General features: G+C 70.3%; 48 protein-coding genes, 1 tRNA gene and 1 pseudogene (1 of these 50 running past the window's edge). 10 read left to right on the top strand and 40 right to left on the bottom strand.

The genetic code is table 11. The annotated features are described in order from the left end of the window. From aroQ to ABZ434_RS24875, 9 genes are all read right to left on the bottom strand, one after another. Positions 1–290: the 5' portion of a type II 3-dehydroquinate dehydratase gene (aroQ, locus tag ABZ434_RS24915; RefSeq protein WP_359140928.1), read on the bottom strand. Its footprint begins 151 nt before the window's first position; the window shows 290 of its 441 coding nt (coding positions 1–290); the start codon lies at positions 288–290; its stop codon lies beyond the left edge, outside the window. Then, on the bottom strand, positions 287–1,918 hold the full coding sequence (gene aroB, locus ABZ434_RS24910) for a 3-dehydroquinate synthase (protein WP_359140926.1): 1,632 nt from the start codon (positions 1,916–1,918) through the stop codon (positions 287–289). The genes aroQ and aroB overlap by 4 nt, the downstream gene beginning before the upstream one ends. Continuing rightward, positions 1,915–3,099, bottom strand: coding sequence for a chorismate synthase (aroC, locus tag ABZ434_RS24905; protein ID WP_359140923.1), 1,185 nt, complete (start codon positions 3,097–3,099; stop codon positions 1,915–1,917). The genes aroB and aroC overlap by 4 nt, the downstream gene beginning before the upstream one ends. 147 nt (positions 3,100–3,246) lie before the next feature. Beyond that, positions 3,247–4,083 (bottom strand): shikimate dehydrogenase, encoded by an 837-nt coding sequence (locus ABZ434_RS24900; protein ID WP_359140920.1) that lies wholly within the window; start codon positions 4,081–4,083, stop codon positions 3,247–3,249. Then, positions 4,070–5,839 (bottom strand): endolytic transglycosylase MltG, encoded by a 1,770-nt coding sequence (mltG, locus tag ABZ434_RS24895; RefSeq protein ID WP_359140917.1) that lies wholly within the window; start codon positions 5,837–5,839, stop codon positions 4,070–4,072. Before mltG ends, ABZ434_RS24900 begins: the two co-directional genes overlap by 14 nt. Before the next feature lie 95 nt (positions 5,840–5,934). Beyond that, a complete protein-coding gene (gene ruvX / locus ABZ434_RS24890; RefSeq protein ID WP_359140914.1) occupies positions 5,935–6,408 on the bottom strand; it encodes a Holliday junction resolvase RuvX in 474 nt (157 codons plus the stop codon). A gap of 8 nt (positions 6,409–6,416) precedes the next feature. Continuing rightward, entirely contained in the window at positions 6,417–9,086 is a 2,670-nt protein-coding gene (gene alaS, locus ABZ434_RS24885) for an alanine--tRNA ligase (RefSeq protein ID WP_359140911.1), read from the bottom strand. Next, entirely contained in the window at positions 9,086–9,436 is a 351-nt protein-coding gene (locus tag ABZ434_RS24880) for a DUF6167 family protein (RefSeq protein ID WP_359140908.1), read from the bottom strand. The genes alaS and ABZ434_RS24880 overlap by 1 nt, the downstream gene beginning before the upstream one ends. Before the next feature lie 7 nt (positions 9,437–9,443). Next, positions 9,444–9,884, bottom strand: a complete 441-nt coding sequence (locus ABZ434_RS24875; protein ID WP_359141022.1) for a DUF948 domain-containing protein — start codon at positions 9,882–9,884, stop codon at positions 9,444–9,446. 211 nt (positions 9,885–10,095) lie between these two features. Here ABZ434_RS24875 and ABZ434_RS24870 point away from each other — a divergent pair. Continuing rightward, a pseudogene (locus ABZ434_RS24870) lies at positions 10,096–12,328 on the top strand (AAA family ATPase); the annotation flags it as partial. 24 nt (positions 12,329–12,352) lie between these two features. Here ABZ434_RS24870 and rpsD read toward each other — a convergent pair. Beyond that, on the bottom strand, positions 12,353–12,967 hold the full coding sequence (rpsD, locus tag ABZ434_RS24865; protein WP_136327444.1) for a 30S ribosomal protein S4: 615 nt from the start codon (positions 12,965–12,967) through the stop codon (positions 12,353–12,355). A gap of 188 nt (positions 12,968–13,155) precedes the next feature. On the opposite strand from rpsD, the gene ABZ434_RS24860 reads away from it, so the two are divergent. Next, the gene (locus tag ABZ434_RS24860; protein WP_359140905.1) at positions 13,156–13,857 is read left to right on the top strand and encodes a DUF2470 domain-containing protein; all 702 of its coding nucleotides are present in this window, start codon (positions 13,156–13,158) and stop codon (positions 13,855–13,857) included. A gap of 9 nt (positions 13,858–13,866) precedes the next feature. Here ABZ434_RS24860 and ABZ434_RS24855 read toward each other — a convergent pair whose 3' ends face one another. From ABZ434_RS24855 to ABZ434_RS24840, 4 genes are all read right to left on the bottom strand, one after another. Continuing rightward, a complete protein-coding gene (locus ABZ434_RS24855) occupies positions 13,867–15,252 on the bottom strand; it encodes a replication-associated recombination protein A (protein WP_359140901.1) in 1,386 nt (461 codons plus the stop codon). 70 nt (positions 15,253–15,322) lie between these two features. Beyond that, the gene (locus ABZ434_RS24850; RefSeq protein ID WP_359140898.1) at positions 15,323–15,958 is read right to left on the bottom strand and encodes a vitamin K epoxide reductase family protein; all 636 of its coding nucleotides are present in this window, start codon (positions 15,956–15,958) and stop codon (positions 15,323–15,325) included. 348 nt (positions 15,959–16,306) lie between these two features. After that, the gene (hisS, locus tag ABZ434_RS24845; RefSeq protein WP_359140895.1) at positions 16,307–17,569 is read right to left on the bottom strand and encodes a histidine--tRNA ligase; all 1,263 of its coding nucleotides are present in this window, start codon (positions 17,567–17,569) and stop codon (positions 16,307–16,309) included. Between the two features lie 13 nt (positions 17,570–17,582). Next, positions 17,583–18,269 carry an MBL fold metallo-hydrolase gene (locus tag ABZ434_RS24840; RefSeq protein WP_359140892.1) on the bottom strand — a complete coding sequence of 229 codons (687 nt, stop codon included), beginning with the start codon at positions 18,267–18,269 and terminating at the stop codon, positions 17,583–17,585. Positions 18,270–18,417: 148 nt separating this feature from the next. On the opposite strand from ABZ434_RS24840, the gene ABZ434_RS24835 reads away from it, so the two are divergent. The 3 genes from ABZ434_RS24835 to ABZ434_RS24825 all read left to right on the top strand — a co-directional run bounded on the left by ABZ434_RS24835 (position 18,418) and on the right by ABZ434_RS24825 (position 21,497). Next, positions 18,418–19,215, top strand: coding sequence for a peptidylprolyl isomerase (locus tag ABZ434_RS24835; protein WP_359140890.1), 798 nt, complete (start codon positions 18,418–18,420; stop codon positions 19,213–19,215). Between the two features lie 240 nt (positions 19,216–19,455). Further along, positions 19,456–20,685 carry a DUF349 domain-containing protein gene (locus ABZ434_RS24830; protein ID WP_359140888.1) on the top strand — a complete coding sequence of 410 codons (1,230 nt, stop codon included), beginning with the start codon at positions 19,456–19,458 and terminating at the stop codon, positions 20,683–20,685. A 206-nt stretch (positions 20,686–20,891) separates the two neighbouring features. Then, a complete protein-coding gene (locus ABZ434_RS24825) occupies positions 20,892–21,497 on the top strand; it encodes an ALF repeat-containing protein (protein ID WP_359140885.1) in 606 nt (201 codons plus the stop codon). Positions 21,498–21,557: 60 nt separating this feature from the next. On the opposite strand, the gene ABZ434_RS24820 is transcribed toward ABZ434_RS24825, so the two are convergent. The 15 genes from ABZ434_RS24820 to pgsA all read right to left on the bottom strand — a co-directional run bounded on the left by ABZ434_RS24820 (position 21,558) and on the right by pgsA (position 36,983). Continuing rightward, entirely contained in the window at positions 21,558–24,125 is a 2,568-nt protein-coding gene (locus ABZ434_RS24820; protein ID WP_359140882.1) for a bifunctional (p)ppGpp synthetase/guanosine-3',5'-bis(diphosphate) 3'-pyrophosphohydrolase, read from the bottom strand. A gap of 169 nt (positions 24,126–24,294) precedes the next feature. Further along, entirely contained in the window at positions 24,295–24,846 is a 552-nt protein-coding gene (locus tag ABZ434_RS24815; protein WP_351002167.1) for an adenine phosphoribosyltransferase, read from the bottom strand. Further along, positions 24,843–25,946 carry a protein translocase subunit SecF gene (gene secF, locus ABZ434_RS24810; RefSeq protein ID WP_359140879.1) on the bottom strand — a complete coding sequence of 368 codons (1,104 nt, stop codon included), beginning with the start codon at positions 25,944–25,946 and terminating at the stop codon, positions 24,843–24,845. The genes ABZ434_RS24815 and secF overlap by 4 nt, the downstream gene beginning before the upstream one ends. Position 25,947: 1 nt before the next feature. Beyond that, a complete protein-coding gene (gene secD / locus ABZ434_RS24805) occupies positions 25,948–27,690 on the bottom strand; it encodes a protein translocase subunit SecD (protein WP_359140876.1) in 1,743 nt (580 codons plus the stop codon). A 146-nt stretch (positions 27,691–27,836) separates the two neighbouring features. Further along, a complete protein-coding gene (yajC, locus tag ABZ434_RS24800) occupies positions 27,837–28,322 on the bottom strand; it encodes a preprotein translocase subunit YajC (RefSeq protein WP_359140873.1) in 486 nt (161 codons plus the stop codon). Between the two features lie 164 nt (positions 28,323–28,486). Then, positions 28,487–29,560: a Holliday junction branch migration DNA helicase RuvB gene (gene ruvB, locus ABZ434_RS24795; protein WP_359140870.1), complete on the bottom strand. Its 1,074-nt coding sequence runs from the start codon at positions 29,558–29,560 to the stop codon at positions 28,487–28,489. 80 nt (positions 29,561–29,640) lie between these two features. Then, the gene (gene ruvA / locus ABZ434_RS24790; RefSeq protein WP_359140867.1) at positions 29,641–30,267 is read right to left on the bottom strand and encodes a Holliday junction branch migration protein RuvA; all 627 of its coding nucleotides are present in this window, start codon (positions 30,265–30,267) and stop codon (positions 29,641–29,643) included. Further along, positions 30,264–30,839, bottom strand: coding sequence for a crossover junction endodeoxyribonuclease RuvC (gene ruvC, locus ABZ434_RS24785; RefSeq protein WP_359140865.1), 576 nt, complete (start codon positions 30,837–30,839; stop codon positions 30,264–30,266). Before ruvC ends, ruvA begins: the two co-directional genes overlap by 4 nt. Positions 30,840–30,963: 124 nt before the next feature. Then, positions 30,964–31,716, bottom strand: coding sequence for a YebC/PmpR family DNA-binding transcriptional regulator (locus ABZ434_RS24780; protein ID WP_329226742.1), 753 nt, complete (start codon positions 31,714–31,716; stop codon positions 30,964–30,966). Positions 31,717–31,777: 61 nt separating this feature from the next. After that, positions 31,778–32,371 carry a pyridoxal 5'-phosphate synthase glutaminase subunit PdxT gene (pdxT, locus tag ABZ434_RS24775; protein WP_359140862.1) on the bottom strand — a complete coding sequence of 198 codons (594 nt, stop codon included), beginning with the start codon at positions 32,369–32,371 and terminating at the stop codon, positions 31,778–31,780. A 6-nt stretch (positions 32,372–32,377) separates the two neighbouring features. Continuing rightward, positions 32,378–33,298 (bottom strand): pyridoxal 5'-phosphate synthase lyase subunit PdxS, encoded by a 921-nt coding sequence (pdxS, locus tag ABZ434_RS24770; RefSeq protein ID WP_359140859.1) that lies wholly within the window; start codon positions 33,296–33,298, stop codon positions 32,378–32,380. A gap of 260 nt (positions 33,299–33,558) precedes the next feature. Then, complete coding sequence (locus tag ABZ434_RS24765; protein WP_359140856.1) at positions 33,559–34,104, bottom strand: hypothetical protein; 546 nt, start codon at positions 34,102–34,104, stop codon at positions 33,559–33,561. Positions 34,105–34,216: 112 nt separating this feature from the next. Then, the gene (locus ABZ434_RS24760) at positions 34,217–35,377 is read right to left on the bottom strand and encodes a glycosyltransferase family 4 protein (RefSeq protein WP_359140853.1); all 1,161 of its coding nucleotides are present in this window, start codon (positions 35,375–35,377) and stop codon (positions 34,217–34,219) included. Beyond that, on the bottom strand, positions 35,374–36,309 hold the full coding sequence (locus tag ABZ434_RS24755; protein ID WP_359140850.1) for a phosphatidylinositol mannoside acyltransferase: 936 nt from the start codon (positions 36,307–36,309) through the stop codon (positions 35,374–35,376). The genes ABZ434_RS24760 and ABZ434_RS24755 overlap by 4 nt, the downstream gene beginning before the upstream one ends. Continuing rightward, positions 36,306–36,983, bottom strand: a complete 678-nt coding sequence (pgsA, locus tag ABZ434_RS24750; protein ID WP_359140847.1) for a phosphatidylinositol phosphate synthase — start codon at positions 36,981–36,983, stop codon at positions 36,306–36,308. The genes ABZ434_RS24755 and pgsA overlap by 4 nt, the downstream gene beginning before the upstream one ends. Positions 36,984–37,287: 304 nt before the next feature. Here pgsA and ABZ434_RS24745 point away from each other — a divergent pair, with 304 nt between their 5' ends. Then, positions 37,288–39,489 (top strand): elongation factor G-like protein EF-G2, encoded by a 2,202-nt coding sequence (locus ABZ434_RS24745; protein ID WP_359140844.1) that lies wholly within the window; start codon positions 37,288–37,290, stop codon positions 39,487–39,489. A 172-nt stretch (positions 39,490–39,661) separates the two neighbouring features. Continuing rightward, positions 39,662–41,332, top strand: a complete 1,671-nt coding sequence (locus ABZ434_RS24740; RefSeq protein ID WP_359140841.1) for a hypothetical protein — start codon at positions 39,662–39,664, stop codon at positions 41,330–41,332. A 66-nt stretch (positions 41,333–41,398) separates the two neighbouring features. On the opposite strand, the gene ABZ434_RS24735 is transcribed toward ABZ434_RS24740, so the two are convergent. Then, entirely contained in the window at positions 41,399–41,959 is a 561-nt protein-coding gene (locus ABZ434_RS24735; protein ID WP_359140838.1) for an HIT domain-containing protein, read from the bottom strand. A gap of 66 nt (positions 41,960–42,025) precedes the next feature. Between ABZ434_RS24735 and ABZ434_RS24730 the strand changes: the two genes are divergently transcribed. Beyond that, the gene (locus ABZ434_RS24730; RefSeq protein WP_359140835.1) at positions 42,026–42,706 is read left to right on the top strand and encodes a potassium channel family protein; all 681 of its coding nucleotides are present in this window, start codon (positions 42,026–42,028) and stop codon (positions 42,704–42,706) included. Between the two features lie 28 nt (positions 42,707–42,734). On the opposite strand, the gene thrS is transcribed toward ABZ434_RS24730, so the two are convergent. From thrS to ABZ434_RS24715, 3 genes are all read right to left on the bottom strand, one after another. Continuing rightward, the gene (gene thrS, locus ABZ434_RS24725; RefSeq protein WP_359140832.1) at positions 42,735–44,711 is read right to left on the bottom strand and encodes a threonine--tRNA ligase; all 1,977 of its coding nucleotides are present in this window, start codon (positions 44,709–44,711) and stop codon (positions 42,735–42,737) included. 115 nt (positions 44,712–44,826) lie between these two features. After that, positions 44,827–46,092, bottom strand: a complete 1,266-nt coding sequence (locus ABZ434_RS24720; protein WP_359140829.1) for a hypothetical protein — start codon at positions 46,090–46,092, stop codon at positions 44,827–44,829. Then, the gene (locus ABZ434_RS24715; RefSeq protein ID WP_359140826.1) at positions 46,092–46,658 is read right to left on the bottom strand and encodes a DUF4365 domain-containing protein; all 567 of its coding nucleotides are present in this window, start codon (positions 46,656–46,658) and stop codon (positions 46,092–46,094) included. The genes ABZ434_RS24720 and ABZ434_RS24715 overlap by 1 nt, the downstream gene beginning before the upstream one ends. Positions 46,659–46,849: 191 nt before the next feature. Between ABZ434_RS24715 and ABZ434_RS24710 the strand changes: the two genes are divergently transcribed. Beyond that, the gene (locus tag ABZ434_RS24710; protein WP_359140823.1) at positions 46,850–47,575 is read left to right on the top strand and encodes a 3'-5' exonuclease; all 726 of its coding nucleotides are present in this window, start codon (positions 46,850–46,852) and stop codon (positions 47,573–47,575) included. Between the two features lie 75 nt (positions 47,576–47,650). On the opposite strand, the gene ABZ434_RS24705 is transcribed toward ABZ434_RS24710, so the two are convergent. Continuing rightward, positions 47,651–47,722, bottom strand: a tRNA-Val gene (locus ABZ434_RS24705). 39 nt (positions 47,723–47,761) lie between these two features. Beyond that, positions 47,762–48,208 carry an SRPBCC family protein gene (locus tag ABZ434_RS24700; protein WP_359140820.1) on the bottom strand — a complete coding sequence of 149 codons (447 nt, stop codon included), beginning with the start codon at positions 48,206–48,208 and terminating at the stop codon, positions 47,762–47,764. Positions 48,209–48,291: 83 nt separating this feature from the next. Between ABZ434_RS24700 and ABZ434_RS24695 the strand changes: the two genes are divergently transcribed. After that, the gene (locus ABZ434_RS24695; protein ID WP_359140817.1) at positions 48,292–50,820 is read left to right on the top strand and encodes a hypothetical protein; all 2,529 of its coding nucleotides are present in this window, start codon (positions 48,292–48,294) and stop codon (positions 50,818–50,820) included. A gap of 36 nt (positions 50,821–50,856) precedes the next feature. Here ABZ434_RS24695 and ABZ434_RS24690 read toward each other — a convergent pair whose 3' ends face one another. From ABZ434_RS24690 to ABZ434_RS24670, 5 genes are all read right to left on the bottom strand, one after another. Continuing rightward, positions 50,857–53,601, bottom strand: a complete 2,745-nt coding sequence (locus ABZ434_RS24690) for a Tat pathway signal sequence domain protein (RefSeq protein WP_359140814.1) — start codon at positions 53,599–53,601, stop codon at positions 50,857–50,859. A gap of 89 nt (positions 53,602–53,690) precedes the next feature. After that, a complete protein-coding gene (locus ABZ434_RS24685) occupies positions 53,691–54,272 on the bottom strand; it encodes a hypothetical protein (RefSeq protein ID WP_359140811.1) in 582 nt (193 codons plus the stop codon). Between the two features lie 6 nt (positions 54,273–54,278). Next, entirely contained in the window at positions 54,279–55,145 is an 867-nt protein-coding gene (locus ABZ434_RS24680) for a carbohydrate ABC transporter permease (RefSeq protein ID WP_359140808.1), read from the bottom strand. Continuing rightward, positions 55,142–56,074 (bottom strand): sugar ABC transporter permease, encoded by a 933-nt coding sequence (locus ABZ434_RS24675; protein ID WP_359141019.1) that lies wholly within the window; start codon positions 56,072–56,074, stop codon positions 55,142–55,144. Before ABZ434_RS24675 ends, ABZ434_RS24680 begins: the two co-directional genes overlap by 4 nt. Positions 56,075–56,144: 70 nt before the next feature. Continuing rightward, positions 56,145–57,428, bottom strand: a complete 1,284-nt coding sequence (locus ABZ434_RS24670; protein WP_359140805.1) for an extracellular solute-binding protein — start codon at positions 57,426–57,428, stop codon at positions 56,145–56,147. Between the last annotated feature and the right edge of the window lie 243 nt (positions 57,429–57,671).

Here is a 57,671-nt window from a genome sequence, read left to right as displayed (position 1 = left end):
AGGGGAGCGGTGCGCTGGGAGGCGGCGTCCCGCATTCCGTACGAATAGTGCGTGAAGGCGCCCGGGTTGAGAACGACCGGAATTGCACCGTCCGCGGCCTCGTGGAGCCAGCGGATCAGCTCCCCCTCGTCGTTGGTCTCCCGGACGTCGACGTCGAAACCGAGCTCCTTGCCGAGGGTGCGGCAGGTGTCGACGAGTCCGGCGTACGAGGTGGCTCCGTAGACGTCGGGCTCGCGGGAACCCAGCCGGCCGAGGTTGGGTCCGTTGAGGACGAACACCCGGCGGGTCACGCCGAGACCTCCCCGTAGGCGGCGAGCAGTACGGCCGGGTCGGGGCCCTCCAGGACGGTGGGCTTGCCGAGGCCGTCCAGGACGATGAAGCGCAGCAGGTTGCCGCGGGACTTCTTGTCGACCTTCATGTTCTCCAGCAGCTTGGGCCACTGGTCGCCCCGGTAGGTGAGCGGCAGTCCCACGGACTCCAGGACGGTGCGGTGCCGGTCGGCGGTGGCGTCGTCCAGGCGCCCGGCGAGACGTCCCAGTTCGGCGGCGAAGACCATGCCCACCGAGACGGCCGCGCCGTGGCGCCACTTGTAGCGCTCGTTCTTCTCGATCGCGTGGGCCAGCGTGTGCCCGTAGTTGAGGATCTCGCGGAGCCCGGACTCCTTGAGGTCGCTGGAGACGACCTCGGCCTTGACCCGGACGGCCCGCTCGATGAGCTCGGAGGTGTGCGGGCCGGCCGGTGTGCGCGCGCCCTGCGGGTCCGCCTCCACCAGGTCGAGGATGACCGGGTCGGCGATGAAGCCGGCCTTGATGATCTCCGCCATGCCGGAGACGTAGTCGTTGACCGGCAGCGAGTCCAGCGCGGCCAGGTCGCAGAGGACTCCGGCCGGCGGGTGGAAGGCGCCGACGAGGTTCTTGCCCTCGGCGGTGTTGATGCCTGTCTTGCCACCGACGGCCGCGTCGACCATGCCGAGCACGGTCGTGGGCACGGCGATCCAGCGCACCCCGCGCAGCCAGGAGGCGGCGACGAAGCCGGCGACGTCCGTGGTCGCGCCGCCGCCGATGCCGACGATGACGTCGGTGCGGGTGAAGCCGGTCTGGCCGAGCGCCTTCCAGCAGTAGGCGGCGACCTCGACGGTCTTGGCCTCCTCGGCGTTGGGCAGCTGGATGGCGATGGCCTCGTAGCCCTGGTCCGCGAGGTCCTGACGGACCGCCTCGCCGGTCTCGGCGAGCGCCTCCGGGTGCAGGACCGCGACGCGCTGGGCACGCTCACCGATGAGCGCGGGCAGCTCCGCGAGGAGCTGCCGGCCGATCAGCACCTCGTACGGGTCGGTGCCCGCGCTGCCGGCGATCTGGATGCGGGTGGGGGCCTGGTCGGTCATCGTTGGTTTCTCCCGGCCGGACGGTGCGTCCGGCAGCTCCAGTGCGTCGAGGACCGCCTGGGCGACCTCCTCCGGTGTGCGCTCGTCGGTCGCGACGACGGCGCGGGCCACCTCGGTGTAGAGGTGGCGGCGGGCCTCCATGAGCTCGCGCCACTGCCGGCGCGGGTTCACGGCGAGCAGCGGGCGCGCGGTGTTCAGACCGACCCGCTTGACCGCCTCGTCGACGTCCATCGAGAGGTAGACGACGCGGTGATCTGCGAGCAGGGCACGCGTCGTCCCGTCGAGGACGGCGCCGCCGCCGAGCGAGAGGACTCCCCGGTGCTCGGCGACCGCGGCCTGTACGGCCTGCCGCTCCAGGTCACGGAAGTGCTCTTCGCCCTCGTCGTAGAAGATCTCCGAGATGGGCTTGCCGGCCGTGGAGACGACATCGGCGTCGGTGTCCCGGTAGCCGGTGCCCAGCCGGGCGGCGAGCAGTTCGCCGACCGTGGACTTTCCGACGCCCATCGGTCCGACCAGGACGATCAGCGGACCGCTCATCGGATCTGGAGGTGGTCGAGGTACGACTGGACGTTGCGGTGGGTCTCGCCGACGCTGTCGCCGCCGAACTTCTCCGCGACCGCGTCGGCGAGCACCAGCGCGACCATCGCCTCGGCGACGATGCCCGCCGCCGGAACGGCGCAGACATCGGAGCGCTGGTGGTGCGCCTTGGCAGCCTCACCGGTCACCACGTCGACCGTGGCGAGCGCGCGCGGCACGGTCGCGATCGGCTTCATCGCGGCGCGGACGCGCAGGAGCTCACCTGTGGTCAGCCCGCCCTCGGTGCCTCCGGCGCGGCCGGAGGCGCGCCTGATCCCGTCGTCCGTCACCAGGATCTCGTCGTGCGCCTGCGATCCGGGCACCCGGGCGAGGTCGAAACCGTCGCCGACCTCGACGCCCTTGATGGCCTGGATGCCCATGAGCGCTGCGGCGAGGCGGGCGTCGAGACGGCGGTCCCAGTGCACGTGCGAACCCAGGCCGACCGGCACCCCGTACGCCAGCACCTCGACCACACCGCCGAGGGTGTCACCGTCCTTGTGCGCCTGGTCGATCTCGGCGACCATCTGCTTGCTGGCGGTGGCGTCGAGGCAGCGCACGGGGTCGGCGTCCAGCTTCTCGACGTCGGCGGGAACGGGGTAGACGCCGTAGGGCGCCTTGGCCGCTGCGAGCTCCACCACGTGGCTGACGATCTCGATGCCGGCCGTCTCCTTGAGGTACGACCGGGCGACGGCGCCGAGGGCGACGCGCGCGGCGGTCTCGCGGGCGCTGGCACGCTCCAGGATCGGCCGGGCCTCGTCGAAGCCGTACTTCTGCATGCCGGCGAGGTCGGCGTGACCGGGCCGGGGGCGGGTCAGCGGGGCGTTACGGGCCTGCGCGGCCAGCACGTCGGGGTCGACGGGGTCGGCCGACATGACCTGTTCCCACTTGGGCCACTCGGTGTTGCCCACCATCACGGCGACGGGCGAGCCCATGGTGAGGCCGTGCCGCACCCCGCCGAGGAAGGTGACCTCGTCCTTCTCGAACTTCATACGGGCGCCGCGCCCGTATCCGAGCCGTCGCCTGGCGAGCGCGTCCGCCACCATCTCCGTGGTGACGGGGATACCGGCGGGAAGACCCTCCAGCGTCGCCACCAGTGCGGGGCCGTGCGACTCTCCGGCGGTCAGCCAGCGCAACCTGCTCAACGGTGCTCCTCATGCTCGCGCCTGTTAACTGCAACGGCGCGACCGGGTGCGCGGCCCTGACCCGCCGCTCTCGATCCTCCCACGACCGGGCCCCCCGGCCCGCCGCCGGTCCAGCAGACGGACGGGGCGGGCGGGGCGGGTGTGCGGTCAGCGGGCGGCCAGAGCCTGTTCGCCGGCCCGGCGCATGGCGGCCAGCGGCGCCGGCGAGCGGCCGGTCATCTGCTCGACCTGGAGGACGGCCTGGTGCACCAGGAGGTCAAGACCTCCGATGACTGCGCCGCCACTGCCCTCCCAGGCGGATGCGAGTCCAGTGGGCCAGGGCTCGTACAGCACGTCGAAGAGCGTGCCGGGACGTGCCGGGACGGCATCCATCAGTCCGTCCGTGGCCCCGGCAGGCGTCGTCGCGATGACCAGCGGGGCGTGCAGCGCCTGTTCGGCCTCGGCCCAGTCGGCGATCCGCACGTCGACACCGAGCCGCTCGCCCCAGCCCCGCATCTCGTCCCCGCGCTCACGGCTGCGAACGTAGGCGGTGACCGGTCCCGTACAGATCTGCGACAACGCGGCCAGAGCGGACGAGGCGGTGGCTCCGGCGCCGAGGACGGCGGCGGATTCCGCCTTCTCGACACCGCGCTCGCGCAGGGCGGCGATCATGCCGGGGATATCCGTGTTGTCGCCGTTGCGGCGGCCGTCGTCGGTGAGGACGACCGTGTTGACGGCCTCGACGGAGGCCGCGGTCTCGCTGACGGAATCCAGCAGGGGGATGATCGCCCGCTTCAGCGGCATGGTGAGGGAGAGCCCGGCCCAGGAGCCGTCCAGACCCTCGACGAAGCCGGGCAGCGCCTGCTCGTCGATCTCGAACCGGTCGTACGACCAGCCGTCGAGGCCGAGCTCGGCGTACGCGGCCCGGTGCAGGACCGGGGAGAGCGAGTGGGCGATGGGTGAGCCGAGGACGGCTGCCCGGTGGCGCGGGTCAGCCGATGCCATGGATCTCGTTGAACTTCGCTGTGAGTTTCGCATGCTCCGCGGCCGTCTTGGTGAAATCGGTCTTCTTGCCGTCGAGCGAGATGAAGAACATCCAACCGCCGGCAGTGGGACTGAGCGTCGCACGCAGCGCTTCGTCCCCGGGATTGCTGATGGGTCCAGGCGGAAGGCCGGCGTGATGATAGGTGTTGTAGGGATCCGGGTTGGTCCGGATCTCATCCAGATTGATCTTGATCTTGCTCTGCTTGGTGAGGTAATTGAACGCGGAGTCGAATTCGAGCTTGCGATTCGTAGCCGTGTTGTCCGGCTTCAGCCTGTTGTAGACGACTTCGGCCATCTTCCGGAAGTCGTCATGGGTGAGGCCCTCCGCCTGCACCAGGCTGGCGACGGTGAGCACCTGCCACGGGCCGTCCAGCTTGTACTTCTTGGCCGTCGCTTCGAGGTCGAGCTTTTCGTACTCCTCGTTGGACCGCGAGACCATCTTCTCGAGGATCGCCTCCGGCTTGGTTTCCTTCGTGACCGGATACGCGGCCGGGTAGAGGAATCCTTCCAGCGGGTCCTTGATGTCCTTGTTCTTGCTCGCCCAGCCGGGCAGACCCAGATCGGACTTCCTGGACTTGGCTACACCCTCGGTCGTGCCCTTCTTGAGATTCAGCTTCTTGTCGACCATCGCGTAGACGGCGGCATTCCGCGAACCCTCGGGAATCACCAGAAGGTTCTGGCTCTTCGGGTCGACCATCATCTTCACGGCCTCGGAAGCCGACATCTCCTCATGGAGGAGATAGACCCCGGCCTGGATCGACTTGCCCTTGGGGTTCTCGTTCTGGGCGGAGACGAACGCGTCGACGCTCTTGACGACGCCCGCCTTCTTCAGGATGTTGCCGATGTCGTACCCGTACGCGCCCTTGGGGATCTCGATCTCGACCGATCCCGAGCCGCTACCCGCGTAGTCAGGGGCCGAACCGAACTTGTCCTTGTAGAAGGAGTAACCGAAGTAACCCACTCCGCCGAGACCACCGACCAGCACGAGGGAGACGACCAGGCAGGCGCAGCCGCTGCGGCCCTTCTTCTTCTTGCCCTTGCCGCGGCGCTCGCCGTCCCCGCCCCCGCGGCGGGAATCGCGCGGGTCGTCGTCGTACTCGTCGTCGTCCTTGGCCTTGCCGTCGTCCGCGCCCGTGAAGAACGGGTGGGTCTCCTCAGGCTGGACCTCGGGGTCCCAGTCCGGGTTCTGCGCCGGGGCCTGTGCGGGCTCGGCCTCGCGGCGGCCCGGGGGCTGCGGCGGCGGATAGGCCTCAGGGGTGCCGTAGTAGTCGTTCGTCTCGCCGTAGCCGTACGGCGTCTCGGGCTGGCCCTCGTACGGCATCGCGGCGGGCTGCTGACCGGTGTCCCAGCCGCCGTTGTAGGTCGGCTGCTGCTGCGCGTACGGATCGTGCTGCGTGCCGTACCCGGGCTGCTGCTGGTACTGCGACTGCTGGCCGTAAGGATCCTGCTGGTGCTGCTGGTGCTGCTGTTGGTGTTGTTGCGCGTAAGGGTCCTGCGACTGCTGCTGGGCGTACGGATCCTGCGACTGCTGCGCATAAGGGTCCTGCGGCTGGGCATACGGGTCTTGCGGCTGCTGCTGGGCGTACGGGTCCTGCTGCCGGCCGCCGTACTGGCTCTGGCCGTGGGCAGGCTGTCCGCCTCCCCATCCCTGGTCCCCGTACAGGGGATCCTCGGGATGCCACGGTTCGGAGCCGGGGCCCCGGCCATACTCAGTCATCGATCCCCTTGAGCCGCGAGACGACGTTCCGTCTCTTTGCTGTGCGGTGTTTGTTCGAACCCCGCCGCATCGCGCGGAACGTTACCGTATCGCGATCAGACAACCACTTCGACGCCCTCGCCGGGTGGATTGCCCGAAGCCCGTTCGGACTCCAGAGCGTTCTGAAGGATCACCACAGCGGCAGCCTGATCGATGACGGATCGGCCTTTTTTGGACTTCACGCCCGAGGCGCGCAGCCCCTGACTGGCCGTCACTGTGGTCATCCTCTCGTCCACCAATCGCACCGGAATGGGTGCAACCGCACGGGCGAGCACGTCGGTGAAGGCGCGGACCTTGGCCGCGGCGGGTCCTTCGCCACCGCCCAGGGACCGTGGCAGCCCGACGATGACCTCGATCGGCTCGTACTCCGCGACGATCTGCCCGAGCCGCCGGTGGGCGGCAGGGACGTCGCGTCCCGGCACGGTCTCCACCGGCGTGGCCAGGATCCCGTCGGGGTCGCACGAGGCGACCCCGATCCGGGCGTCCCCGACGTCGATCGCCAGTCGGCGACCGCGGCGCATCTGCGTCATGTCCGGCGTCACGCCGTCTCGGTGACGAGGCGTTCGACAGCGGCGACCGCTTCACCGATGGCGTCCGGGTTCTGGCCGCCGCCCTGGGCCACGTCCGGCTTGCCGCCGCCACCGCCACCGAGCGTCTTGGCGGCGGTACGGACCAGGTCACCGGCCTTGAGGCCGCGCTCGCGGGCGGCCTCGTTGGTGGCGATGACGGTCAGCGGGCGACCGTTGGCCGTGGTGAACAGCGCCACGACGGCCGGCCGGCCACCCTGGATGCGGCCGCGTACGTCGAGGACGAGCTTGCGCAGGTCGTCGGCGGACGTGCCGTCCGGCACGGAGCCGGTGACCAGGGCGACGCCCCGTACGTCCTTCGCGGAGTCGACCAGGCCCGCGGCGGCGGCCAGGACCTTCTCCGCGCGGAACTTCTCGATCTCCTTCTCGGCGTCCTTCAGCTTGCCGAGCATGGAGGCGATCTTCTCCGGGAGCTCCTCGGAGCGGCCCTTGACCAGCTCCTGGAGCTGGGCGACGACCGTGTGCTCCTTGGCGAGGAAGTTGTACGCGTCGACGCCGACGAGGGCCTCGATGCGGCGCACGCCGGAGCCGATGGACGATTCGCCCAGCAGCTTCACCAGGCCGAGCTGGGCCGTGTTGCCGACGTGCGTGCCGCCGCACAGCTCCTTGGAGAAGTCGCCGATGGTGACGACGCGGACCCGCTCGCCGTACTTCTCGCCGAACTCGGCGATGGCGCCCTGCTTCTTGGCATCGTCGATCGACATGACCTCGGCCTGGACGTCGAGCTCCCGCGAGAGGACCTCGTTGATCTTCTGCTCGACGTCGACGAGCACCGTGCCGGGTACGGCGGCGGGCGAACCGAAGTCGAAGCGGAAGCGGCCCGGGGAGTTCTCCGAACCGGCCTGGGCGGCCGTCGGGCCGAGCGCGTCGCGCAGCGCCTGGTGCGTGAGGTGGGTGGCGCTGTGGGCGCGGGCGATGGCCCGGCGGCGGGTGTTGTCGATGGTGGCGAGGGCCGAGGCACCGACCGTCACCTCGCCGACCTGGACCGAGCCCTTGTGGACGGAGACGCCGGGGACGGGCTGCTGGACGTCGCGCACCTGGATGACGGCGCCGTTGTGGAGGCGGATCCGGCCCTGGTCGGCGAGCTGGCCGCCGCCCTCGGCGTAGAACGGGGTGCGGTCCAGGACGACCTCGACCTCGTCGCCCTCGGAGGCCGCGGGCGAGGAGACGCCGTCCACGAGGAGACCGACGACGGTCGACTCGCCCTCGGTGGAGGTGTACCCGGTGAACTCGGTGACGCCTGAGTTGTCGGCGACCTCGCGGTAGGCGGACAGGTCGGCGTGACCGGTCTTCTTGGCCCTGGCGTCGGCCTTGGCCTTGTCCCGCTGCTCCTGCATGAGGCGGCGGAAACCGTCCTCGTCCACGGACAGCCCCTGTTCGGCGGCCATCTCCAGGGTGAGGTCGATCGGGAAGCCCCAGGTGTCGTGGAGCAGGAACGCCTTGTCACCGGCGATGACCCGGCCACCGGCGGCCTTGGTCTCGGTGACGGCGGTCTCCAGGATGTTGGTGCCGCCCTTGAGGGCCTTGAGGAAGGCGGCTTCCTCGGCGAGCGCGACGGTCTCGATGCGCTTGCGGTCGGTGATCAGCTCGGGGTACTGGAGCCCCATCGTGTTGATCACGACGTCGACCAGCTCGCTGACGACCGATCCGGTGGCGCCCATCAGCCGCATGTTGCGGATGGCCCGGCGCATGATGCGGCGCAGCACATAGCCGCGGCCCTCGTTGCCGGGGGTGACACCGTCGCCGATCAGCATCACGGAGGTACGGATGTGGTCGGCCACCACGCGGAGGGAGACGTCGGTGCCCTGCGCGGCGCCGTAGCGCACGCCGGTGAGCTCGGTGGCCCTGTCCATGACGACGCGCAGGGTGTCGGTCTCGTACATGTTCTGCACGCCCTGCAGGATCATCGCGAGGCGTTCGAGGCCGAGGCCGGTGTCGATGTTCTTGGAGGGCAGGTCGCCGAGGATCGGGAAGTCGTCCTTGCCGTCGCCGGCGCCGCGCTCGTACTGCATGAAGACCAGGTTCCAGATCTCCACGTACCGCTCGTCGTTGACCGCGGGTCCGCCCTCGACGCCGAACTCGGGGCCGCGGTCGTAGTTGATCTCGGAACAGGGGCCGCAAGGGCCGGGGACGCCCATGGACCAGAAGTTGTCCTTCTTGCCGAGGCGCTGGATGCGCTCGGCGGGGACACCGATCTTGTCGCGCCAGATCTGCTCGGCCTCGTCGTCGTCGAGGTAGACCGTGATCCACAGACGCTCGGGGTCGAGGCCGAAGCCGCCGTCGGCCAGGGAGCCGGTGAGCAGCTCCCAGGCGTACTCGATGGCGCCTTCCTTGAAGTAGTCGCCGAAGGAGAAGTTCCCGCACATCTGGAAGAACGTGCCGTGCCGGGTGGTCTTGCCGACCTCTTCGATGTCCGGCGTACGGACGCACTTCTGCACGCTGGTGACGCGCGGGGCGGGCGGCTTGACCTCACCGAGGAAGTACGGCTTGAAGGGCACCATGCCGGCCGGGACCAGCAGCAGAGTCGGGTCGTCCGCGATGAGCGACGCCGAAGGGACGACGGTGTGACCGCGCTCCTCGTAGAAGCTCAGCCAGCGGCGACGAATTTCTGCCGACTCCATCAGTGGTCCTCATTCCGGTTGTACGAGTTGTAGGTGCGTGACGTGCGGGGAAGCCCGCGGTCCGTCTCGGCCTCGGCCGCCTCGACGGCGAAGTGGCGCTGCACGGGGAGATCGGGGTCGACGGGCGCTTCGAGTCCGAGCGCCTCGCCCAGTTCGGCCTCGCGTCTGGCCATGCCGTCGCGGACGTCCAGGGCGAAGTCCTTGAGCTTGTGACCTGCCACGACTGCCTTGTCGGCGGCCTGCGCCGCGAGGCTTTCGGGGGTCAGCTGCTTGATCTTCCGGTTGACCTTGGCGGTGGCCCACACGCCGGCGGCTGCGCCGGCGGTGAACCAGAACGTACGGCGGAACATCGCTGCGTCAGTCCTTCGGTCCGCGGGGGTTTCTGCCGTTGCGCTTCCTGCCACGCGCGGACGGCACGGTCCGGCCGACGATCACCTCGCGCCGGGAGCGCGCCTCCGGTGCGGGGTTCGCCTTGCGGCCGATGGCCTGCCGGACTCCGTACCCGAACGCCGCGACCTTGACCAGCGGGCCGCCGAAGGTGGAGGCGACGGTGGTGGAGAGCGCGGAGGCGTTGGAGGTGACCTCCTGGACGTCCGTCGCGATCGCGTCGACCTTGTCGAGCTGGGTCTGCGCGGAGCGTACGGTCGCGGAGGCGTCCGCGAGCAGCGGCACGGCCTGTTCGGTCACGTCCGCCACGAGTTTCGTGGTCGCCCTGAGCGTCTGGGCGAGCCTCACCAGCACGACGGCGAGGAACGAAACCAGGATCGCCCAGAAGACGGCCACCAGGATCCCGGCCACCTCACCACCGGACACAGTGCACCGCTCTCTGGCTTGTCGTCTGTCTGTCTTGTTCCGTGCTCTTCGGCGGGGCCGACGCGGCGGCCGGTCACCGTCCCCCGAGCCTATCGCGCCGGAACTCGCGCCCTGTACCGCATTACCGGGGGGATCGGCGGGAGTTCTCACGACGAGATTGTACGGAGCGCTTTCGGGCCAGTACTCTGCGTGTTTCATGCGACGCCCTCAGCGCCCCTTTCCGTCCTCCGACGATCCGAGCCCCCCGGCCGCCTCCCCCGAGGCGCCCGCACCGTGCCACCCCGGCAATCTCCCGGCGGAGCTGAACAGATTCGTGGGGCGCGACGGCGAGCTGGCCGAGGTCGTCGGGCTGCTGGAAAAGTCCCGGCTCGTCACCGTCGTCGGGGTGGGAGGGGTCGGCAAGTCCCGGCTGGTCACCAGGGTGGCGGCGCTCCTGGAGAAACGGTACTGCGACGGCGTCTGGCTGGTGGAGCTGTCCGCCGTCCACGACCCGGCGCTGCTGGAGCACGCCATGGTCGACGCGCTGGGTCTCACGGACCATACGAGCAGGCCGCCCCGCTCGACACTCCTCGAACACTGTGCCGAACGCCGCCTCCTCCTGGTGATCGATGGCTTCGAACATCTGGTCGACGCCTGCGCGGAATTGGTACGCGATCTGCTGCGCCGGGCTCCGGGGCTGCGGGTGCTGGCCGCCGGCCGGCTGCCGCTGAACCTCGACGGCGAGAAGGGCTACCCGCTCGCCACGATGGGCGACGAGGACGCGTTGCTGCTCTTCGCCGAGCGGGCCGCCTCGGTCCAGCCGGAGTTCCGCCTGACCGAGCACACCGAGGGTGCCGCCCTGGAGCTGTGCCGGCGCCTGGACGGCATTCCGCTCGCGCTGGAACTGGCCGCCGGGCGGCTGCGCGCACTGTCGACGGAACAGGTGCTGCAGCGGCTGGACGACCGCTTCCGGCTGCTGACAGGCGGCAGCCGCAGCGCGCTCGCCCGCCACCAGACGCTCCGTACGGCCATCGGCTGGAGTCATGAGCTCTGCGCGCCCGAGCAGCGGCTGCTGTGGGCGCGGCTCTCCGTCTTCGCGGGACAGTTCGACCTCGAGGCGGCCGAGTACATCTGCAGCGGCCCCGATCTGCCGGCCGACTCGGTGCTGGACGTGCTGTCCGGGCTGCTTGCGCAGTCCGTGGTCCTGCGCGAGGAATCGGCTGTCGGCGCCCGCTACCGGATGCTGGACACGGTGCGCGAGTACGGCGCCGAGTGGCTCGCGGCCACGGGCGACACGGACCGGCTGCGCCGCCGCCACCGGGACTGGTTCCTGGGGCTGGCGACCTGGTGCGAGCTCGACTGGTTCAGCCCGCGGCAGGCAGAGGTGGCCGCGCGGGTGGAGAGCGAGCTGCCGAATCTGCGGCGGGCCATGGAGTGTTCGCTGGAGAGCCCCGAGGAGGCGCACCTCGCGCAGTACCTGGCGGGCACGCTGTGGTTCCTGTGGGTCGGCTGCGGACGCCTCTCGGAGGGGCGGCACTGGCTCGAGCACGTCCGGGAGGAGGACACGCCCTACGACACCTCGCGGCTGAAGGCTCTGTGGGTGCTCGGGTACGTCGCGGTCCTCCAGGGCGATCCGGTGGGCGCGATCTCGGCGCTGACGGAGTGCCGGGAGGAGGCGGATCTGGCGGGGGACGCCGTGGCGTCGGCGTACGCGGTGCACCGCACGGGCTGCCTGGCCCTGGTCACGGACGACATGGCGCGCGCGAACGACCTGCTGCAGGAGGCGCTCGGGCGCTACCGGGAGCTCGGCGAGCTGAACAGCAACGTCCTGATGGCCCAGGTGGAGCTGGCCATGGCCGTCGGGTTCCAGGGTGATCTGGACGGCGCCGCCGTCATCTGCGAAGAGGTCCGGGAGATCTGCGAGGACCACGGGGAGCGCTGGGCGCTCAGTTACGCGCTGTACGTCCTGGGTTTCGCCGCGCTGCAGCGGGGCCGCCCGGCCCGGGCCCGGGAACTGCTCGGGGAGTCGCTGGCCATCAGCCACACCTTCCACGACCGCCTGGGCACCGTGCTCACTCTGGAGCTGCTGGCACTCGTCACGGTGGTCGAGGGCGACGCGGCGGAGGCGGCCCTGCTGCAGGGGGCCGCCGACCGGATCTGGCCGTCGGTCGGGCTGCCGCTGTTCGGCTCGGCGCACTACGGCAGGCCCCGGGCCCGGTGCGAGGAGCTGGCCCGTCAGGAGCTGGGCGAGGCGCTGTACGCGTCGGCGCGGGGCGCGGGCGGCAGGCTCGGTACGGACGCGGTGGTGGCCAGGGCCCTGTCGGGCCGGCCCGGCGAGCGGCCTGCGGGGGTGGACGCCGACGGGCGGGAGTCGCCGGAGCCGGCGTCCCCGGCCGGGACAACGCGAAAGCCCGCCGCCTCCCCGATCGGGGAGGGGCGGGCCTGAGCGCCGGTGTGGAGCGGCTACGCCTGAATCAGCGGGCGTAGTACTCGACGACGAGCTGCTCGTCGCAGATCACGGGGATTTCCTTGCGGTTCGGGTCCCGGTCAAGGCGGAAGGCCAGGGCCTTCAGGTTCACCTGCAGGTAGCGCGGGGTCTCACCGTCGGTGTCGTAACCACCCTCGCGGGCAACCTGGAAGGGGTACTTCTCGCGGCTGCGCTCGCGGACCATCACGATGTCGTCGGGACGGACACGGAACGACGGCTTGTCGACCTTGCCACCGTTGACCTCGATGTGGCCGTGGACGACCATCTGGCGGGCCTGGTAGATCGTCTTGGCGATGCCGGAACGCAGGACCAGCGCGTCGAGGCGGCGCTCGAGCTCGACGACGAGCGCCTCGCCCGTCTTGCCCTCGGCCTTCTTGGCGCGGTCGTAGGCACGCGCCATCTGGCGCTCGCTGATGTCGTACTGGGCGCGCAGACGCTGCTTCTCGAGCAGACGGACCTTGTAGTCCGAGTTCTGCTTGCGGCCACGGCCGTGCTCGCCCGGCGGGTAGGGGCGCGCCTCGAAGTACTTGACGGCCTTCGGCGTCAGCGCAATGCCGAGCGCGCGGCTCTTCTTGACCTTGGGACGCGACTGATTAGGCACGTTCTCCAGACCTCCGTTGTAGGTTAGGTTAGGCTCACCTTACTCAAGGAGATCGCATGTCTCGCCCTGGGAACACCACACACGTCACGGACAGCACAGACAGCGGCAGCACACATGAAGGTGCTGCTACGACGGAAGGCCGATCTGATCGTGGTCAGCCGCGTCCCAGCGGGCTTGAAAACACTCGGATGCCGTCAGCAGCCGAGCGCACACGAACTCTCGTACAGAGTACCTGCTCCGCGGTGCTGCTCGTACCCGGGCTCGATTCCGCGGGACCGGACCAGCTGACGCCGCTCTCCCGGACCGTGGGCGCGGACGGAGATCTCTTCCTCGAATTCCCCGCCAATTCCCCCGTCGTACGGGCTGCCACACGCGCCCAGGACGACGAGCTGGCGGCCGTACTGGAGATCTCGGACGTCGCCCCGGTCTCCGTACCGCACCGCATCCGCGGCCGCGCCCGGGTCTGCGGGTGGCTCACGTCCGTGCCCGGCATGGCAGGGCCCGGTCGGATGCTGCTGCGGCTGGAGACGGGCGAAGCCCACGTCGAGGACCTCTGGGGTGCCGAGGCGGTGGAACCGGAGGAACTGCGGGACGCGGCCGCCGACCCGCTCGCCGCCCATGAGGCAGAGCTGCTGCAGCATCTCCACGCGGCCCACGGCGAACGGCTGGGGACCCTGTGCGAGCTGCTCGGCGAACGGGCCGACCGGGCCGGGGCGGGAAACCGGCCGTCCGTGGTACCGGTGGCGCTGGACCGTCGCGGACTGCGGGTCCGCTTCTTCGAACGGAACGGCCCCTGCTTCGACGCCCGCTTCGAGTTCCCCGAACCCGTGCGCGACATGGTGGAGCTGCGCCATGCCATGCGCACCCTCTTCGACGCCGCCGCGCGCTGAGACCGGCCCCTACGCGCCGTCCGGCGCGCTCGCGCCGCCGTCGGTGTCCGCGCGGCCCAGACGCTCGCGGACCCGGTCGGCCACATCCGCGTACCGCGCCTCGGCCCCGTAACGCGTGGGCCGGTAGTAGCGCTTGTCGCTCACCGCGTCCGGGGCGTACTGCTGGGCGGCGATGCCGCCGGGGACGTCGTGCGGATAGACGTAACCCTGCGCGTGGCCGAGCTTGGCGGCGCCCTTGTAGTGGCCGTCGCGCAGATGGGCCGGGACCGGTCCTGCCAGTCCCTTCCGTACGTCGTCCTGGGCCGCGGAGATCGCCAGCGTCGCCGCGTTGGACTTCGGGGCGAGCGCCAGAGCGATGGTGGCGTGGCTGAGCGTGAGCGCCGCCTCCGGGAAGCCGATCATCGCCACCGCCTGGGCCGCCGCGACCGCGGTGGGCAGCGCCGTGGGGTCGGCGAGACCGATGTCCTCACTCGCCGAGATCATCAGCCGGCGGGCGATGAACCGTGGGTCCTCCCCCGCCTCGATCATCCGGGCCAGGTAGTGCAGCGCCGCATCGACGTCGGAGCCGCGGATCGACTTGATCAGCGCACTCGCCACGTCGTAGTGCTGGTCGCCGTCCCGGTCGTACTTCACGGCCGCCCGGTCGACGGTCTCCTCCAGGGTGACGAGGCTGATCTCATCCTCCTGCTTGGAGAGCGCCGCACCGGCCGCCGCCTCCAGTGCCGTCAGCGCCCGGCGCGCATCGCCCCCGGCGATGCGCAGCAGATGCTCCTCCGCGTCCTCGGGCAGTGTCACCGCGCCGCCGAGGCCGCGCTCGTCGGTCAGGGCCCGGCGCAGCAGATCACGGAGATCGTCGTCGGTCAGCGACTCCAGCGTCAGGAGCAGCGAGCGCGACAGGAGCGGGGAGATGATCGAGAAGTAGGGATTCTCGGTGGTCGCGGCGATCAGCGTGACCCAGCGGTTCTCCACGGCCGGGAGCAGTGAGTCCTGCTGCGCCTTGGAGAAGCGGTGGATCTCGTCCAGGAAGAGGACGGTCTCCTTGCCGTAGCCGCCGGTGGCGCGACGGGCGCCCTCGATCACGGCCCGTACTTCCTTGACGCCCGCGGTGATCGCCGAGAGCTCGACGAATCGCTTGTTCGTGGCCTTGCTGACCACGTATGCCAGGGTCGTCTTCCCGATGCCGGGCGGGCCCCAGAGGATCACCGACGAAGGGCCGGCCGGCCCCCCGCTCCCCTCGCCGACCAGGCGGCGCAGTGGCGAGCCCGGCTTGAGGAGATGCTGCTGCCCCATGACCTCGTCGAGGGTACGCGGACGCATCCGGACAGCGAGGGGGCTGCTGGACGGGTCCTTCTCCTGGCGGTCTTCGGCAGCTGCGGTAAAGAGGTCGGGCTCCACACTTCGAAGCCTATGTCACCGCACTGACATCCCGGCCGGGCCGGTGGGACCCGCAGCGGGGGCGGGACCGTCAGCTGGTCCAGAAGTCCCACCAGCGGGTCAGGATCAGCATGCCGATGATCCCGATCCACAGGACCGGGGGCACCCAGTGGAACTCGGCGAGCCCGTTGCGCAGCCAGCGCGGCGCGGGGATGATCCCGTGCTTGATGTTGTGCGTGGTGATGTAGCAGAACATCAGGATCGTGGCGACCCAGGCCAGGCAGCACCACAGGCACAGCGAGTTGATGTTGTACAGCGACTGGTACTGGAGCCAGGTGCAGAAGCCCACGCCGAACAGGGTGCCCGCGTTCATCCCGAGCCAGTACCAGCCGCGGAAGCGTGCGCCCGCGAGCAGCGCCAGACCGATCCCGATGATCACGGGGTAGGTGGCCATGCCGAGCCACGGATTGGGGAATCCGAAGGCCGACGCCTGCTCGCTCTTCATGATGTTGCCGCAGGCCACCACGGGGTTGAGGCTGCACCCCGGGACGAAGCTGGGGTCCTCCATCATCTTGAGCTTGTCGAGCGTGATGACCCAGGCGGCGAGGAGTCCGGCAGCGCCCGTCACGACCAGCAGCAGTGCCAGCGCGCGACTGCCGCCGATGGTCCGCTTCCCGCCGTCCTCGTCCTGGTCGGAGGAGGGGTGGTCAACCGCTGCAGTCGTCATATCGCCGTTCCGTCAGTGAGTGGCCTGCTGGGGCACCGACATTGTGCCGTACGGCCGCACCGGTCTTCCGTTCGATGAACATAAAGATGCCCGGACGGGTGCGGGCTCACAAGGCTCGGAACAACGGGGTGTCAGGCCCTCACCGCCGTGACGAGGGGCTCTGCCACCCTGTCGGACGGAGTCGGTCCCACCCGTTGGTGTCACTGACGCCCCGGGACCGGAATCGCCCGGCGGGATGAATCGGCGACCGCCGAATTGACGGGCGGGGGAACCGGACACCCTCGGACCGCCGTCGAGACGGGCGCTCCCCGGTCGCGGGCGGACTCTCGCCCGCCCGCGACGGATGTGTCACGCGAGGCGCGTACGGACCGCCTCGGCCACCTCGGCCAGGGGAACGGCCGTCTGCTCGCCGGACTCCATGTCCTTGAGCTGGACCATCCCCTCGGCCAGATCGCGTTCACCGGCCACGATGGTGAAGCGTGCGCCCGATCGGTTGGCGCTCTTCATCGCGCCCTTGAGGCCGCGGCCCCCGAACGCGAAGTCCGCGGCCACGCCCTCGCGGCGCAGCTGCGTGACGACGCCGAACAGCACGCGCCGTGCCTCCTCACCGAGCGGCACGGCGAAGACGCTGGTGGTGGAGGGGAGTTCGAGCTCGATTCCCTCGGCCTCCAGCGCGAGCACGGTGCGGTCCACGCCGAGCGCCCAGCCGACGGACGGCAGCGCGGGGCCGCCGATCATCTCGGACAGGCCGTCGTAGCGGCCGCCGCCGCCGACCGCCGACTGCGAGCCCAGACCGTCGTGGACGAACTCGAAGGTGGTGCGGGTGTAGTAGTCGAGGCCGCGGACGAGCCTCTCGTCGTCCTCGTACACCACGCCTGCCGCGTTGAGCAGGCTCCGGACCTCCTCGTGGTACGCCTTGCAGGCGTCACACAGGTAGTCGCGCAGCACGGGGGCACCGGTCAGCTGCTTCTGGACCTCGGGGCGCTTGTCGTCGAGGACCCGGAGCGGGTTGATCTCGATGCGCCGACGGGTCTCCTCGTCGAGGTCGAGGTCGCGCAGGAAGCCCTGGAGCGCTTCGCGGTAGACGGGCCGGCACTCCTTGTCGCCCAGCGAGTTCAGCAGGATGCGGAACTCGCGCAGCCCCAGGGTGCGGTACGCCTGGTCGGCGAGGATGATCAGTTCGGCGTCCAGGGCCGGGTCCTCGGCGCCGATCGCCTCGGCACCGACCTGCGAGAAGTGGCGGTAACGGCCCTTCTGCGGGCGCTCGTAGCGGTAGTACGAGCCGGAGTACCAGAGCTTCACCGGCAGGTTGCCGAGCTTGTGGAGATTGGCCTCCAGGGCGGCCCGCAGCACGGAGGCCGTGCCCTCGGGACGCAGGGCGAGCTGGGAGCCGCCCTTGGTGGTGAGGGTGTACATCTCCTTGGACACGATGTCGGTGGACTCGCCGACGCCGCGGGAGAAGAGGGCCACGTCCTCGAAGCCGGGCGTCTCGATGTAGCCGTAGCCGGAGTTCTTCAGCGGAGCGGAGATCGCCTCGCGCACCGCGAGGTACTTCGCGGAGTCGGGCGGGGTCAGGTCGTACGTGCCCTTGGGGGCCTTGAAGGTGCTCACGATTTCGCTCTCGTCACATTCCTCGTCGGGGCGCGTCCACACCGCTCAGATACGGGTTGGTGGCGCGCTCGCGGCCGATGGTCGTCTGGGGGCCGTGGCCGGACAGCACCACGGTCGAGTCGTCGAGCGGCAGGCACACACGGGCCAGCGACTCGAGGAGCTCGGCGTGGTCGCCGCCGGGCAGGTCGGTGCGTCCGACGGAGCCGGCGAAGAGCAGGTCGCCCGAGAAGAGGACCTGCGGAACATCCGCGGCCTCGGGCATCCTGAACGTCACCGACCCCTTGGTATGGCCGGGCGCATGCGAGACGCCGAACTCCAGACCGGCCAGCAGCAGCCGCGCGCCGTCACTGAGCTCCTTGACGTCGTCCGGCTCCCCCACGGTGAGCTCGCCCATGAGCGGCATCCCGATGGAACGGCCGAGGGCCTTCTCCGGGTCGCTCATCATGTAACGGTCCGCGGGGTGGATCCAGGCGGGGACGTCGTGCGCGCCGCACACCGGCACGACCGAGGCGACGTGGTCGATGTGGCCATGGGTGAGGACGACGGCGACGGGCTTCAGCCGATGCTTCTTCAGCGCTTCCTCGACGCCGGAGGCGGCCTGGTGGCCCGGGTCGATGATCACGCACTCCTCACCTGCGGCGGGGGCGACCAGGTAACAGTTGGTCCCCCAGGCCCCGGCGGGGAACCCGGCAATGAGCACGATCGTCCTTAATGGTCGTCCGACGAGGGAGGTCGGCTGCGAGGTCGCAGCAGTTCAGAGCCTACCGGCGCTCCTCATTCCACAGCTAACCCATATACGGTACGGGGCAACCCAGGCCCGATCACACGACGTACAAGGAGATCACCCGGTGGTCAGCAGCGATCAGCGGCGGCGGCAGCTCGCCAGGGAGAAGTTCGAGCGGCAGCAGCAGCGCCGGGAGGACGCCCGTCGAAGGACGAGGCGGCTGACCGTCGTCATCGCCTCCGCAGTGGCCGTGGTGGCGGTCATCGGCGGTGCCACGTACTTCGCCACCAGCGGCGACGACGACAAGGACGACAAGGCCGGTGCCGCCGCGAGCCAGAGCCCGTCGGCCTCGCCCTCTCCCTCGGTGAGCGAGAAGACGGCGCCCGAGCCCGCGATGAAGATCGACAAGAAGTCGAAGTACACGATGTCGCTCAAGACGAGCCAGGGCGACATATCGTTCGAGATGGACGCGGCGAAGACCCCGCACACGACGAATTCCTTCAAGTCGCTGGCCGACAAGAAGTTCTTCGACGGCACGAAGTGTCACCGGCTGACCACGGACGGCATCTTCGTCCTGCAGTGCGGTGACCCGAAGGGCGACGGAACCGGTGGCCCCGGCTACACGATTCCGGACGAGAACCTGACCGCGCTGGGCAAGGCGGGCGCCGACGGCACGGTCACGTACCCGGCCGGCACGGTGGCGATGGCCAACACCGGCCAGGCGCACACCGGCGGCAGCCAGTTCTTCCTCGTCTACAAGGACAGCAAACTGCCGCCCAGCTACACGCCGTTCGGCACGATGGACAAGGAGTCCCTCGCAGCCGTCGAAGCCATCGGCAAGTCGGGCGTGACCGGCGGCGGCGCGGACGGTGCTCCGAAGAAGGCCGTGAACATCTCCAAGGCGGGCGTCGACAAGGCCTGATCCCCGGCGCGATGAGCCCGGCCGTCCGCACCCGGTGCGGCCGGCCGGGACCGGCCGGCGCGGGGGTGAGTGCGCCCGCATGTCCCGGCCGGTCCAATTTCAGCCGCGCTGAGTGCGGACAGCCGGGCGGCCCGTCGCCTAGATTGGCGTTGTGCAGGGCGGGCGCAGCCCGCCCCAGGAAACTGTGGACGATGCCAAGGGGGGCGAACCCCCTCATGGGCATCAGGTGGAGGAGGCGCTGTGAGCAGCGACCCGTGGGGCCGTGTCGACGAGACAGGCACCGTGTACGTGCGTACAGCCGATGGCGAGCAGGTCGTCGGATCGTGGCAGGCCGGCTCTCCGGAGGAGGCCCTGGCTTATTTCGAGCGCAAGTACGAGGGCATTGTGGTCGAGATCGGCCTCCTCGAACGGCGGGTGAAGACCACCGACCTGTCGGCGAAGGACGCGGCCACCGCCATCGAGCATCTGCGCGGACAGGTCGACGAGCACCATGCCGTCGGCGATCTGGACGCACTGCGCAAGCGGCTGGACGCGCTGGTCGCGACGGTCGACGCGCGGCGCGAGGAGCGCAAGGCCCAGAAGGCGAAGCAGACCGACGAGGCGAAGCACGCCAAGGAGGCGCTGGTCGTCGAGGCCGAGGAGCTGGCGCAGAGCGAGCAGTGGCGCTCCGCGGGTGAGCGGCTGCGTGCGCTGGTCGACACGTGGAAGGGCCTGCCGCGGCTCGACCGCAAGTCGGACGACGAGCTGTGGCACCGCTTCTCGCACGCGCGCTCGGCGTTCTCCAAGCGCCGCAAGGCCCACTTCGCCTCGCTGGACGCCCAGCGCGAGGAGGCCCGCAAGGTCAAGGAGAAGCTGGTCGTCGAGGCCGAGGCGCTCTCCGGGTCCACGGACTGGGGCGCGACCGCTGCCCGCTACCGCGACCTGATGACCGACTGGAAGGCGGCGGGCCGCGCCCAGCGCGAGGCCGAGGACGACCTGTGGGAACGCTTCCGCGGCGCCCAGGACGTCTTCTTCGCCGCGCGCAGCGGAGTCTTCGCGGAGCGTGACGCGGAGCAGGGCGGGAACCTCGAGCTCAAGGAGGAGCTCGCCACAGAGGCCGAGAAGCTGGTGCCGGTGAAGGACCTGAAGGCGGCCAGGGCCGCGTTCAGGACCCTCAACGAGCGCTGGGAGGCCATCGGCCACGTACCGCGTGACGCCCGCCCGAAGGTCGAGGGGCGGATGCAGGCGGTGGAGCGGGCGCTCCAGGAGGCCGAGGAGTCGGAGTGGCGCCGGACCAACCCGGAGGCACGGGCCCGTGCCGCGGGCCTGACGGGGCAGCTCCAGGCGGCCGTCGACAAGCTGCGTACGCAGATCGACACCGCTCGTGCCTCGGGCAACAACGCGCGTGCCGACAAGCTGGCTCGTGAACTGGAGGGCCGGCAGGCGCTCCTGGACCAGGCGCTCAAGGGCCTGGAGGAGTTCGGCGGCTGACGCCTCCTCACGTCGTCCGGGGGGCCTTCCCGCGTTCACGCGGGGAGGCCCCCTTCGCGTGTGCGGACGGCAACGAAACACCGTGATCGCTGCCGGAACCTGGCAGTGATCCGAGGCAGGGACAGACGTCAGGATCTTCGCACCGGCACGCTGCGTGCAGTTGCCGGAACCGCCGAGATCACCACGACGTTGAGGCAGGTCCACAGATGAGACTGACCCGTGCCGCTCTGACCGTAGCGGCCGCCGCGCTGGCCCCGGCCCTTCTGCTGACGGGTCCGGCCTTCGCCGCCGGGACGGCGGCCCCGTCCACCGCCGTCCCGGCCACGCAGGCGGAAGACGGCTCCGATACACCGGTCGCCGAGATGTCCGACGACGACCTCCGGGTCGCGATCCTGCGCATCCTGGCGGACGAGGAGAGCGGCAGGCGGGTCGTCCGGGAGGCCGGCGAGGCCTTGGACAACGGCACGTCGGAGGCCATGCGGTACTTCCTGGAGACCGGCTACCCGCTGGCCCGGGCGGAGGACGACCGCGTCGCCCTCTTCCGCATCCTCGCCGACCCGGACTCGGGCAAGCGGGTCGTCAACGAGGTCAACGCACTCCTCGACGGCGGTACCGCGGCGGACATACGGCAGTGGCTGGAGACCGGCTACCGACTCGCGCAGGCGGAGGACGACCGCGTCGCCCTCTTCCGCATCCTCGCCCGTCCCGGGATCAGCGAGGAGCTGCGTGCGGCGGTCGTCGAGGTGGTCGAGGGCACGCCGGAGGAGATGCGGTACTTCCTGGAGTACGGGCAGTTCGAGGTCACCGCGTAACCGGACGCCGCCCGCCGGCGACAGGGGCCGAGGCCTCGTCGCCGGCGGGACCGCCGGGTACTACGGCCTGCGGGCCGAGGTCACCCGGTACACGTCGTAGACGCCCTCGACGCCGCGTACGGCCTTCAGGACGTGCCCCAGGTGCTTGGGGTCGCCCATCTCGAAGGTGAAGCGCGAGGTGGCCACCCGGTCGCGGGACGTCTGCACGGCCGCGGACAGGATGTTGACGTGCTGGTCCGACAGGATCCGTGTGACGTCCGAGAGGAGCCGGGACCGGTCCAGCGCCTCTACCTGGATGGCGACCAGGAAGACCGAGGACTGGGTGGGGGCCCATTCGACCTCCAGGATCCGTTCCGGCTGCTGCGAGAGCGAGTCCACGTTGACGCAGTCGGCCCGGTGCACGGAGACGCCGCTGCCGCGGGTGACGAAGCCGATGATCGGGTCGCCGGGTACGGGCGTACAACAGCGGGCCAGCTTGACCCATACGTCCTCGACACCCTTGACGACCACGCCCGGATCGGCGTTGGAGCGGCGCTTGTTGCGTCCGTGCGAGGGCGGTGAGCTCTCCGCCAGGTCCTCGTTGGCCGCGTCCTCGCCGCCGAGTGCCTGCACCAGCTTCTGCACGACGCCGGCCGCTGCCACGTGTCCCTCGCCGATCGCGGCGTAGAGGGACGAGATGTCGGGGTAACGCATCTCGTGCGCGAGCGTGACCAGGGAGTCGCCCGTCAGGATCCGCTGGATCGGCAGGTTCTGCTTGCGCATGGCCCGGGCGATGGAGTCCTTGCCCTGCTCGATCGCCTCGTCGCGGCGCTCCTTGGAGAACCAGGCACGGATCTTGTTGCGGGCGCGCGGCGACTTGACGAAGCCGAGCCAGTCACGGGAGGGCCCGGCGCCGGCGGCCTTGGAGGTGAAGACCTCCACCAGGTCGCCGTTGTCGAGCGTCGACTCGAGCGGTACGAGCCGCCCGTTGACCCGCGCCCCTATGGTCCGGTGGCCGACCTCCGTGTGGACGGCGTACGCGAAGTCGACCGGTGTCGCCCCCGCGGGGAGCGCTATGACGTCGCCCTTGGGTGTGAAGACGAAGACCTCGTTGCGGGAGAGGTCGAAGCGCAGGGACTCCAGGAACTCGCTGGGGTCCTCGGTCTCCTTCTGCCAGTCCAGGAGCTGGCGCAGCCACGCCATGTCGTTGACGGTGTCCTGGCCGCGGCCGGTGTTCTTGGGGACGTCGGTGCGCACCTTGGAGGCGCCCGCGACGGCCTCCTGCTTGTACTTCCAGTGCGCGGCGATGCCGTACTCGGCGCGGCGGTGCATGTCGAACGTACGGATCTGCAGCTCGACGGGCTTGCCACTGGGGCCGATCACCGTGGTGTGCAGCGACTGGTACATGTTGAACTTGGGCATCGCGATGTAGTCCTTGAACCGGCCGGGGACCGGATTCCATCGCGCGTGGACCGTGCCGAGCGCCGCGTAGCAGTCGCGGACCGTGTCGACGAGCACCCGGATGCCCACCAGGTCGTAGATCTCGGCGAAATCACGGCCCCGCACGATCATCTTCTGGTAGACGCTGTAGTAATGCTTCGGCCGTCCGGTGACAGTGGCCTTGATGCGGGCGGCGCGCAGGTCGGACTGGACCTCGTCGGTCACTATGGCGAGGTATTCGTCGCGCTTGGGCGCCCGCTCGGCGACGAGGCGGACGATCTCGTCGTACATCTTGGGGTAGAGGATCGCGAAGGCGAGGTCCTCCAGCTCCCACTTGATGGTGTTCATGCCCAGGCGGTGGGCCAGGGGGGCGTAGATCTCCAGCGTCTCGCGGGCCTTCTTCTCCTGCTTCTCCCGCTTGAGATACCGCATGGTGCGCATGTTGTGCAGCCGGTCGGCGAGCTTGATGACGAGGACCCGGGGGTCCTTGGCCATGGCGACGACCATCTTGCGTACGGTCTCGGCCTGCGCGGCCTCGCCGAACTTGACCTTGTCCAGCTTGGTCACGCCGTCGACCAGGAGGGCGACCTGGTCGCCGAAGTCGCGGCGCAGCGTGTCCAGGCCGTACTCGGTGTCCTCGACCGTGTCGTGCAGCAGCCCCGCCATCAGGGTGGCCGGATCCATACCCAGCTCGGCGAGGATCGTCGTCACGGCGAGCGGATGCGTGATGTACGGGTCGCCGCTCTTGCGCTTCTGGCCGCGGTGCCAGCGCTCGGCGACCTGATAGGCGTTCTCGATCTGGCGCAGCGTGGACGACTCGATCTTGGCGTCGTTGCTGCGGACGGTACGCAGCAGGGGTTCCAGTACCGGGTTGTACGGGCTGGAGCGCTGGACGCCGAGGCGGGCCAGCCTGGCCCGGACCCGGTTGGACGAGCCGCCGCTGCGGGTCACCGGGCCCGTGGGGGCGGCCGGCCCCGTCGCGGGCTTGGCGGGCGGCTTCGGTGCTGTGGGGGCCGGGGAGGCAGGGACGGCCGGCTGCGCGGGGGAAACGGGCGCGGGTCCGTTCGCCTCGGCGGCGGCCGGGCCCGTGCCGGGCTCGGGCGCCGGGGGCTTCGGCTTCTCCGCGGGCTGCTGCTTCGCGGGCGTGGCTGGGGCCGCCGCGGGCTTGTCGGGCTGCGGGGCGGCGACTGGCTGGGCCTCGTCTGGCAAGAGCGCTCCTCGTGCGGATCCGGACACCCGGAAAGGCCATCGTATCGACCCTGCGGCCGGAGCTCCCCCGGGGACGGTGAGAGCCCTCACAACGCGAAACGGGCACCCGGTTGTTCCCGGGTGCCCGCAGCGGTGTGCGAGTGGCTGAGCGACCGCCGTCCGGCAGCCGTCAGACCGTGATCAGGGCTTCGAGCGGAGCACCCTGCAGGTGCGGTGCCAGGCGTTCGCGGCCGGCCAGGAATCCCAGCTCCATGAGGACGCAGACTCCCGCGACCGTGGCGCCGGCCCGTCGGATCAGCTCCAGCGAGGCCCCGGCGGTGCCGCCGGTGGCCAGGACGTCGTCGATGACCATGACGCGGTCGTCGGCCGACAGGTCCTCCGCGTGGACCTCGATCTCCGCGGTGCCGTACTCCAGCTCGTACGCCTGCCCGAGCGTGGCTCCCGGCAGCTTCCCGGCCTTGCGGACGGGGATGAAGCCGAGGCCCGCCCGTACCGCGACCGGTGCGGCCAGGATGAAGCCGCGGGCCTCCAGGCCGACGATCTTCGTGGCACCGTGCCGTACGCACAGTTCCGCGAGGGCGTCGGTGAGGGCCGTGAACGCGACCGGGTCCGCCAGCAGCGGTGTGATGTCCTTGAACATCACACCCGGCTTCGGGTAGTCCGCCACGTCACGGATCCGGCTGAGCAGGAGATCCCTGGTGCTCTCGGTGGTGCTGGTCATCGACGCTTCCCCGGGGTCCGGCCGTGGCCCCTGGGGGGCTCCTGGCGCTGGCCGACGACCGCACCGGCGGGCGCGGCGTCCTCGGGGGACCGCTCGTCCTCCTGCTCGGCCTCGTTGAGCTCGCCCTTGGCAGCGGCCGCGGCGCGCTTGGCAAGGATCCGCTTCTTCAGCGCCTTCATCTGCGGTTCGCGTTCCTTGAGGTCGGCGACCAGCGGAGTGGCGATGAAGATCGAGGAGTACGCACCGGCGGCGAGGCCGACGAAGAGAGCCAGCGAGATGTCGTTCAGCATGCCGGCGCCGAGGACGCCGCCACCGATGAACAGCAGACCGGCCACCGGCAGCAGGGCGACGACCGTGGTGTTGATCGAGCGGACCAGCGTGCCGTTGATGGAACGGTTGGCGATCTCGCTGTACGTCCACCGGGTCTGCTTGGTGATCCCCTTCGTGCCCTCCTTGAGGCTGTCGAAGACGACGACCGTGTCGTAGAGGGAGTAACCGAGGATGGTCAGCAGACCGATCACCGTGCCCGGCGTGACCTCGAAGCCGACGAGCGCGTAGATGCCGACCGTGATGGTGATGTCGTGGATCAGCGCGACGAGGGCCGCGATGGCCATGCGCCATTCGAAGGCGATCGCCAGGTAGATCACGACGAGGACCATGAAGACGCCGAGGCCGGTCCAGGCCTTGTTGGCGATCTGCTCACCCCAGCTGGGGCCGACCAGGTCGGCGGCGATCTTCTCTTCCGGGACGGAGAGGCTCTTGGAGAGCTCGCCCTTGATCTGGTCGGACTTCGCGGTGTCGACCTCGGTGATCTGGATACGCAGACCACCGTTGCCCAGCTTCTGGACGATGGCCTGGTGCCCGGAGGCGTCGGACGCCACTTCCTCGGCCTTTTCGACGGACACGCTCGTCTTCGGAGTGGTGAAGACGGCACCGCCCTTGAACTCGATGCCCATGTTCAGGCCGCTGACCGCCAGGCCGACGATGGCCGTGATGGTGATCAGGATCGAGATGCCGTACCAGATCTTGCGGTTGCCGATGAAGTCGTAGCCGACCTCGCCGCGGTAGAGACGGGCGCCGAGATTGCCGAGTCGCGACATCTCACGCCTCCTTCGGGTCGGTGGGGGCGTTGACACGGCGCGAGCGGCGCAGCGGCGGCTTGGCGCCGAGCCGCTTCGGGTCCAGTCCGGACCACGGGTGACCGCTGGCGAAGAACTTCGTGCGGGCCATGAGCGTCATGACGGGCTTGGTGAAGAGGAAGACCACGACCACGTCGAGCAGGGTGGTGAGACCCAGCGTGAACGCGAAGCCCTGGACCTTGCCGACGGTGACGACGAAGAGCACGGCCGCCGCCAGGAACGACACGAAGTCGGAGACGAGGATCGTGCGCCGGGCGCGCGGCCAGGCCCGCTCGACGGCCGGGCGGAGGGTGCGGCCCTCGCGGATCTCGTCCCGGATGCGTTCGAAGTACACGATGAACGAGTCCGCGGTGATACCGATCGCCACGATGGCGCCGCAGACCGCCGGCAGGTTCAGCGCGAAGCCGATGGCCGGGCCGAGCAGCGACATGATCGTGTAGGTCAGGATGCCGGAGACCAGGAGGCTGAGCAGGGCGATGAAAGCCAGCCCGCGGTAGTAGGCCACCAGGTAGATGACGACCAGGGCCAGGCCGATGGCGCCGGCGATGAGTCCTGCGCGGAGCTGCTCCCCGCCGAGGGCTGCGGTGACGGTGGTGACGCTCTGCTCCTGGAAGGAGAGCGGAAGCGCACCGTAGGAGAGCACGTTGGCGAGGTCCTCGGCGGACTGCTGGGTGAAGCTGCCGGAGATCTCGGCGTTGGCGCTCAGCGCCTGGCTCACGGAGGGCGCCGAGACGACTTCGCCGTCGAGCGCGATGGCGAACTGGTTCTGCGGCGACTGCTGCTGGGCGAGCTTGCCCGTCGTCTTGTTGAACTTCTTGGCGCCGCCGCCGGTGAACTCCATCTGAACGATCCACTGACCGGTCTGCTGGTTAATCGCCGCCTTGGCGCTGTCGACGTCCGTGCCGTCGACCTCGGCCGGGCCGAGCACGTACTTGGCGCTGCCGTCCTGCTCACAGGCGACGACCGTGTCGGTGGCCTTGGTGCCCTGGCTCGCCTTGGAGCGGGAGGCCTTGCTGGAGCAGTCCAGGGCCTCGAACTTCTTCTGCAGATCGGCGGCTGCCGCCTGCTCCTCGGCGGAGGCGGTCGGTGTGGAACTCGCCTTCGGCGTGGTGCTGGCCTTCGGCGTCGGCGTGGGGTCCGCCTTCAGGGCGCCGGTGACCGCGCGGCCCTGGGTGGTGGCGCTCGCGGTGGGCTTCGCGGACGGGCTGCTCGCCTTGTCCGAGGCGGAGGCGCTCGGCTTGGCGGACGGGCTGGCCTTGTCGGTGGACGAGGCGCTCGGCGCGGGCGTCGGCGTTCCCTGGGCGACGGTCAGCACAGGCCGGAAGTAGAGCTTCGCGGTCGTACCGACCTGCTCACGGGCCTGGGCGGAGTTCGTCCCCTTGGGGATGTTGACGATGATGTTGCGATCGCCCTGGGTCTGGACCTCGGCCTCGGAGACCCCAAGACCGTTGACGCGGCGTTCCATGATCTGGACCGCCGTGTCCATGTTGGTCTTGTTGATCGCCGACTCCTGGCCGGGCTCGGCCTTCGCCTCCAGCGTGATGGACGTGCCGCCTGCCAGGTCGATGCCGAGTCGCGGCGTCGGCTGGTCGGCCAGGAACATCCCGCCGGTGAGAGCGACCATGGCGATCAGGATCAGAGCCAGGGAACGCCCCGGCCTGCCCTGACCGCCGGCCGGTCCTCGGCCCTTCTTCGGTGCTGCCACCTTCTCGTTTCTCCCTGTCCAACCGCCCCGCGCCGGGTACGCGCCCGAGCGGCCACGAAGTTTAGTGGGGACCCGCCCCCGCGGAAGACCGCACGGTCCGGGGATGGCCGGATGCCTGTGGGCTCACGGCATCCCCGGGTCGTGTGCTACTTAGCGTCGGCCTCGCCGTCGGCCTTGCCGTCGGACTTCTTGTCGGCCTTGTCGTCGGCCGGCTCCGCGTCGTCCGCCTCGGTCTTCTTGACCAGGTCGGTCTTCGCGTCGTCCGCGTCGTCCGCGGCCTCGGCCTCGGCCTCGGTCAGCGAGGAGGCGTCGTCCGGCACGACCGCGCCGTCGACGTCGAGCTCCTCCACGTCGCCGTGGACGATGCGGTTGTACTCCGCGTCGTCCAGGACGGCGCCGATGGCGTTCTTCGCGTAGATGGCGTGCACGCCGGGGGCGACCTCAAGGAGGACCGTGTCCTCGTGAAGCTCCTTGACGGTGGCGTACATGCCCCCGATCGTCCGGACGCCGGTGCCGGGCTGCATTTCATTGCGCATGTTCGCAGCCGCCGCCTGCTTCTTCTTGGCGGACCGCGTCATCAGGAACATGGCCCCGATGAGCACGATGAAGGGGAGGAGAGTCACGGGATTCACGGGACGATTTTCCTTCGCACGACCGCGCTGGAAGGCGGCCTGGTCTACGGGGGTGGGTACACCGACCTTTAAGGGCGGCATCGGCGGAGTCTAAGCGAGTCCGCATCGATGGAACAACGCCCAGCATGGCACCGTGGTTCCTCTGTGGGTCAACCTGTGATGCATCACGCCCCGAACAGGCCCTGTTGTCCCTTTCCGCCGTGCTGCGGAGGAACCAGCCCGAGGTGGGCCCAGGCGGCCGGGGTGGCGACACGCCCCCGCGGCGTCCTGGCCAGCAGTCCTTCCCGTACGAGGAAGGGTTCCGCGACCTCCTCGACCGTCTCGCGCTCCTCGCCCACGGCGACCGCGAGCGTGGACAGGCCGACCGGTCCGCCGCCGAAGAGTTTCAGCAGGGCACCGAGCACCGCCCGGTCCAGCCGGTCCAGTCCCCTGGCGTCGACCTCGTACACCCGCAGAGCCGCGGCGGCGATCTCCCGGTCGATCCTGCCGTCGGCCTTGACCTGGGCGTAGTCCCGGACCCGGCGCAGCAGCCGGTTGGCGATGCGGGGCGTCCCGCGGGAGCGCCCGGCGATCTCGGCGGCGCCCTCGACGTCTATCGCGACGTCCAGGAGACCCGCCGAGCGGTGAATCACCCGTTCCAGTTCGGCCGGGGCGTAGAACTCCATGTGCCCGGTGAAGCCGAAGCGGTCGCGCAGCGGGGGCGGCAGCAGTCCGGCCCGGGTGGTCGCGCCGACCAGGGTGAAGGGCGGCAGCTCCAGCGGGATGGCGGTGGCCCCCGGGCCCTTGCCGACGATCACGTCGACCCGGAAGTCCTCCATGGCCATGTAGAGCATCTCCTCGGCGGGCCGGGACATGCGGTGGATCTCGTCGAGGAAGAGGACCTCGCCCTCCTGGAGCGAGGACAGGATGGCCGCCAGGTCCCCCGCGTGCTGGATGGCGGGGCCGGAGGTGATCCGGATCGGCGCGTTCATCTCCGCGGCGATGATCATCGAGAGGGTGGTCTTGCCCAGGCCGGGGGCGCCGGAGAGCAGCACGTGGTCGGCCGTGGCACCCCGGGCGCGGGCCGCCTTGAGGACCAGGTCGAGCTGTTCGCGCACCTTCTCCTGACCGACGAACTCGTCGAGGTCCTTGGGGCGCAGCGCCGCCTCGACCGCGGTGTCCTCGCCGTCCGCGCCGGCGTCGACGAGCCGCTCGTCGAGGAGCTCGTCGGTGTCGGGTCCGGTCTCGTCCCAGTTCATCTCGTCAGTCCCGCCTCGGGTGTTTCGGTGCCGGGCCGTGGGGTGTCCGGCCGGGCGTCAGGGGTGTTGCCCGGTTTCGCTCAGCGCGCGCGGTTGAGGCTCTGCAGGGCGGCGCGCAGCAGCTGCGGCACGGGCGGCTGACCACCCTCCGCGAGGGCAGCCTCCGCCTGCGGCGCCACGGCGGACACCGCCTCGTCCGCCTCGCGGGTGGCGTAGCCGAGTCCGATCAGTGCGGCGTGCAGCTGGTCGCGCCAGGAGGCGGAGACCGCGGTGCCGATGCCCTGCTGGCCGATGTGGGCGCCGAGCGGCTCGCCGAGCCTGTCCTTCAGTTCGAGCAGGAGCTTCTGGGCGCCCTTCTTGCCGATGCCGGACACGGCGGTGAGCGCCTTCTCGTCGCCGGTGGCCACGGCGATGCGCAGGGCGTCCGGGCTGTGTGTGGCGAGCATCGCCTGGGCGAGCCGCGGTCCGACCCCGCTGGCGGTCTGAAGGAGCTCGAAGACCTGCCGCTCGTCGTCGTCCGCGAAGCCGTAGAGCGTCAGCGAGTCCTCCCGGACGACGAGGGACGTGGCGAGCTTGGCCTCCTTGCCGATGCGGAGGCCGGCGAGGGTGTTCGGTGCGCACTGGACGGCCATGCCGATGCCGCCGACCTCGATCACGGCCGTGGTCGGGGCGAGCGCGGCGACGGGGCCGCTGACGAAGGCGATCATCGGGGGACCTTCCGGACGGGTGCTGCTGCGGTGCGCGGGACGCGCGGGGTGCGGGCTGCCGCTGCGGCGGCCGCGTGCGCCTGCTGGAGGCGGTTGAGCGCGGGGGCGCGCCAGATGTGGCAGATGGCGAGGGCGAGGGCGTCGGCGGCGTCCGCGGGCTTCGGAGGGGCGTCCAGGCGCAGGAGCCGGGTCACCATGGCTCCGACCTGTGCCTTGTCCGCCCGTCCACTGCCGGTGACGGCAGCCTTGACCTCGCTGGGCGTGTGCAGGGCGACCGGAATGCCACGGCGGGACGCGCAGAGCATGGCGACCGCACTGGCCTGGGCGGTGCCCATCACCGTACGCACGTTGTGCTGGGCGAACACCCGCTCGACTGCGACGTACTCGGGCCGGTGCTCGTCGAGCCACTCCTCGATGCCGCGCTCGATGGCCACCAGCCGGTCGCCGAGCTCGGCGTCGGCCGCTGTGCGCACGACGCCCACGCCGACCATCGTCAGGGGCCGGCCCGCGACGCCTTCGACGACTCCGACGCCGCACCGGGTGAGCCCGGGGTCCACGCCGAGTACCCGCACGATGCGTCCCCTCCCTGCCGATCGGTCAACTGTTCCCGCAGGCTATCGGCTCGCACTGACAATGCGACGGGCCGACGGGGTGTGTCCCCGTCGGCCCGTCCACAGAAGCTGCGCTGGGCGCGACTCAGGCGTCGACCTTCTCCATGACCTCGTCGGAGACGTCGAAGTTGGCGAAGACGTTCTGGACGTCGTCGCTGTCCTCCAGCGCGTCGATCAGCTTGAAGATCTTGCGCGCACCCTCTTCCTCCAGCTCGACCTGCATGGTCGGGACGAAGTTCGCCTCGGCCGAGTCGTAGTCGATGCCGGCCTCCTGCAGCGCGGTGCGGACCGCGACCATGTCGGTGGCCTCGCTGAGGACCTCGAACGTGTCACCGAGGTCGTTGACCTCCTCGGCGCCGGCGTCGAGCACCGCACCGAGCACGTCGTCCTCGGAGAGTTCACCCTTGGGGACGATGACTACGCCCTTGCGGTTGAACAGGTACGAGACCGAGCCCGGGTCCGCCATCGAACCGCCGTTGCGGGTCATGGCGACACGGACGTCGGACGCGGCACGGTTGCGGTTGTCGGTGAGGCACTCGATGAGCACCGCGACGCCGTTCGGTCCGTAGCCCTCGTACATGATCGTCTCGTAGTCGGCGCCACCGGCCTCGAGGCCGGCACCGCGCTTGACCGCCGAGTCGATGTTCTTGTTCGGGACCGAGCTCTTCTTGGCCTTCTGGATGGCATCGAAGAGCGTCGGGTTGCCGGACACGTCGGCACCGCCGGTGCGGGCCGCGACCTCGATGTTCTTGATCATCTTCGCGAAGAGTTTGCCGCGCTTGGCGTCGATCACGGCCTTCTTGTGCTTCGTCGTAGCCCATTTAGAGTGGCCGGACATCTGCCTTCTCCTTCGCGTCACCAAATTCCGTACGAACCCGAGAGATCCTACCGGGGTCGAGTCAGCTGACTGCGCGCACCATGTCGACGAAGTACGCGTGAACCCGGTGGTCCCCGGTCAGTTCCGGGTGGAATGACGTGGCAAGGGCGTTTCCCTGCCGTACCGCCACGATGTGGCCCCCGTGCTCGGCCACCACCTCGGCCTCGGCACCCACGGATTCGACCCAGGGGGCGCGGATGAAGACGCCCTCGACCGGGCCGCCGTCGATTCCGGTGACCTCGACGGCCGCCTCGAACGACTCGTTCTGCCGCCCGAAAGCGTTACGCCGCACGATCATGTCGATGCCGCCGATGGTCTCCTGGCCCGAACGCGGGTCCAGGATCTTCTCCGCGAGCAGGATCATCCCGGCGCAGGTGCCGTAGACCGGCATCCCGGCCCGCGCCCGCTCGCGCAGGGGTTCCAGCATGCCGAACAGGGCGGCCAGTTTGGACATGGTGGTGGACTCGCCGCCCGGGATGACCAGGCCGTCGACCTCGGCGAGTTCTTCGGGACGCCGGACCGGCCTGGCCAGGGCATCCGCCGAGGCCAGGGCGATCAGGTGTTCCCGTACGTCGCCCTGGAGAGCCAGGACTCCGATCACAGGGGTGTCGCTCATCAGTGACTACCAGCCACGGTTGGCGTAGCGCTCGGCCTCGGGCAGGGTGTCGCAGTTGATGCCGACCATGGCCTCGCCCAGGTTGCGGGAGGCATCCGCGATGATCTTCGGGTCGTCGTAGAACGTGGTGGCCTTCACGATGGCGGCGGCGCGCTTGGCCGGGTCGCCGGACTTGAAGATGCCGGAGCCGACGAAGACGCCCTCGGCACCGAGCTGGCGCATCAGCGCGGCGTCGGCCGGGGTGGCCACGCCGCCTGCGGAGAAGAGGACGACGGGGAGCTTGCCGAGCTCGGCGACCTCCTTGACCAGCTCGTACGGGGCGCGGAGGTCCTTGGCGGCGGCGTACAGCTCGTTGTTGTCGTAGCCGCGCAGCCGGGCGATCTCGTTCTTGATCTGGCGCAGGTGACGGACGGCCTCGACGACGTTGCCGGTGCCCGCCTCGCCCTTCGAGCGGATCATGGCCGCGCCCTCGGCGATGCGGCGCAGGGCCTCACCCAGGTTGGTGGCACCGCACACGAACGGGGTGGTGAACGCGAACTTGTCGCTGTGGTTGACCTCGTCGGCTGGGGTGAGGACCTCGGACTCGTCGATGTAGTCGACGCCGAGGGACTGCAGCACCTGGGCCTCGACGAAGTGTCCGATGCGGGACTTCGCCATCACCGGGATGGAGACGGACTCGATGATCTCCTCGATCATGTTCGGGTCCGACATCCGGGCCACGCCGCCGTCCTTGCGGATGTCGGCAGGCACCCGCTCCAGGGCCATGACGGCCACGGCGCCCGCGTCCTCGGCGATCTTCGCCTGCTCGGCGTTGACGACGTCCATGATCACGCCGCCCTTGAGCTGCTCGGCCATCCCGCGCTTGACGCGGGCGGTGCCGGTGGCGGGGGCGTCGGTGGACTGCGGGGTGGCGGGGTTCGTGGACACGGATCGACCTCACTCGGAGAAACGGCTGCTGAACGTGCAGGACTGATGCACTGCAGAGCAAACTCTCCGGCACCAGTCCACAGCAAGGGCCAATGGAAGGCCGGTGGATCGTTTTGGCCCGGTGGACCGTTCCTGGGCACGTCGGATCGGTCTTTGGCCTGCCGCACCGGTTCACCGACCGGTGCGGCGGAAGGCGCGGGCGTGCCGTGCCCGCCCAGGTGCGGGGCGGGCGTGCCGTACCCGTGCCACACCTGCCGCCGTCAGCTGACCGGCCGGTCCGCGAGGGCGACCGGCGGCTCGTCGTCCATCTCGAAGGCCAGCGGGAACGGGGCATGCCCGGCGAGCCGGAACCAGCGCACCGTCCGGTGCCGGCGCAACGCACGCGCCGCCCGCACCGCGTCGTTGTGGAACCTGCGCGCCATCGGGACCCGGCGCACGGCCGCCGCCAGCTCGGAGGCGGCCTCCTCGCCGCCGGGAATCTCCTTCACCGCATCGACCTGCGCCCTCTCGCCGAACACCGCGCGCAGAGCGGTACTCAGCTCGCTCTCGGCGACCTCGCGGTGCTCCTCCTCCGACTGACGGGCGGCGTGGGCGGCCTCGTACAGCACGATGGAGGCCGCCGGGTCGAGGACCCCGGACGTGGCGAGTTCCTGGGTGACCGAGGCGCGGCGCAGCAGTTGGGCGTCGAGTGCGGCGCGGGCCGCGTCGATCCGGGTGTGCAGCCGGTCGAGGCGACCCGCGGTCCAGCTGAGATACAGGCCGATCGCGATGAGTACGACGACGGTCCAGATGAGGGTTTCGGTCACGGGCGGCAAGGCTACCGGTGAGCGGGCGCGCCCCTGCTCCCCCGGAGGGCGGGGGCGCCTTCGGGGGGAAGGCGCTCGGAGGCCGTCGGGAGTACCGGCCCCCGGCAGCGTCTCAGTCCCGGGCCAGGCCGAACCGGGCCCGCAGCCCCGTGCGTTCGTCCGCCGCCACGGAGGCGGCCCCGTCCGCCACCGTCTCGTACACCGCCAGGATGTCGGCCCCGACCGTCGACCAGTCGAAGCGCCGCACGTGCGCACTGCCGCGCTCGCGCAGCTCCGCGCGCCGTTCCGGATCGCCCAGCAGGCGGATCGCCGCCCCTGCCAGGGCCTCCGCGTCCTCGTTGGCAAACAGCTCCCCCGCCGCCCCCAGATCCAGGACCTGTGCGAACGCGTCCAGATCGCTGGCGAGGACCGGCGCACCCGCCGACATGGCCTCGACGAGAATGATGCCGAAGCTCTCACCGCCCGTGTTGGGCGCGACGTACACGTCGACGCTGCGCAGCAGCCTCGCCTTGTCCTCGTCGCTCACCATGCCGAGGAACTCGACGCGCGCGCGCATCTCCTTCGACAACGAGGCGACGGCCTCCTCCTCGTCGCCCCGGCCCGCCACGAGCAGCCGGGTGTCCGGGCGTGCCGCAAGGATCGCGGGCAGCGCCCGCATCAGGACCGGCAGGCCCTTGCGGGGCTCGTCGATGCGCCCGATGAAGCCGATCGTGCCCCCCTGCCACTCGGGCCTGGGCTCGGCCGCGGCGAAGAACCCGACGTCGACCCCGTTGGGGATGACCACCGCGTCGCCGCCCAGGTGCTCGACCAGGGTCCGGCGCGCGTACTCGCTGACCGCGATGCGCGCGCTGATCTTCTCCAGCGCCGGCTGGAGGATCGGATAGGCGGCGATCATCGCGCGCGAGCGCGGATTGGACGTGTGGAAGGTGGCGACGATCGGCCCCTGCGCCGCCCAGCAGGTGAGGAGCCCCAGCGAGGGCGAGGTCGGCTCATGGATGTGGATCACGTCGAACGTGCCGGCCTGCAGCCACCGCCGTACCCGGGCCGCGGACAGGAAGCCGAAGTTCAGCCGGGCGACGGAGCCGTTGTAGGGGACGGGCACGGCCCGGCCCGCGGACACCACGTACGGCGGCAGCGGCGTCTCCTCGTCGGCCGGGGCGAGCACGGAGACCTCGTGGCCGAGCCGGATCAGGTGCTCGGCGAGATCCCGGATGTGGAACTGCACGCCGCCCGGAACGTCCCAGGAGTACGGGCAGACGATGCCGATCTTCACTGCTCGTCTCCGCGGGGTTCGAGGTCGGAGAGCCAGAGCCGTTGCAGCATGTGCCAGTCCTCCGGATGCTCGGCGATGCCCAGGGCGAACGCGTCGGCCAGGGCCTGTGTCATCGAGGACGTCCTTTCGCCGCGGTCGCCTGAGCCGGGTACCTCGACGGGCGGATGGATCCGCGCCTTCATCACCGGCGTGTCGTCGTACGAGAGGGTGACCGGCAGCAGCAGCGCGCCGGTCTGCTGGGCCAGGAGCGCCGGCCCCGCGGGCATCCGGGCCGTGTCGCCGAAGAACGTCACCTCGACGCCCGAGGCCGACAGGTCGCGGTCGGCGACCAGGCAGACGAGGCCGCCCTCGCGCAGCCGGCGTGCCAGCGTGCCGAACGCGGTGCCGCCGTTGTGCGCGAGCACCTCCATGCCGAGGCCCTCGCGGTAGGCCACGAACCGGTCGTACAGGGACTCCGGCTTGAGCCGCTCGGCGACGGTGGTGAAGGGGACCTTGAGATCGGTGGTCACCCACGCCCCCGCCAGGTCCCAGTTCCCCAGGTGCGGCAGGGCGAGGATCACCCCGCGCCCCGCGTCGAGTCCCTCGGTCAGCCGGTGCGCGTCCGTCACGTCGATGGACGCCTTGATCCGCTCCGGGGTCCAGGTGGGCAGTCGGAACGACTCCATCCAGTAGCGCATGTAGGAGCGCATCCCGGCCTTGGAGAGGGCCGCGAGCCGGGCCGGGCTCGCGTCCGGCACGACCCGCGCCAGATTGGACTCCAGGCGCAGCACACTCTTTCCGCGCCGCTTCCACACCTGGTCGGCCAGGGTGCGGAAGAGCGCCCGCGCGACGGGTTCGGGCAGCTTCTTGACCGCGGCCCAGCCCAGCCCGTACAGCCCGTCGCTCAGCCGCTCACCGGCCCCGGGCTTCGTGTCCCCGGGCGCGCCGCTCACTGCGCGGCCTCGCTCCCCCGGTCCGCCGCAGACACCGCGGCGGCCGCGTCCGCCTCGGCGGACTCACGGCGCACGGTCACGACCCGCTGCACCAGCGTCACCAGGCTGCCGACGGCGACGATCCACAGGGCGATCGGCAGCAGGATGTCGATCCCGGGCACACCGAACTTGTGGAGACCGGCCAGGCCTGCGGCCACCAGCGAGATCACCAGGCGCTCGGCACGCTCCACGAGCCCGTTGACGGCCACCGGCAGACCGATCGACTCCCCGCGGGCTTTGGTGTACGAGACCACCTGGCCGCTCGCCAGGCAGAAGATCGCGACCGCGCACAGGACGTTGTCGTCACCGCTGCCCGCGTACCAGAGAGCGAATCCGGCGAAGATCGCCCCGTCGGCGACCCGGTCGAGCGTCGAGTCGAGGAACGCGCCCCAGCGGCTGGAGATGCCCGCCTGACGCGCCATGTTGCCGTCGACGAGGTCGGAGAAGACGAAGATCGTGATGACGATCGTGCCCCAGAAGAACTCCCCCATCGGGAAGAAGACCAGTGCACCTGCCATCACCCCGGCCGTGCCGATCAGAGTGACCGCGTCAGGACTCACGCCCAGACGGAGCAACAGTGCGGCGAACGGCGTGAGGACACGCGTGAAAAATGCACGCGCGTACTTGTTCAGCATGGCCTTCCCGAGGGTCGGTGGGCCGCATGGCCCCATCGGCCACCGGCTGGCCCATCGTAGTCACGACCGTCGGGATCCACTGTCCGGGCACCCTGGAGGAGACCGTCGACGCGCTGTGGAGGCGGCGCGCGGTCCCGCACGACGGCGTGCGGCGTATGGACGGGACCCGGCAGCAGTGCCAAGCTCGGAACTACCGCGGGCGTCGCCGTAGCCGCCGCGGCGGCTCCCCCGTGCCCGTGCGACCACTCCCCATCCCGCGCCGACGGCCCCGCCGCCCGGCGCCACCACCCGGGAGGCACGCATCATGGGCGACAAGGCACACACGCACGACGGAGCCGCCGGAGGAGCAGCGACAGCCGGCCACCCCTCCCTCATACGGAACGTGGTCCTGGTCGGCCACAGCGGCTCCGGAAAGACCACCCTCGTCGAGGCACTCGCACAGACCGCGGGCGCGGTCAACCGGGCAGGCCGGGTCGAGGACGGCACCACGGTCTCCGACCACGACGGCATCGAGCAGCTCCGGCACCGCTCGGTATCGCTCTCCCTCGTCCCCGTCGAATGGGACGGCATCAAGATCAACCTCCTCGACAGCCCCGGATACGCCGATTTCGTCGGGGAACTCAGGGCCGGTCTGCGCGCCGCGGACGCGGCCCTGTTCGTCGTCTCGGCTGCCCAGGAGGCCGACGCGGTCGCCGGAACCACCCGTGCCGTCTGGGACGAGTGCGCGGCGGTCGGCATGCCGCGCGCCATCGTCGTCACCCACCTGGACACCGCCCGCACCTCCTTCGACGCGATGACCCGGATCTGCGGCGAGATCTTCGGAGGCGACGACCCCGACGCCGTACTCCCGCTCCACCTGCCGGTGCACGGCCCCGAGGCCGCGGACGGGCACGCCCCGCTGACCGGGCTCACGGGACTGCTCTCGCAGCGGATCTTCGACTACTCCGGCGGAGAACGGCGGGAGCTCCCGCCGGCCGAGTCCCAGCAGGCGCCCCTGTCCGATGCCCGCAACCGGCTGATCGAGGGGATCATCGCCGAGAGCGAGGACGAGACCCTGATGGACCGCTACCTCGGCGGGGCGGACATCGAAATCAGGACACTCGTCGACGGCCTCGAAAGCGCCGTCGCGCGCGGCACCTTCCACCCCGTCCTCACCGCCGCTCCCGCGGCCGACGGCGCCCGCCAGGGCATTGGAACCGTCGAACTCCTCGATCTGATCACCGGCGGCTTCCCCACCCCGCTCGAACGGCCGCTGCCTGCTGTGACCACGCTGCACGGCGCCCCGCTCCCCACTCTGGACTGCGACCCGCAGGGGCCCCTGGCCGCCGAAGTCGTCAAGACGGCGTCGGATCCCTACGTCGGCCGCCTCTCGCTCGTGCGCGTCTTCTCCGGCACTCTGCGCCCCGACGACACGGTGCACATATCCGGCCACGGACTCGACGACCCCGGCCACGAGGCCCGGCCCTTCCACGAGAGCGAGATCCGCGTCGGCGCCCTCTCCTCACCCTTCGGCAAACAGCAGCGGCCCCTCACCGCCTGCATCGCCGGTGACCTCGCCTGTGTCGCCCGGCTGGACGCCGCCGAGACCGGCGACACCCTGTCCGCTCCGGACCACCCCCTGCTCATGCAGCCGTGGACGATGCCCGACCCTCTGCTGCCGCTGGCCATCGAGGCCCACGGAAAGGCCGACGAGGACAAGCTCTCCCGGGGCCTCGCGCGCCTCGTCGCCGAGGACCCGGCCCTGCGCCTGGAACTGAACCAGGACACCCACCAGGTGGTCCTGTGGTGCCTCGGCGAGGCACATCTGGACGTGGCCCTGGACCGTTTGCGCACCCGCTACGGCGTGCAGGTCGACGCGGTGCCCCATCGCGTCGCCCTGCGCGAGACCTTCGCCGCCCCGTCCGCCGGACGGGGCCGTCACGTCAAACAGTCCGGCGGCCACGGCCAGTACGCCATCTGCGAGATCGACGTCGATCCGCTGCCACCCGGCTCCGGTATCGAATTCGTCGACAAGGTGGTCGGCGGATCGGTACCCCGCCAGTTCGTCCCGTCCGTCGAGAAGGGCGTCCGCGCCCAGGCCGCCCGCGGCCTCACCACCGGACATCCCCTGGTCGACGTGCGCATCACCCTGCGCGACGGCAAGGCCCACTCCGTCGACTCCTCCGACGCCGCCTTCCAGACCGCGGGCGCCCTCGCCCTGCGCGAGGCCGCGGGCGACGCCCGCATCCAGCTCCTCGAACCCGTCGCAGAGGTCCGCGTCCTGGTCCCCGACGACTACGTCGGCCCGGTGATGAGCGACCTCTCCGGCCGCCGCGGCCGGGTGACCGGCACCGAGCAGTCCGGCACCGGCCGCACCCTCGTACGGGCCGAGGTCCCGGAGCTGGAGATCGGACGCTACGCGGTCGACCTGCGCTCCCTGTCCCACGGAACCGGCCGGTTCGACCGCTCCTACGCCCGTCACGAAGCCATGCCCCCGCAGCTCGCCGACCGCCTCGACCAACAATAGGAAAACGGCGCAAAGGGCGCGTAGAGCCCCGGGCCGCTCACCGTTGTCCACAGGGCCGGACGGGGTGCCGATCCGGACGATACGCTGTGCTGCCAGGTCAGAAAGTGTGCCGGGCCCGGCAGTTGGGAAACAAGCCGCAGGAGCGGTTCCTCGGCGGCGAGTGGGGGCGACAGTGGCCAGCAACGGATTCGATTTCTCTCCCGGAGCGCAGATTCCGCTCCAGGGGGCGGCAGGAGCGGCGGTGGCGACCAACGCCCTCGCCTCCGCCGCGTACCGCGACAGCCCGGTGGAGGAAATCCTCAAAGCCAACAGCGAATGGCACAAGTCCGAGGTGAAGGCAGGGCGTTCCAAGCTCTTCAAGTCCGACTACTTCAAACCCAACCTCGGCGAGGCCTTCTCCCGCGCCGTCCAGGAACGCATGCTGGGCGGCGCGCGGAAGGCCCTCATCCAGTCCTTCGGCAGCGACCCGCAGACCGTCGTCGAGCACTGCCTCTCCGCGACCCGCCTCCGCAAGGCCCGCGACACCAAACTCACCGCGGTCACCGCCCTGTTCGGCTTCGTCTTCCTGCCCGGGATGCTGCTGTGGGTCATCGCGTTCCGCCTGCGCGACGGCCTCGCCGGCACCAAGGACAAGGGCCTCGCCGCCATCGGCAACGCCCTGCTGCCCGTCATCGGCATCGCCGCACTGTTCCTCCTGATCAAGATGCCCGTCACCGGGCTCCTGGCGCTGTACCTGCGCGCGATGATCGTGGCGCCCGTCATCGGCTGGCTGCTCGCCAAGCGGATCGCCGAGAAATCCGCCCAGGACATGCGTGCCCGCTGGGAAGGGCTCCTCTCCGGCGGTGGCGTCATCGCCAAGATCCCCGAAGCCGTGCCGAAGAACCCCAACGAAACCGCCCGCGAGGCCCTCCGGCAGGGCCTGGAGAAGCTCTCCGCCGAACAGCAGTCCAACTCCGTCTTCTACGCCGGCCCCAAGGGCATCCTCGGCATGGGCACCCGCTGGGGCAGCTGGCAGCTCGCCGAGGACCTCGTTCCCAAGGAGCCCGCCAAGGAGTTCCACCAGTTCCGCAGCTGGGACCTGATACGCGTCATCCACGACCAGCTCAAGATGCTGGAGCGCGGCCCCCTGAACAGCGGCGGATTCCCCACCCCCTCGGTCACCCACTGGATCGTGTCGCCCGTCGGGGAGAACACCGACGAGGTGTCCCGCCCCCAGGGGGAGGACGTCGCCACCTTCCAGGTCAAGCCCCACGAGATACAGCGGATCTGCAACCACCAGCAGTTCGGCGGCGGCGACCGCCACTACCTGGGTGTCCAGTTCACCCTCTGGGACGGCCAGCTGGTCATCACCATGATGATCACCGTCACCGTGCTCTTCGAGACCCTGCGCATCGAGGTCACCGGACACGCGCTCGGCCCCGTCCACTCCCTGTTCACCAGCAAGCCCGCCGCCAAGAAGAAGACGGTCAACAAGACCGTCAAGTTCTGGGAGACCCGCGACATCGCCCTGTCACTGGTCGAGCCGAAGGAAGTGGTCCGCCTCGCCCTGCGCGCCCCCTTCACCTGGTACCCGCCGCTCCTGGACTACCTCGGCGGCAAGATCGCCCTGCCCGAGCCCTTCGGGCTGCGCCACGCCTGGGCCGAGAAGCCGTGGCGCCACCGCTTCATGGCCGACGACGCGATGCGGGCGGCCACACCCGTCCTGCGCGTCGTGCACAGCGCCGCCATGAAGGTCCTGGCGGAGAACGGCGTCGACACGGACCGCTTCGACAACCGCTCGTCGATACTGAGCGGACTCGTCCAGGACCCCACCCCGCGCAAGGCCGACCTCTACGACGCGTAACCACCCGCACACACCCGCGGGGCACTCCGGGAAGGTCCGGAGTGCCCCGCGAGGTGCGGACGGAGATCAGGCGGCGGGCCAGGCGTCCGCCAGCATCTTCCGGGTGTCCGCCAGCAGCTGCGGCAGCACCTTGGTGTGCCCCACCACCGGCATGAAGTTGGTGTCACCACCCCATCGGGGCACCAGATGCTGATGCAGATGCGCGGCGATACCCGCACCGGCCACCGCACCCTGGTTCATCCCGATGTTGAAACCGTGTGCCCCCGACGCCGCACGCAGCGCCGTCATCGCACGCTTGGTGAAATCGGCGAGCTCCAGCGTCTCCGGACCGTCCAGCTCGGTGTAGTCCGCGACATGCCGGTACGGCACCACCATCAGGTGCCCACCGTTGTACGGATACAGATTGAGCACCGCGTAGACCCTCTCACCGCGCGCGACGACGAGTCCGTCCTCGTCCGACTTCGAGGGGATCTCGCAGAACGGACAGCCGTCGCCGGCCTCCGGGCCGGTCGGCTTGTTCTCGCCCTGGATGTACGCCATCCGGTGGGGCGTCCACAGGCGCTGGAACGCATCGGGCGTTCCCACTCCGATCTGCTGCTCCGGCTCACTCGTCATGCCGATCAGCATATTGCGTACCCGACGCGGAGCGTGTCGCCGGGGGCGATCCCGTCCCCTCGGCGCGATGCTGGGCCGATGAGCGACCGCACCCCGGCCCGAAACTCCTCGCCCGCTCTGGCCCACTGGGAGCAGCGCACCGAGGTACCGCTCTTCGCCGCCTCGCTGCTCTTCCTGGTCGGATACGCGGCCCGCGTCCTCACTCCGCACGACAGCGAACCGTGGCACGACATCGCCGTCGCGCTGGTCGCGGCCACCTGGCTGGTCTTCATCGTCGACTACGCCGTACGGATCCGGCTCAGCGGCCTCGGCCACCGGTTCGTCCGGGTGCGCTGGCTCGACACGATCGTGCTCCTGCTGCCGCTGCTGCGCCCGCTGCGCATGGTCCAGGTCTATACGGCCGTCCAGCAGCGGCGCGACGTGCCCCGCCTGAGCCTGTACGCGCGTGTCATCACGTATGCGGGGATGACCGCGGTGCTGCTGGGGTTCTCGGCCGCGCTCGCCGTCTACCACCAGGAGCACGACGCGCCGGGTGCCTCCATCCTGACGTTCGGCGACGCCGTCTGGTGGGCGTGCGAGACGCTCACCACGGTCGGGTACGGCGATGCCGTGCCGGTGACGCCGGGGGGCCGGGTGGTCGCGGCGTTCCTGATGGCTTGCGGGCTGGCGCTGCTGGGGGCGGTGACGGGTTCGTTCTCGTCGTGGCTGATCCAGGTCTTCCGGCGGGAGGACGAGAAGGAGCCCCCGGCGAGCCAGTAGCTCGCCGGGGGCCCCTGCCCGTCACCGATCAGACCTGGACGCGGTCCTCCACGGCCTTGGCGATCTTCGCGATCGCGTCCTCGACCGGGATGCCGTTCTCCTGCGAACCGTCGCGGTAACGGAAGGAGACGGCTCCGTTGGCCATGTCCTCGTCGCCGGCGATGATCATGAACGGCACCTTGGCCCGCTGCTGGTTGCGGATCTTCTTCTGCATCCGGTCCGACGAGGCGTCCACGTCGACCCGCAGCCCCTGCTTGCGCGCCTTGGCGGCGAACTCCTGGAGGTACGGGATGTGCGCGTCGCCGATCGGGATGCCGACCGCCTGGACGGGCGCGAGCCACACCGGGAACGCACCCGCGTAGTGCTCCAGGAGCACCGCAAAGAAGCGCTCGATGGAACCGAACAGGGCACGGTGGATCATGACCGGGCGCTGCTTGGTGCCGTCGGGGCCGGTGTACTCCAGGTCGAAGCGCTCCGGCAGGTTGAAGTCGAGCTGCACGGTCGACATCTGCCAGGTCCGGCCGATGGCGTCCTTGCACTGGACCGAGATCTTCGGGCCGTAGAACGCGGCGCCGCCCGGGTCCGGGACCAGCGGCAGGCCCTGCTTCTCGGCGACCAGTCGCAGCGTCTCGGTGGCCTCTTCCCAGACCTCGTCCGAACCGACGAACTTCTCCGGGTCCTTGGTGGACAGCTCCAGGTAGAAGTCGGTCAGACCGTAGTCGCGGAGCAGGTTCAGGACGAAGGTGAGCGTCCGGTCGAGCTCCTCCGCCATCTGCTCCTTGGTGCAGTAGATGTGCGCGTCGTCCTGCGTGAATCCGCGGGAGCGGGTCAGGCCGTGCACGACGCCGGACTTCTCGTACCGGTACACCGTGCCGAACTCGAAGAGGCGCAGCGGCAGTTCACGGTAGGAGCGGCCGCGCGCGTCGAAGATCAGGTTGTGCATCGGGCAGTTCATCGGCTTGAGGTAGTAGTCCACCCCGTCGTCGAGCTGCATGGGCGGGTACATGCCGTCGGCGTACCAGTCGAGGTGGCCGGACTTCTCGAAGAGCTTGCCCTTGGTGGCGTGCGGCGAGTAGACGAACTCGTAGCCCTCCTCCTCGTGGCGGCGCCGCGAGTAGTCCTCCATGGCCCGGCGGATGACGCCGCCCTTGGGGTGGAAGACGGCGAGGCCGGGGCCGATCTCGTCCGGGAAGGAGAAGAGGTCCAGCTCGTTGCCGAGCTTGCGGTGGTCGCGCTTGGCGGCCTCCTCCAGGAACTCCAGGTGGGCCTTCAGCTCGTCCTTGGTCGGCCAGGCGGTCCCGTAGATGCGCTGGAGCATCGGGTTCTTCTCGCTGCCCCGCCAGTACGCCGCCGCGTTCCGCATCAGCTTGAACGCGGGGATGAACCGGGTGGTCGGCAGGTGCGGGCCCCGGCAGAGGTCCTTCCAGCACAGCTCGCCGGTCTTCGGGTCGAGGTTGTCGTAGATGGTCAGCTCGCCGCCGCCCACCTCGACGTCCGCGCCGTCGTCCGACGAGGCCGAGCCCTTGATGCCGATGAGCTCCAGCTTGTACGGCTCGTCGGCGAGCTCCTCGCGGGCCGCCTCGTCCGTCACGACCCGGCGGGAGAACTTCTGGCCCCGCTTCTGGATCTCCTGCATCTTCTTCTCGATGGCCTTGAGGTCCTCGGGCGTGAACGGCGTCTCGACGTCGAAGTCGTAGTAGAAGCCGTCCTTGACCGGCGGCCCGATGCCCAGCTTGGCCTCGGGGTGGAGCTCCTGCACGGCCTGGGCCATCACGTGCGCGGTGGAGTGCCGCAGGATGTTGAGGCCGTCCTCGGAGGAGATCTCGACGGGCTCGACGGTCTCGCCGTCGGCGACCACGTACGCGAGGTCCTTCAGCTCACCGGCGATGCGGGCGGCGACGACGGTGCGCTCGCCGGGGAAGAGCTCGGCTGCCGTAGTGCCCGTCGTCACCACGCGCTCTTCCCGCTCGGAATCGCGTTGGATGGTCACACGGACGTCTGACACCGGTCTCTCCTGACTGAGGGGGCGCACCCGCATTCCTCTAGCGCGTGCAGAAGGAATCGTACCGAGCCGACGCCCCCCATTGCGAAAGGGCCGGTTCCCGGCGGCCGCCGCCCCGCTACTCGCCGGTGCACGCCTCCTCGAAATAGTCGACGTTCTCCTGGAGCGACTTCATCAGCCGGTCCCGTTCCTCCTCGTCGACCTGCACCGGAACCACCTGCGAGGCCCTGGTCAGCCGCCGGAAGCCGCCCCGGCTCTCCAGCTGCCCCTCCACCCGCACGGGCAGCCCCACGAGGTGGGCCTGGCCCGCGATCCGGTAGGCCTCCTCGTCGAGTTCCAGCCGCACGTGCGGCACCTCGGCGCCCGCCAGGACCCGCAGCCGTACGATTCCGGCCCCGCGCGGCCCCGAGCGGCGCAGGCGGACGACGGCACCGGTGATCCGTACCGTCACCGCGGGCTCCTCCCGCAGGTAGCGGGCCCCGGCCCGGCGCAGGGCCGGGAGGTCGCCCGGGGAGAACTCGACCGGTTCGGGCCGTGCGGGGCAGCCGTCGGGGGCTCCCGCGGCAGGCGCCCAGTCCAGTGCGATCCCGGCCCCTTCCGAGCCGCGGACGAGCGCGATGACCGCCTCGGTGAGTTCGCGGCTGACGCCCGCCTCGACGGCGGAGTCGAAGGCCTCCATGCCGCCGGTGGCCCGTTGGTAGTCGACGGCCTCCCGGGCTGCGTGCAGCGCGTGGTAGAGCCGTACGGCGAGGGGGCGGCCCGCTTCGACGGGGACGAACGCGGTGAGGTCGCGGCCGCCGGGCGCGGGGCCGATGAGGATGGAGCCGAGGGTCGCCAGGGCGCGGCGGCGATGACGGGCACCGTGGTAGCCGGCCCGGCCTCGGACGGCGAGTGCCCCGGCCAGCAGGATCTGGCGGGCCGCGCCGTGCAGTTGCTCCGCACCCGTCCAGCTGGCAGCGCCGGCGGCCCCGGCTGCGGGCTCGGGCACGTCGCGCCACCAGCGGATCTCGTCGCTGGGGACGGCGAGGGAGACCAGGACCTCGCGGGCCGAAGGCGCGGCGCTGCGGGCGAGGGCGGTCAGGGCCTCCCCCAGCAGGTCCTCGCTGTCCGGGAACGAGATGGAGTCCGGCACGAGGAGGCTGGTGGAGCCACCCGGCGGTCCGGGCGGGGTCCAGCGGCTGTACCGCCCGGCCGCACCGCCGCGCCGCTGCCAGCCGTGCCGGGCGAGCAGGACCCCGAGGACCGCGGGGTCGACGCGGGCCGGGTCGGGGAGGCCCCCGGCGAGCTGCGAGCCGGCGGGCCGGGGCCCGGCCGGCTCGGCGGGATGGGGTCGGACGGCTGAGGGGAACAGTTCGTTGACGGACTCGTCCACAGGCCGGTGCATCAGGGTCTCCCTCCCGCCCCGACACGGGTCATGATCTCGCAGAGCGCTCGGTCGTCGAAGATGCGCGAGGTCGGGATCCGCACGGTCGTCCGGTGCCGGCCGGTCACGGCGTGACCGGCCAGGTTGGTCCAGTAACAGCAGTGCCGCAGGTCGAGGCGGTCGTGCCCGGCGCTCAGCCAGTCGTCCTGGCTCCGGGGCACGAGCATCACGACGAGGATCTTGTGCACGGACACGGGGGTCCGGGCGAGCTTCACGAGATGGGCGTTGTCGAGGGTGAAGGCGAAGGTCGGGCCGGGCGGCCGGGGCGGTATCTGGTAGGTGCACTTCAGCTGGACCTTGATGGTCACCTCGTCGTCGACGACGTGACCGGGGGCTCCGTGGCTGACGTGCCAGTCGATGCCGTTGTCGGGGAAGGGCTGCGACAGGGAGCACCCCGCCGCGGCCGCGACCGCGTGCAAGTAGCCCACCTGGAGGGTCTCCATGCAGGCGGTGGTGGCGAGTGCGCCGCGCAGCGGTGCGGTCCGCTGGGGCAGCAGCCCGCTCGGGTCGGGCTGCGCGAGCGCCATGGCTCCGTATGCCTTCCGGGCTGTGCCGATGGGTGTGTTGGACGCGGCGGCGTTGCAACTTCCGTCCCCGTCACCTGTGTTGTCACCGCACGAGACCACCCTCAAACGGCGTATCAGGCAAAGGGTGCGGGTATCACCGAACCGGGCAGAGGAATCACACCATCTGCCGCTCGGGCGCGAGGAGTTCGGGGATGACTCATTGGTACGAGGGGCCGCTGGCCTCTTTCGACACCGAGACGACGGGAGTGGACGTCGAGCAGGACCGGATCGTTTCGGCCGCGCTCGTCGTCCAGGACAGTGCCGGCGGGCGGCTGCGCGTCACCCGCTGGCTGGTGAATCCGGGGATTCCGGTGCCCGTGGGGGCGACGGAGATCCACGGCCTGACCGACGACCACCTCCAGCGCAACGGGCGTTGGCCCGCGCCGGTGGTCGAGGAGATAGCGAGGGCGCTGGCGGAGCAGAGTGCGGCGGGCCGGCCGCTGGTCGTGATGAACGCGCCGTTCGACCTGACGCTGCTGGACCGGGAGCTGAGGCGGCACCGGGCGTCGTCGCTCGGCGGCTATCTGGAGAACGCCTCGTTGTGCGTGCTCGATCCGCGGGTGCTCGACAAGCATCTGGACCGCTACCGCAAGGGGCGTCGCACGCTCACGGATCTCTGCGAGCTGTACGGGGTGGTGCTGGACGGCGCCCATGATGCGGCGGCCGACGCGGCCGCGTCGCTGGAGCTCGTCCGGGCGGTCGGGCGGCGGTTCGCCAGCCGGCTGGAGCGGCTGACTCCGGCGGAGCTGCACACGCTCCAGGCGGTGTGGCACGCGGCCCAGGCGCGGGGCCTGCAGGCCTGGTTCGCGAAGAGCGGGACGCCGGAGACGGTCGATCCGGCCTGGCCGCTGCGGCCCGAGTTCCGCGCCGCGGCGTGAGCGTGGGCGGTCTCGGCGCCCGGACACGCAGAGGCCGGTCCGTCGGTGCTGCTGACGGACCGGCCTCTCCCGGGGTGGGCGATACTGGGTTCGAACCAGTGACCTCTTCGGTGTGAACGAAGCGCTCTCCCACTGAGCTAATCGCCCGGGAACGGGTTGAACCATACAGGGCTCGACGGGTGTGGTTCAAACCGCTTCGAGCCGAGCCGCGAGACCGCGCCGCCCGGCCCGCATCATCAGCGCGTGGTTGGCGCGGAACAGGGCCCGTCCCGGCACCGCGAGGACCCGCATCAGCGCACGGCGCACCACGACCTCCTGTTCGTACGTGGCACGGCTCCCGGTGCCGTGCGGGACGACGGTCCAGCGCGCCCAGCCTTCGAGGTCGCCGGTGAGGGTCACTTCGAGGACGCCGCCGGGCGCGTCGCGACGGCGGGCACGCATGGTCATGACGAGGTCGTACGGGAGGAGGGAGCGGATCCGGGCGGTGCCGGAGGCGTCGTCGACGGGGGTGACCTCACGGACCTGCGGCCACCACTGCGGGTAGTCCTCGACGCGCTCGAGGTGCGCGTACACGGCCCGGGGCGGGGCGGGCAGCTCCCACACGCTGACAAATCGGTACCGGCTCCAGTCCATGCCTCCAGGATGCGCGTACTCAGCCGGGGATCTGAGTACCTGAGCGCATGCCCCCTCGCGTGGCCCGCACCACACTCGCCTCCATGGAACATGTGCCGCCACCCGCCGAGGAACTGGTCCTCCTCGACCGTGAGCTCGCCCGGCTCGATCTGCGCCGGTCCCAGCTGCTGACCCGTCGCACCTGGCTGCTGAGCGTGCTGCAGGCACCCGGCCCCGGGCAGACCGCTCCGCACACACCGCGGTTCCCGCCGCCCCCGGGCCGTGCCGGGCCCTGGGGTGCGGCTCCGGCCTCCCCGGCATCACCGTTCAGGCCGTCCGCTCCCCCGGCCCGTGCACGTGGTGCGCAGAACGTGCTGCTCACCCTCGGTGGTCTGCTGCTGGCGATCGCCGCGATCGCGTTCACCCTGGTGAGCTGGGGTCAGATGGGGATCGGTGGGCGCTCTGCCGTGCTGACCGCCCTCACGGTGGCGGCACTGACCGCGCCGGCGGTGCTCCTGCGACGGGGTCTGTCCTCGACGGCGGAGGCCCTCGGTGCGCTGGCATCCGTGCTGATGGTGCTGGACGCCGTCGCCCTGTACCTGGTCGCGGTTCCGGACGCCGGAGGGCTCGGGTACGCGGCCGCCGCTTCTGCCGTGCTGGCCGTGCTCTGGGCTGCCTACGGTCTGCTGCTGAACCGGTTGCGGCTCCCCCTGCCGCTGGCCGTGGCCGGCGCACAGTTGCCGCTGGTCCTGTGGGCGTGGGCCGCGGAGGCGGACGCTCTGGTGTTCTCCGTCGCGCTGCTGGCGACCGCGGCGCTGGACTGCGCGGTCGCGGTGTGGTTCAAGGGAGTCGCGGTACGGGTCACGGCCTGCGTCGGTCTGTGCGCGACCGGTGGGGCGGGCCTGCTGGTGGCTCTGGTGCGGTCGCTGTCGGCCGTGGCTCCGGCCGGTGCGGTGGCGCCGGGAGCGCTGCTGCTGGCCGGTGCGGTGATCGCTCTCGCGGGGGCCCGCCGGGCGCCGGTGACGGTCGCGGTGGCCGCGGGTGCCGTGGCCGGGCTGGCCGCGGTCGCCGCGGTGGGCGCAGTGGTGGCGGCCGGAGTGCCCGGTGGCTGGGCGGTGCAGGTGTATCTGGTGTGCGCGGGGCTGCTTCTGCTGGGTGTACGGGCTCCGTTGGGGCGTCCGGCCGGGCAGGGTCTGGTGTGGGCGGCGGGTTCGGTGACGGCCGTGTCGGTGCTGTTCTCAGCCGCCCCGGTAGCGGTGGTACTGGTGGGTCCGATGGCTCAGCTGGGCCGGCTGTGGGCGGGGGCACCGGAGGGCGGAGTCCGGGGAGCGCTGGGGGCCGCGGATCTGCCGTGGCAGGAGATGGCGGTGGCTCCGGTGGTGCTGCTGTCGGTGGCCGTGGCGCTCGGGGCCGCGTTCCGGTCGTGGGACGGCGTGATGCGGTGGGCCGGACCGGTCCTGTCCCCCGGTCCACGGTGGCGGGCGGCCGTCGGTGCTTCGGCCGTGCTGCTCGGCTGGGCGGGGCTGACGGTGCTGCCGCCCGCGTTCGACGTCTCCTTCACCACGGCTGTCGCCTTGCAGTCGGTGCTGGTCGCGGGTGTCGTGATCGTTGCAGTGGGCGCGCTCGGCCGCGGAACGACGGGGGTGGCGCTGACCGCGGGGGTCTGTGGCTCGGTCGGTGCGGTGGGCGTCGCGTTGTTGTCGCTGGCCACGGAGCCGGCCACTTATGCGGTGTTCGGGGCGCTGTTGCTGTTGTTCGCCGGTGCCGCGACGGCGTTGGACGCGCCCGGGGAGCCGTCGCGTTCGCCGGTGGTGGTGACCGTGCAGGCGGTGGTGACGTGCGCGGCGGTGGTGTGTGCCGCCGTTCTCGCCGTCGCGTTCGGTGCGTCGGTGGGGCTCGCGTCGCACGAGACGGCGCCCTTGCTGCTCGTCGTCCCCGCGCTGACGGCCGGTCTGGGTGCACGGCTGAAGGGGCACCCGGTGGCGCTGCCGCTCGAACTGACCGGCGGCGCGGTGGGGCTGGCCGCTGTCGTGGCGGCTCTGGAGGACCCGCCGTTCCTGGCCCTGGTGCTGGCTCTGTGCGGGGTGCTGGCGGCGGGTACGGCGCTTCGCCCGGAGCGGCGGGAGGTGGCGGGTTATCTGGCGACCGCGTTGTTCGTCCTGGCGTCGTGGGTCCGGCTGTCGGCGTCCGGGGTGTCCTCCCCGGAGGCGTACACGCTGCCGGTGACAGTGCCGGCGCTCGTGATCGGTGTGCTGCGGCGTCGTCGCGACGCTGCGGCGTCCTCGTGGACGGCTTACGGGGCGGGCCTGGCGGTGACGCTGGTGCCGGCTCTCATCGCCGCCTGGGGTGACCCGCACTGGCTGCGGCCGTTGCTGCTGGGCGCGGCGGCCCTGGTGATCACTCTGCTGGGTGCGCGGCTGCGGCTCCAGGCGCTGCTGGTGCTGGGCGGCGCGGTGCTGGCACTGGACGCGTTGCACGAGCTGGCGCCGTACGTGGTGCAGGTGGCGGGTGCGATGCCCCGTTGGGTGGCGCCCGCGCTGGCCGGGGTGCTGCTGCTGGCGGTGGGTGCCACGTACGAGAAGCGGCTCCGCGATGCCCGGCGGCTGCGGGACGCCCTGGGCCGGATGCGGTGATCTGCCGCATGCCGGCCCAGGGACCCCTCACGGGCCTCAGGCCGGCATGTGGTCACCGACCAGCGCGAGGTTCTCGATTGCCGCGAGTCCGTACAGCGCGGTGTCGTTGGTGTAGACCCAGTTTGCCTCGCTGCCCGGGACGGTGGTGACCGGGCCGCTCACCTTCTCGGTCTTCCAGGGGGCGGACTCCTTGTAGCCGTCGCTGTTGTAGAACTTCTCCCAGGCACGGGCGGCGAGTTTCTCGTCGCCCGTCTGCACGGCGGCGTAGGCGTCCATCCGGGAGTGGCCCTGGAAGAGGAGCAGGCTGCCGAAGTTGGTGCCGTAGCGGGCGGTCTGTTCGGCCTTGGTGGCGTTGAAGTAGCGGCAGTAGTCGAGGTAGGCCTCCTTGAACTTCGGCATGTCGATCAGGCCGATGAGTTCGGCGCACAGTTCGTTGAGGCCGAAGACGCCGGACAGGTGGGAGACGCTGACGACGGGTTCGGTGGCGACGGCGAACTTCCCGGTGTCCAGGTCGTAGAGACCGCTGCCCTGGACGAACCCGTTGGGCTGGGCGGCGATCGTCTCCATGGTGCCGAGCACCCGGGCCTTGGCCTTCTCGGCCTGGGGTCCGCCTCGCTCCCATTCGGTGAGCCAGGCGGAGACGAGTCCGCTCCAGTCGGTGCCGAAGCCCACGGACAGCGCGTGGCGGTCCGGGGTGTAGGGCTCGGTGCGGATCTTGCGGAGCGGGTCGAGGCCGAGGAAGGTCTCGTCGGAGTCGACGTTGGCGCGCATCAGGTCGCCCACGCGTTCGTCCGCGGTGAGGAAGTAGTAGAAGCGCCGGTAGGTGGTGTTGGCGATGCGCTGCTGCTTGGCGCTGTCGGCGTAGTGCTGGACGCCGTGGCGGGTGCCGAGGCCGGCCCAGTCGCCGAGGTGGTAGACGTCGACCTCGCCGGTGTGACGGGTCATGGCTTCGGCGAAGCGGAAGATGTCGGCGCGCCCCGAGCGCAGGTAGGCGTACCAGAGCCAGAGGTCGGGCGAGAGTTCGGAGTTGTCCCAGGCGTAGCCGCCGACGTCGTAGCGCCACTGGTGCCGGGCGGGGTCGTACGAGTGCATGATGTCGCCGTAGTCCCAGAAGCCGTACCAGCGGCGCATCTCGACCTGGTCCTTGTAGTACGTGAACAGGAAGTCGAGGTGGTCCTCGATCTTCGCCCTGGCCGGGGTGGAGCGGTCGACCGGGGAGAAGAGTCCGCCGAAGACGCCGGCCCCGATGAGCTGGGACGGCGGGGCGACGAGCTGCGGGAGAGTGCGCACGGTGCGGGTCTGCTGGGCGAGGGCCTCGGCGCTGGGGGTGGAGTCGTTGGCCCAGAAGACGAGTTCGCTGGTGCGGGCGATGCCGTACGGGGTGCCGAAGCCCGGCTCGTAGTCCTCGTAGGTGATGTTGAGGCCTTCGAGCTGCTCGGCGAAGGTGTCCTGGCCGAGACCGTCGTGGTAGAAGCGCAGGTCCATCGGTTCCGCTTCCGGCGACCAGAGCCAGAGGGTGACCTCGGCCGCGTCGGTGTCGGCGCCACGGATGTCGAGCTGGGCGGGGAACTTCTCCCAGAAGTCGCGCAGTCCGAAGGAGAGTCCGCCGCTCGCACCGCCCACGTATCCGAAGCCGGAGGCGCGTCGGCCGCCGCCTGCGGCGATCCAGCCGTGGCCCTTCTTGGTGCGCTTGCGCAGGGAGAAGCCGTCGGCGGAGAGCTGACTGAGGGTGTAGTCGCCCCAGGTCGGGATGAGCGGGAGGCGGGTGGTGACGCGCTGGTCCCAGGTGGCCGGGTCGGGCAGTTTCGTGCCCTCGAACTGGGCTGCCTGTACGGCGGCTCCGGGGTCGCGGCGCAGTCCGGTGATGCCCTTGACGGCTTCGCGGAGCATGCCGCTCTCGTCGCCGCCGATGCGGATGTGGCGGTCGTAGGTCTCGTCGCGCATGGGGACCGTGAAGCGGACGCCGAGGCCGCGGATGAAGTCGCCGCTCGCCTTGCCGGGCTCCTGGGTGCCGTCGAAGGTGATGGTGTGCATCATGCGGAACGATTCGGCGCCCGCGTAGAAGTAGAGCCGGACGGAGAAGGGGAGCCAGGAGCGGTTGCCGTGGCGGTGTTTGCCGTCGATGCGGACGACGGCGCGGACGGGCCCGCTCTGTTCCACCTCGGTCCGGCTGATGGCGCTCTCGAAGCGCTCGTACTTCTCCTGCCCCTGGTCGCCGTCCTCGATCTCGCCCTGGCGGATCAGGACGAGGCGGCCGTTCTTGGCGATCTCGGTGGAGCCGCGGGTGAGGGAGGTGACGAGCGAGGAGCCGGTCTTGCCGATCTTCGCGGTGATGACGCCGGTGGAGACGGTGATCGAGCCGCCGCTGTTCCTGACGGTGACCCTGTTGGCGGCGGTGGCGGGTTCGCCGGTGGTGAGGGTGAACTTCTTGGCGCCGCCCGCCTCGGGGCCGACCGCGTGGGCGGTCCACTTGAGGGAGCCGTCGGGCCATTTGGCGGTGGCCCACGTCTGGACGGGGATGCCCTTTCCGTCGGCGGTGGCGAGGGCGAACTTCTGGTCGGCGGGGTAGCGCCCCTTGGCCCAGGGGACTCCGAAGGTGGAGCCGGGTGCGGCGCCGAGGCCGTCCTCCTCCAGCCAGCCGATCTCGACGGGCCCCTCGTCGGCCTTGCCGGTGGCGGCGGCTGCCTGCTGGGCGGTGTCTTTCAGCGCCCAGGAGAAGGTGGTGGCCGCACCGGCGACGGCGGCTGCCCTGAGGACGGTACGGCGGGGGATCGGGGACATCACGACTCCAATTCGTGGCGAAAATGGGCATGACTGATCGCACGCTGACGCGTGGTGGGACGTGGTGGGACGTGGTGCGGCTGGTGGGGTCAGCGGCGGTCGGCGGCGACCGCAGCTGCCGCGAGACAGCCGAGTGCGGGGGCGGCCAGAGGCGGGATCTGCCAGGCGGTGAGGGCCAGGGCGACGAATCCACCGACGAGCAGCAGTGATCCGGCAGGGTCGGTGAAGGTCCGGCGGCCGGCCGCCCGTACGGTCTGCGCCCAGGGGATGCCCGGCCGCCAGGCGGCGGCCGTACGCAGTCCCCAGACGGCGACGGCCGGCAGTCCGAGCAGGCTCACGACGATCAGGGGGCGGCCCCCCGGGAGCAGGCCGGACCGGGCGACCTGCCAGTCGAAGGCGAGCAGGGCGAGTGCCGCCCACCACAGCAGGGAGATCCGCCAGCCGCTGCGGAACGCCTCCCGTACGTCGGCGGCGAACTCCCTTACCCCGCCCGCCTCACCGGCCAGGTACCGGCGCAGGTGCCGGCTCCCCGCGGCGAAGGCCGCGGGGAACGTGACGAGCGGCAGGGCGGCGACCGTGATCCACACGCCGGTGAGCAGGCATTCGGAGAAGACGCTGAATCGCTCCCGGACGAAGGAGGTCCTGGGTGCGGTGCCGGATTTGGTCGCCACGGGTGCTCAGCCCTTCAGGCCGGAGGTGGCCATGCCGTCGATGAGGTAGCGCTGGAAGGCCAGGAAGAAGGCCAGTACCGGCAGCAGGGCCACCAGCGACATCGCGATCATGCCGCCGTAGTCGGCGACGGCGTCCTGGTCGATGAACATCCGCAGCCCCATCGAGACGGTGTACTTGTCCGGCTCGTTGAGGTAGAGCAGCGGACCCATGAAGTCGTTCCAGGTCTGGATGAAGGTGAAGATGGCGCTGGTGATGAGCGCGGGCCGGCACAACGGCATCACGATCGACCAGTAGATGCGCAGGTGCCCGCAGCCGTCGAGCCGGGCGGCCTCGTCGAGCTCCTTGGGCAGTCCGCGCATGAACTGGACCATCAGGAAGACGAAGAACGCGTCGGTGGCGAGGTACTTGCCGATCAGGAGCGGAGTGAAGGTGTTGATCAGCTCCAGCTTCTGGAACATCACGTACTGCGGAATGATCAGTACGTGGTACGGGAGCAGCAGCGTCCCGATCATGATGGCGAACATGGCGTTGCGCCCGGCGAAGCGGACCTTGGTGAAGGCGTAGGCCGTGAGCGAGCAGGAGAGTACGACACCGATCACCGAACCGACGGAGATATAGGCGGAGTTCAGGAAGAACTTCCAGATCGGGATGTCGGCGATGCCGTCGGCGAGCCGCCGGTAGTTGTCGGTGATCGGATCGGTCGGGAAGAGGTTGAGCGCACCGACGATGTCCTCGCTCGGCTTGAACGAGGCGCCGATCGTCCACACCACCGGGTAGAGGATCACCACCAGGAGGACCAGGGCGCCGATGTGCCAGGCGAGGGAGCCGGGCAGTCGGCGTCGTACGGGGGCAGTGGTGTCCATCGGGGTCATCGGCCCCCCTCCTCGTAGTGCACCCAGCGCTTCTGGGACCAGAACAGCACGGCGGTGACCAGGCCCACGGCGACGAGCAGCAGCCATGCCATGGCGGAGGCGAAGCCCATCCGGCTGTTCGCGAAGCCCTGGTCGTACAGGTAACAGGTGTAGACGAGCGTGGCGTCGGCCGGGCCGCAACTGCCGTTGCTGACGATGTAGGCCGATCCGAAGATCTGGAAGGAGTGGATGGTCTCCAGCAGGACGTTGAAGAACAGCACCGGCGAGATCATCGGCAGGGTGATGCTCCAGAACCGGCGCCAGGGGCCGGCCCCGTCCATCGCGGCCGCCTCGTACAGCTCCCTGGGGACCTGCTTGAGGCCGGCCAGGAAGATCACCATCGGGGCCCCGAACTGCCAGACCGTGAGGGCCACCAGCGCGTAGATGATCATCTGTGGGTCGCCGATCCAGCCGCCGGCGTCGATGCCGAACAGCTGCTGTCCCCGGTCGACGACTGCGTCGTCCGAGAACAGGGCGCGCCAGACGATGGCCGCCGAGACGCTCGCGCCGATCAGCGAGGGGGCGTAGAAGGCCGCCCGGTAGAAGGACTGCCCCCAGCGCTTCTGGGCCAGCAGCATGGCCACTGCGAGCGCCGCCGCCAGCTTGATCGGGGTGCCGATCACCACGTACCAGGAGGTCACCTTGACCGACTGGCGCCAGCGGGGGTCGGCGAACATGTCGGTGAAGTTCTTCAGCCCCACCCACTCGGGGGCGTCGAACAGGTTGTAGTCGGTGAACGCGAGGTACAGCGAGAACACCATGGGGCCGGCGATCAGGAACAGGAAGCCCGCGATCCAGGGCGACATGAAGAGATAGCCGGTCAGATTCTCGCGGTGGCCCCGCGGCTGCGGAGCGGGGCGGGTCTTTCGTCCCGGGCCGCTCCGCTCCACGGCGGCGAGGTCCGTGTCGAGGACCGGGCCGCTCGTGGAGATCTGGATGTGAGTCACCGCGTCATTCCTCTCAGTTCGAGGCGAGGGCGGTCTTCGCCTCGGAGAAGAACTGCTTGACGGAGTCCTCCGGCGAGGCCTTGCCCAGGGACATGTCGCCCGCGATGCGCAGGAACGCCGCCTCCACGACATCGGCGCCGGCCGGGTGCGGGGTGATGGGCTCCAGCACGCCGGCCTCGGCGATCTCGGTCTCGTACGCACCGATCGCCTTGCTGGGGGCGTCGGTGGGCTGGAAGGCCTCGAACTGCGCGGTGGTGGCGGGGACTCCGCGGTCGTAGCCCATGATGCGGGCGACCTCCGGGTCGTGAGTCATGAAGCTGATGAAGGTGGCGACCTCGGCGGGGTGCTTGGTACGGGCCGTGCCGCTCAGCATCAGCGAGCCGAGGTACTGACCGGTCTTCTTGCCGTCGGTGCTCGGGATGGGCGCGAGACTGTAGGTGCTCTTGCCTTCCGCGCTGTAGCGGACGGAGAAGTTGTCCCAGGTGAACTCACCGGCGGAGAGGCCCTTGGCGAGCGCGGAGGCCGGCTTGATCTGCTCGACCTTCTTCTGGTCGGCGTAGATGCCCGCCTTGACGCGGGACAGCGCCTCGGTCCAGTACGGCAGGAGTTCGTTCTCACCGAAGCCCATGCCCTCCTCGGTGAAGAAGGCCTTGCCGTTCTGCCGCAGCACCAGGTCGTACAGGTACATGACGCCGTGGGGGCCTGAGTCGCCGGCTATGCCCTGGCCGGACTTGATCTTCTGCAGACCCGCGTACCAGTCGTCCCAGGTCCAGCCGAGGCTGTGGTCGACGCCCGCCTTCTCGAAGACCTTCTCGTCGATGACGAGGGACATCGAGTTGCTGCCGACCGGGACGCCGAGCAGCTTGCCGTCGATCTCGGCGAACTTCTCCAGCCCGGCACGGAAGCCCTCCATCTGGAGGTTGCCCTTCTTCGCCTGCGGGTTGAGGTCGAGCAGGACGTTCTTCGCCTCGTACTTGCGCAGGAACGTCACGGCGTTCTGGATGACGTCCGGCGGGTTGCCGCCGGCCGCTTGGGTGTTGAACTTCTTCCAGAAGTCCGGGTACTGCTGGAAGTCCGTCTTGACCTTGATCTTCGGGTGCTTCTTCTCGAAGAGCTTGACGCACTCCTGGACCTTCTTCGCCCGGTCGTCGGCGCCCCACCAGGCGTGCCGGATGGTGACCGGCCCGTTCGAGCCGCCGCCCGAGCCGCAGCCGGCCGCGGTCAGCCCGAGACCGGCAGCCGAGAAGCCCGCGAGCTTCAGCATCTGCCGCCGGTCCATGCCCTGGTTCCGAGACATAGTTCGCCCCTACGCTTGATTGAATCGTTTTAGAAAGCGCTTGCCGGGTCAAAGTAAGGAGCCGCACCGGCAACGTCAATGGCTGGGACGAAAATCGATCGAAGCGCTTGAACGGGGCACCCGGAAACGCCGACGGCCCGGAAGCTTCTGAAAGCTTCCGGGCCGTCGGTCCGGGGTGGGCGATACTGGGTTCGAACCAGTGACCACATAGGTGTGAACAAAACGCACAACCACAGAGCTAAA

This window comes from Streptomyces sp. NPDC005761 (assembly GCF_040630635.1).
GTDB lineage: Bacteria > Actinomycetota > Actinomycetes > Streptomycetales > Streptomycetaceae > Streptomyces.
Note: the sequence above shows the minus strand (reverse complement) of the source record. Positions and strands in the feature narration are given on the sequence as shown.

Excerpts from the sequence above, each read along its gene's own strand:
- ABZ434_RS24720 (WP_359140829.1), bottom strand. The coding sequence starts at position 46,092 with ATGCACCGGCCTGTGGACGAGTCCGTCAACGAACTGTTCCCCTCAGCC.
- ABZ434_RS24695 (WP_359140817.1), top strand. The coding sequence starts at position 48,292 with ATGGAACATGTGCCGCCACCCGCCGAGGAACTGGTCCTCCTCGACCGT.
- pgsA (WP_359140847.1), bottom strand. The coding sequence starts at position 36,983 with ATGCTGAACAAGTACGCGCGTGCATTTTTCACGCGTGTCCTCACGCCG.
- ABZ434_RS24700 (WP_359140820.1), bottom strand. The coding sequence starts at position 48,208 with ATGGACTGGAGCCGGTACCGATTTGTCAGCGTGTGGGAGCTGCCCGCC.
- secF (WP_359140879.1), bottom strand. The coding sequence starts at position 25,946 with ATGTCGCGACTCGGCAATCTCGGCGCCCGTCTCTACCGCGGCGAGGTC.
- ABZ434_RS24710 (WP_359140823.1), top strand. The coding sequence starts at position 46,850 with ATGACTCATTGGTACGAGGGGCCGCTGGCCTCTTTCGACACCGAGACG.
- ABZ434_RS24880 (WP_359140908.1), bottom strand. The coding sequence starts at position 9,436 with ATGTTCCGCCGTACGTTCTGGTTCACCGCCGGCGCAGCCGCCGGCGTG.
- ruvA (WP_359140867.1), bottom strand. The coding sequence starts at position 30,267 with ATGATCGCCTTCGTCAGCGGCCCCGTCGCCGCGCTCGCCCCGACCACG.
- ABZ434_RS24690 (WP_359140814.1), bottom strand. The coding sequence starts at position 53,601 with ATGTCCCCGATCCCCCGCCGTACCGTCCTCAGGGCAGCCGCCGTCGCC.
- ruvB (WP_359140870.1), bottom strand. The coding sequence starts at position 29,560 with ATGAACTGGGACGAGACCGGACCCGACACCGACGAGCTCCTCGACGAG.
- pdxT (WP_359140862.1), bottom strand. The coding sequence starts at position 32,371 with ATGAGCGACACCCCTGTGATCGGAGTCCTGGCTCTCCAGGGCGACGTA.
- ABZ434_RS24670 (WP_359140805.1), bottom strand. The coding sequence starts at position 57,428 with ATGTCTCGGAACCAGGGCATGGACCGGCGGCAGATGCTGAAGCTCGCG.
- ABZ434_RS24715 (WP_359140826.1), bottom strand. The coding sequence starts at position 46,658 with ATGGCGCTCGCGCAGCCCGACCCGAGCGGGCTGCTGCCCCAGCGGACC.
- ABZ434_RS24730 (WP_359140835.1), top strand. The coding sequence starts at position 42,026 with ATGAGCGACCGCACCCCGGCCCGAAACTCCTCGCCCGCTCTGGCCCAC.
- ABZ434_RS24815 (WP_351002167.1), bottom strand. The coding sequence starts at position 24,846 with ATGACCAGCACCACCGAGAGCACCAGGGATCTCCTGCTCAGCCGGATC.
- ruvX (WP_359140914.1), bottom strand. The coding sequence starts at position 6,408 with ATGACGCAGATGCGCCGCGGTCGCCGACTGGCGATCGACGTCGGGGAC.
- ABZ434_RS24825 (WP_359140885.1), top strand. The coding sequence starts at position 20,892 with ATGAGACTGACCCGTGCCGCTCTGACCGTAGCGGCCGCCGCGCTGGCC.
- ABZ434_RS24745 (WP_359140844.1), top strand. The coding sequence starts at position 37,288 with ATGGGCGACAAGGCACACACGCACGACGGAGCCGCCGGAGGAGCAGCG.
- ABZ434_RS24735 (WP_359140838.1), bottom strand. The coding sequence starts at position 41,959 with ATGCTGATCGGCATGACGAGTGAGCCGGAGCAGCAGATCGGAGTGGGA.
- ABZ434_RS24860 (WP_359140905.1), top strand. The coding sequence starts at position 13,156 with ATGCCGTCAGCAGCCGAGCGCACACGAACTCTCGTACAGAGTACCTGC.
- ABZ434_RS24780 (WP_329226742.1), bottom strand. The coding sequence starts at position 31,716 with ATGTCCGGCCACTCTAAATGGGCTACGACGAAGCACAAGAAGGCCGTG.
- mltG (WP_359140917.1), bottom strand. The coding sequence starts at position 5,839 with ATGACTGAGTATGGCCGGGGCCCCGGCTCCGAACCGTGGCATCCCGAG.
- ABZ434_RS24850 (WP_359140898.1), bottom strand. The coding sequence starts at position 15,958 with ATGACGACTGCAGCGGTTGACCACCCCTCCTCCGACCAGGACGAGGAC.
- aroB (WP_359140926.1), bottom strand. The coding sequence starts at position 1,918 with ATGAGCGGTCCGCTGATCGTCCTGGTCGGACCGATGGGCGTCGGAAAG.
- ABZ434_RS24900 (WP_359140920.1), bottom strand. The coding sequence starts at position 4,083 with ATGGCATCGGCTGACCCGCGCCACCGGGCAGCCGTCCTCGGCTCACCC.
- ABZ434_RS24680 (WP_359140808.1), bottom strand. The coding sequence starts at position 55,145 with ATGACCCCGATGGACACCACTGCCCCCGTACGACGCCGACTGCCCGGC.
- alaS (WP_359140911.1), bottom strand. The coding sequence starts at position 9,086 with ATGGAGTCGGCAGAAATTCGTCGCCGCTGGCTGAGCTTCTACGAGGAG.